This is a genomic window from Sphingobium sp. (assembly GCF_032153725.1).
Lineage (GTDB): Bacteria > Pseudomonadota > Alphaproteobacteria > Sphingomonadales > Sphingomonadaceae > Sphingobium.
Map to the genome: position 1 here is coordinate 1 of NZ_JALDYQ010000009.1, position 57122 is coordinate 57122.

Annotated in this window: 54 protein-coding genes (1 of these 54 running past the window's edge); 21 read left to right on the forward strand and 33 right to left on the reverse strand. The window is 63.9% G+C overall.

Annotated features, from left to right (window positions below):
* Positions 1–13 precede the first annotated feature (13 nt).
* Positions 14–733, reverse strand: coding sequence for a YjbE family putative metal transport protein (locus RUH75_RS04840; protein ID WP_313802723.1), 720 nt, complete (start codon positions 731–733; stop codon positions 14–16).
* A gap of 22 nt (positions 734–755) precedes the next feature.
* The gene (gene rho, locus RUH75_RS04845; protein ID WP_313802725.1) at positions 756–2012 is read right to left on the reverse strand and encodes a transcription termination factor Rho; all 1257 of its coding nucleotides are present in this window, start codon (positions 2010–2012) and stop codon (positions 756–758) included.
* 258 nt (positions 2013–2270) lie between these two features.
* Here rho and RUH75_RS04850 point away from each other — a divergent pair, with 258 nt between their 5' ends.
* Positions 2271–3224, forward strand: a complete 954-nt coding sequence (locus RUH75_RS04850; protein WP_313802727.1) for an aspartyl protease family protein — start codon at positions 2271–2273, stop codon at positions 3222–3224.
* A 34-nt stretch (positions 3225–3258) separates the two neighbouring features.
* Here RUH75_RS04850 and RUH75_RS04855 read toward each other — a convergent pair whose 3' ends face one another.
* The 6 genes from RUH75_RS04855 to RUH75_RS04880 form a co-directional block, all read right to left on the reverse strand.
* Positions 3259–5334, reverse strand: a complete 2076-nt coding sequence (locus tag RUH75_RS04855) for a PBP1A family penicillin-binding protein (protein WP_313802729.1) — start codon at positions 5332–5334, stop codon at positions 3259–3261.
* A gap of 110 nt (positions 5335–5444) precedes the next feature.
* A complete protein-coding gene (gene msrB / locus RUH75_RS04860) occupies positions 5445–5849 on the reverse strand; it encodes a peptide-methionine (R)-S-oxide reductase MsrB (RefSeq protein WP_313802731.1) in 405 nt (134 codons plus the stop codon).
* A gap of 40 nt (positions 5850–5889) precedes the next feature.
* A complete protein-coding gene (gene holA, locus RUH75_RS04865; protein ID WP_313802733.1) occupies positions 5890–6921 on the reverse strand; it encodes a DNA polymerase III subunit delta in 1032 nt (343 codons plus the stop codon).
* Positions 6918–7415, reverse strand: coding sequence for an LPS assembly lipoprotein LptE (lptE, locus tag RUH75_RS04870; RefSeq protein ID WP_313802735.1), 498 nt, complete (start codon positions 7413–7415; stop codon positions 6918–6920). The genes holA and lptE overlap by 4 nt, the downstream gene beginning before the upstream one ends.
* A 23-nt stretch (positions 7416–7438) precedes the next feature.
* A complete protein-coding gene (leuS, locus tag RUH75_RS04875; RefSeq protein ID WP_313802737.1) occupies positions 7439–9955 on the reverse strand; it encodes a leucine--tRNA ligase in 2517 nt (838 codons plus the stop codon).
* Between the two features lie 82 nt (positions 9956–10037).
* Positions 10038–10487 carry a DUF3576 domain-containing protein gene (locus RUH75_RS04880; protein WP_313802866.1) on the reverse strand — a complete coding sequence of 150 codons (450 nt, stop codon included), beginning with the start codon at positions 10485–10487 and terminating at the stop codon, positions 10038–10040.
* 239 nt (positions 10488–10726) lie between these two features.
* Here RUH75_RS04880 and RUH75_RS04885 point away from each other — a divergent pair, with 239 nt between their 5' ends.
* A complete protein-coding gene (locus RUH75_RS04885) occupies positions 10727–11458 on the forward strand; it encodes a hypothetical protein (protein ID WP_313802739.1) in 732 nt (243 codons plus the stop codon).
* Between the two features lie 219 nt (positions 11459–11677).
* Here RUH75_RS04885 and RUH75_RS04890 read toward each other — a convergent pair whose 3' ends face one another.
* Positions 11678–12238 (reverse strand): thiamine phosphate synthase, encoded by a 561-nt coding sequence (locus tag RUH75_RS04890; RefSeq protein WP_313802741.1) that lies wholly within the window; start codon positions 12236–12238, stop codon positions 11678–11680.
* A gap of 23 nt (positions 12239–12261) precedes the next feature.
* Here RUH75_RS04890 and RUH75_RS04895 point away from each other — a divergent pair, with 23 nt between their 5' ends.
* Positions 12262–12996 (forward strand): YggS family pyridoxal phosphate-dependent enzyme, encoded by a 735-nt coding sequence (locus tag RUH75_RS04895; protein WP_313802743.1) that lies wholly within the window; start codon positions 12262–12264, stop codon positions 12994–12996.
* On the opposite strand, the gene RUH75_RS04900 is transcribed toward RUH75_RS04895, so the two are convergent.
* Both RUH75_RS04900 and pdeM read right to left on the reverse strand, forming a co-directional pair.
* Positions 12974–15745 (reverse strand): TonB-dependent receptor, encoded by a 2772-nt coding sequence (locus tag RUH75_RS04900; RefSeq protein WP_313802745.1) that lies wholly within the window; start codon positions 15743–15745, stop codon positions 12974–12976. The genes RUH75_RS04895 and RUH75_RS04900 overlap by 23 nt on opposite strands.
* A 251-nt stretch (positions 15746–15996) precedes the next feature.
* Positions 15997–16656, reverse strand: coding sequence for a ligase-associated DNA damage response endonuclease PdeM (pdeM, locus tag RUH75_RS04905; protein ID WP_313802747.1), 660 nt, complete (start codon positions 16654–16656; stop codon positions 15997–15999).
* Positions 16657–16720: 64 nt separating this feature from the next.
* On the opposite strand from pdeM, the gene RUH75_RS04910 reads away from it, so the two are divergent.
* Positions 16721–17578, forward strand: coding sequence for a rhodanese-related sulfurtransferase (locus RUH75_RS04910; protein WP_313802749.1), 858 nt, complete (start codon positions 16721–16723; stop codon positions 17576–17578).
* Here the strand turns inward: RUH75_RS04910 and RUH75_RS04915 are convergent.
* From RUH75_RS04915 to RUH75_RS04930, 4 genes are read right to left on the reverse strand one after another with little or no spacing between them, the layout of a single operon-like run.
* Positions 17575–17835, reverse strand: coding sequence for a hypothetical protein (locus RUH75_RS04915; protein WP_313802751.1), 261 nt, complete (start codon positions 17833–17835; stop codon positions 17575–17577). The genes RUH75_RS04910 and RUH75_RS04915 overlap by 4 nt on opposite strands.
* 3 nt (positions 17836–17838) lie before the next feature.
* Positions 17839–18549: a YgjP-like metallopeptidase domain-containing protein gene (locus tag RUH75_RS04920; RefSeq protein WP_313802753.1), complete on the reverse strand. Its 711-nt coding sequence runs from the start codon at positions 18547–18549 to the stop codon at positions 17839–17841.
* Positions 18530–18955: a YcgN family cysteine cluster protein gene (locus tag RUH75_RS04925; protein ID WP_313802755.1), complete on the reverse strand. Its 426-nt coding sequence runs from the start codon at positions 18953–18955 to the stop codon at positions 18530–18532. Before RUH75_RS04925 ends, RUH75_RS04920 begins: the two co-directional genes overlap by 20 nt.
* Positions 18956–18958: 3 nt before the next feature.
* Positions 18959–19615, reverse strand: a complete 657-nt coding sequence (locus RUH75_RS04930) for an SCO family protein (RefSeq protein WP_313802757.1) — start codon at positions 19613–19615, stop codon at positions 18959–18961.
* 71 nt (positions 19616–19686) lie between these two features.
* Here RUH75_RS04930 and RUH75_RS04935 point away from each other — a divergent pair, with 71 nt between their 5' ends.
* On the forward strand, positions 19687–20283 hold the full coding sequence (locus tag RUH75_RS04935; protein ID WP_313802759.1) for an ankyrin repeat domain-containing protein: 597 nt from the start codon (positions 19687–19689) through the stop codon (positions 20281–20283).
* A gap of 153 nt (positions 20284–20436) precedes the next feature.
* Here the strand turns inward: RUH75_RS04935 and RUH75_RS04940 are convergent, their stop codons facing one another.
* The 11 genes from RUH75_RS04940 to RUH75_RS04990 all read right to left on the reverse strand — a co-directional run bounded on the left by RUH75_RS04940 (position 20437) and on the right by RUH75_RS04990 (position 27494).
* The gene (locus tag RUH75_RS04940) at positions 20437–20931 is read right to left on the reverse strand and encodes an MmcB family DNA repair protein (RefSeq protein ID WP_313802761.1); all 495 of its coding nucleotides are present in this window, start codon (positions 20929–20931) and stop codon (positions 20437–20439) included.
* A 95-nt stretch (positions 20932–21026) separates the two neighbouring features.
* Positions 21027–21674, reverse strand: a complete 648-nt coding sequence (locus RUH75_RS04945) for a cell wall hydrolase (RefSeq protein ID WP_313802763.1) — start codon at positions 21672–21674, stop codon at positions 21027–21029.
* Positions 21675–21847: 173 nt separating this feature from the next.
* Positions 21848–22189: a DUF1491 family protein gene (locus tag RUH75_RS04950; protein WP_313802765.1), complete on the reverse strand. Its 342-nt coding sequence runs from the start codon at positions 22187–22189 to the stop codon at positions 21848–21850.
* Positions 22179–22688, reverse strand: a complete 510-nt coding sequence (locus tag RUH75_RS04955) for a PaaI family thioesterase (RefSeq protein ID WP_313802767.1) — start codon at positions 22686–22688, stop codon at positions 22179–22181. Before RUH75_RS04955 ends, RUH75_RS04950 begins: the two co-directional genes overlap by 11 nt.
* Positions 22648–23115, reverse strand: coding sequence for a PTS sugar transporter subunit IIA (locus tag RUH75_RS04960; RefSeq protein WP_313802769.1), 468 nt, complete (start codon positions 23113–23115; stop codon positions 22648–22650). Before RUH75_RS04960 ends, RUH75_RS04955 begins: the two co-directional genes overlap by 41 nt.
* A 120-nt stretch (positions 23116–23235) precedes the next feature.
* Entirely contained in the window at positions 23236–23832 is a 597-nt protein-coding gene (gene hpf / locus RUH75_RS04965; RefSeq protein ID WP_313802771.1) for a ribosome hibernation-promoting factor, HPF/YfiA family, read from the reverse strand.
* Between the two features lie 88 nt (positions 23833–23920).
* Positions 23921–24613: a DNA polymerase III subunit epsilon gene (gene dnaQ / locus RUH75_RS04970; protein WP_313802773.1), complete on the reverse strand. Its 693-nt coding sequence runs from the start codon at positions 24611–24613 to the stop codon at positions 23921–23923.
* 45 nt (positions 24614–24658) lie between these two features.
* The gene (gene coaE, locus RUH75_RS04975) at positions 24659–25252 is read right to left on the reverse strand and encodes a dephospho-CoA kinase (protein ID WP_313802775.1); all 594 of its coding nucleotides are present in this window, start codon (positions 25250–25252) and stop codon (positions 24659–24661) included.
* Between the two features lie 5 nt (positions 25253–25257).
* The gene (gene aroE, locus RUH75_RS04980; protein ID WP_313802777.1) at positions 25258–26079 is read right to left on the reverse strand and encodes a shikimate dehydrogenase; all 822 of its coding nucleotides are present in this window, start codon (positions 26077–26079) and stop codon (positions 25258–25260) included.
* Complete coding sequence (locus tag RUH75_RS04985) at positions 26076–26669, reverse strand: nucleoside triphosphate pyrophosphatase (protein ID WP_313802778.1); 594 nt, start codon at positions 26667–26669, stop codon at positions 26076–26078. The genes aroE and RUH75_RS04985 overlap by 4 nt, the downstream gene beginning before the upstream one ends.
* 3 nt (positions 26670–26672) lie before the next feature.
* Positions 26673–27494, reverse strand: a complete 822-nt coding sequence (locus tag RUH75_RS04990; protein WP_313802780.1) for a pyruvate, water dikinase regulatory protein — start codon at positions 27492–27494, stop codon at positions 26673–26675.
* 288 nt (positions 27495–27782) lie between these two features.
* Between RUH75_RS04990 and hemE the strand changes: the two genes are divergently transcribed.
* On the forward strand, positions 27783–28847 hold the full coding sequence (gene hemE / locus RUH75_RS04995; protein WP_313802782.1) for a uroporphyrinogen decarboxylase: 1065 nt from the start codon (positions 27783–27785) through the stop codon (positions 28845–28847).
* Positions 28847–29287 carry a CopD family protein gene (locus tag RUH75_RS05000; RefSeq protein ID WP_313802784.1) on the forward strand — a complete coding sequence of 147 codons (441 nt, stop codon included), beginning with the start codon at positions 28847–28849 and terminating at the stop codon, positions 29285–29287. Before hemE ends, RUH75_RS05000 begins: the two co-directional genes overlap by 1 nt.
* A 36-nt stretch (positions 29288–29323) precedes the next feature.
* Here RUH75_RS05000 and panC read toward each other — a convergent pair whose 3' ends face one another.
* Positions 29324–30169: a pantoate--beta-alanine ligase gene (panC, locus tag RUH75_RS05005; RefSeq protein ID WP_313802786.1), complete on the reverse strand. Its 846-nt coding sequence runs from the start codon at positions 30167–30169 to the stop codon at positions 29324–29326.
* Positions 30170–30279: 110 nt separating this feature from the next.
* On the opposite strand from panC, the gene RUH75_RS05010 reads away from it, so the two are divergent.
* The 12 genes from RUH75_RS05010 to RUH75_RS05065 all read left to right on the forward strand — a co-directional run bounded on the left by RUH75_RS05010 (position 30280) and on the right by RUH75_RS05065 (position 43717).
* Positions 30280–31086, forward strand: a complete 807-nt coding sequence (locus RUH75_RS05010) for a division plane positioning ATPase MipZ (RefSeq protein WP_313802788.1) — start codon at positions 30280–30282, stop codon at positions 31084–31086.
* On the forward strand, positions 31086–31517 hold the full coding sequence (locus RUH75_RS05015; protein WP_313802790.1) for a molecular chaperone DnaJ: 432 nt from the start codon (positions 31086–31088) through the stop codon (positions 31515–31517). The genes RUH75_RS05010 and RUH75_RS05015 overlap by 1 nt, the downstream gene beginning before the upstream one ends.
* Positions 31518–31535: 18 nt before the next feature.
* Positions 31536–32903 carry a phosphoglucomutase/phosphomannomutase PgmG gene (gene pgmG, locus RUH75_RS05020; protein ID WP_313802792.1) on the forward strand — a complete coding sequence of 456 codons (1368 nt, stop codon included), beginning with the start codon at positions 31536–31538 and terminating at the stop codon, positions 32901–32903.
* 420 nt (positions 32904–33323) lie between these two features.
* Positions 33324–34631, forward strand: a complete 1308-nt coding sequence (locus RUH75_RS05025; RefSeq protein WP_313802794.1) for an OmpP1/FadL family transporter — start codon at positions 33324–33326, stop codon at positions 34629–34631.
* Positions 34632–34682: 51 nt separating this feature from the next.
* The gene (ispG, locus tag RUH75_RS05030; RefSeq protein WP_313802796.1) at positions 34683–35843 is read left to right on the forward strand and encodes a flavodoxin-dependent (E)-4-hydroxy-3-methylbut-2-enyl-diphosphate synthase; all 1161 of its coding nucleotides are present in this window, start codon (positions 34683–34685) and stop codon (positions 35841–35843) included.
* 16 nt (positions 35844–35859) lie between these two features.
* A complete protein-coding gene (locus RUH75_RS05035; protein ID WP_313802798.1) occupies positions 35860–36768 on the forward strand; it encodes a DMT family transporter in 909 nt (302 codons plus the stop codon).
* Positions 36769–36778: 10 nt separating this feature from the next.
* The gene (locus RUH75_RS05040; RefSeq protein WP_313802800.1) at positions 36779–37270 is read left to right on the forward strand and encodes a GNAT family N-acetyltransferase; all 492 of its coding nucleotides are present in this window, start codon (positions 36779–36781) and stop codon (positions 37268–37270) included.
* A 126-nt stretch (positions 37271–37396) separates the two neighbouring features.
* Positions 37397–39721, forward strand: coding sequence for an FtsK/SpoIIIE family DNA translocase (locus tag RUH75_RS05045; RefSeq protein ID WP_313802802.1), 2325 nt, complete (start codon positions 37397–37399; stop codon positions 39719–39721).
* A gap of 606 nt (positions 39722–40327) precedes the next feature.
* Positions 40328–40966 (forward strand): outer membrane lipoprotein carrier protein LolA, encoded by a 639-nt coding sequence (locus RUH75_RS05050; RefSeq protein WP_313802804.1) that lies wholly within the window; start codon positions 40328–40330, stop codon positions 40964–40966.
* A gap of 398 nt (positions 40967–41364) precedes the next feature.
* Complete coding sequence (gene xth, locus RUH75_RS05055) at positions 41365–42162, forward strand: exodeoxyribonuclease III (protein WP_313802806.1); 798 nt, start codon at positions 41365–41367, stop codon at positions 42160–42162.
* The gene (gene ribA / locus RUH75_RS05060) at positions 42162–43220 is read left to right on the forward strand and encodes a GTP cyclohydrolase II (protein WP_313802808.1); all 1059 of its coding nucleotides are present in this window, start codon (positions 42162–42164) and stop codon (positions 43218–43220) included. Before xth ends, ribA begins: the two co-directional genes overlap by 1 nt.
* Positions 43217–43717, forward strand: coding sequence for a L,D-transpeptidase family protein (locus RUH75_RS05065; RefSeq protein WP_313802810.1), 501 nt, complete (start codon positions 43217–43219; stop codon positions 43715–43717). Before ribA ends, RUH75_RS05065 begins: the two co-directional genes overlap by 4 nt.
* A gap of 91 nt (positions 43718–43808) precedes the next feature.
* Here the strand turns inward: RUH75_RS05065 and RUH75_RS05070 are convergent, their stop codons facing one another.
* Both RUH75_RS05070 and mutS read right to left on the reverse strand, forming a co-directional pair.
* Positions 43809–46568 carry a [protein-PII] uridylyltransferase gene (locus RUH75_RS05070; protein ID WP_313802812.1) on the reverse strand — a complete coding sequence of 920 codons (2760 nt, stop codon included), beginning with the start codon at positions 46566–46568 and terminating at the stop codon, positions 43809–43811.
* 9 nt (positions 46569–46577) lie between these two features.
* Positions 46578–49229, reverse strand: coding sequence for a DNA mismatch repair protein MutS (mutS, locus tag RUH75_RS05075; RefSeq protein WP_313802814.1), 2652 nt, complete (start codon positions 49227–49229; stop codon positions 46578–46580).
* 137 nt (positions 49230–49366) lie between these two features.
* On the opposite strand from mutS, the gene RUH75_RS05080 reads away from it, so the two are divergent.
* The gene (locus RUH75_RS05080; RefSeq protein ID WP_313802816.1) at positions 49367–51628 is read left to right on the forward strand and encodes an NADP-dependent malic enzyme; all 2262 of its coding nucleotides are present in this window, start codon (positions 49367–49369) and stop codon (positions 51626–51628) included.
* Between the two features lie 185 nt (positions 51629–51813).
* On the opposite strand, the gene cofC is transcribed toward RUH75_RS05080, so the two are convergent.
* The 3 genes from cofC to cofE are packed head-to-tail and all read right to left on the reverse strand — an operon-like array spanning position 51814 to position 54079.
* The gene (gene cofC, locus RUH75_RS05085; protein ID WP_313802818.1) at positions 51814–52392 is read right to left on the reverse strand and encodes a 2-phospho-L-lactate guanylyltransferase; all 579 of its coding nucleotides are present in this window, start codon (positions 52390–52392) and stop codon (positions 51814–51816) included.
* Positions 52389–53324: a 2-phospho-L-lactate transferase gene (cofD, locus tag RUH75_RS05090; RefSeq protein WP_313802820.1), complete on the reverse strand. Its 936-nt coding sequence runs from the start codon at positions 53322–53324 to the stop codon at positions 52389–52391. Before cofD ends, cofC begins: the two co-directional genes overlap by 4 nt.
* The gene (gene cofE / locus RUH75_RS05095; protein WP_313802822.1) at positions 53321–54079 is read right to left on the reverse strand and encodes a coenzyme F420-0:L-glutamate ligase; all 759 of its coding nucleotides are present in this window, start codon (positions 54077–54079) and stop codon (positions 53321–53323) included. Before cofE ends, cofD begins: the two co-directional genes overlap by 4 nt.
* Before the next feature lie 83 nt (positions 54080–54162).
* Between cofE and RUH75_RS05100 the strand changes: the two genes are divergently transcribed.
* Entirely contained in the window at positions 54163–54672 is a 510-nt protein-coding gene (locus tag RUH75_RS05100; RefSeq protein WP_313802824.1) for a flavin reductase family protein, read from the forward strand.
* A 9-nt stretch (positions 54673–54681) separates the two neighbouring features.
* Here RUH75_RS05100 and RUH75_RS05105 read toward each other — a convergent pair whose 3' ends face one another.
* Positions 54682–57122, reverse strand: the 3' portion of a protein-coding gene (locus tag RUH75_RS05105) for a cadherin domain-containing protein (protein WP_313802826.1). The gene runs 1297 nt beyond the window's last position; only the last 2441 of its 3738 coding nucleotides appear in the window; its start codon lies off the right edge, out of view; it ends in the stop codon at positions 54682–54684.

Genomic DNA, 57122 nt, shown 5'->3' on the forward strand with positions numbered 1-57122 from the left:
CCCCGCGAAAAACTCAGACGAAGAGCGTCAATATGCCGACCTGATGGTCGACAACACCGTCATAGATCATCTTGATCGCGACATAGATGATGACGGCAAGACCAAGATAGGCGATCCAGCGGAAGCGTTCGATATATTTGGCAATGATATTGGCGGCGATGCCCATCAACGCGACGGACAGGATGAGGCCGATGATCAATATGCCGGGATGATCCCGCGCCGCGCCGGCGACCGCCAGCACATTATCAAGGCTCATCGACACATCCGCGAGCGCCACGGCCCAGGCTGCGCCCGCAAAGCTCTTGGCGGGACGCAGGCCGGATATGTCGTCGTCAGCGGTGTCCGGCGTGTCGCCGCCCCGCTTCGGGTGCAGTTCACGCCACATTTTAAAGGCCACCCAGAGCAGCAGCAGCCCGCCCGCCAGGATCAGGCCGACAATCTGCATGAGCTGCGTCACGACCAGCGCAAAGCCGATGCGCAGCACCAGCGCGGCGATGATGCCAAGCAGGATGACTTTCTTGCGCTGGTCGGCAGGCAATCCCGCCGCCAGCGCGCCGACGACAATGGCATTGTCCCCCGCCAGCAGCACGTCGATCATCAGCACCTGGCCAAAGGCGGCCAGCGCGGTGGGTGATCCGATATTACTGAAATCGTTGACGATATGGGTCCAGATGCTGGCCAGGGACCCCGATCCCTGGGCGGCAGCGGCGGCAGTAGCGATAAGGTCGAGCATGGCGGCCTGGCTAAACTCCCGCTTACTGGTTCATCGAATCGAAGAAGTCTTCGTTGGTCTTGGAATCCTTCATCTTGTCGAGCAGGAATTCCATCGCGTCGACCGTGCCCATCTGCATCAGGATACGGCGCAACACCCACATCTTGCTGAGTTTGGCCTTGTCGACCAGCAGTTCTTCCTTGCGGGTGCCCGATTTGCCGACGTCCAGCGCCGGGAAGATGCGCTTGTCCGCCACCTTGCGATCAAGGACGATTTCCGAATTGCCGGTGCCCTTGAACTCTTCGAAGATGACTTCGTCCATGCGGCTGCCGGTGTCGATCAGCGCGGTGGCGATGATCGAGAGCGAACCGCCCTCCTCAATGTTACGCGCGGCGCCGAAGAAGCGCTTGGGACGCTGGAGCGCATTGGCGTCGACACCGCCGGTCAGCACCTTGCCCGACGAGGGGACCACGGTGTTGTAGGCGCGGCCCAGGCGCGTGATCGAGTCGAGCAGGATCACCACATCCTTCTTGTGTTCCACGAGGCGCTTGGCCTTTTCGATCACCATTTCGGCGACCTGGACGTGGCGCTGCGCGGGTTCGTCGAAGGTGGAGGAGACGACTTCACCCTTCACGCTGCGCTGCATGTCGGTGACTTCTTCCGGGCGCTCGTCGATCAGCAGGACGATCAGGAAGACTTCGGGGTGATTGTCGGTGATCGCCTTGGCGATATTCTGGAGCAGAACCGTCTTGCCCGTGCGCGGCGGCGCGACGATCAGCGCGCGCTGGCCCTTGCCCTGCGGCGAAACGATGTCGATGACGCGGGCCGATTTGTCCTTGACCGTCGGGTCGAGCGTATCGAGCGTCAGCTTCTGCGTCGGATAGAGCGGCGTCAGATTGTCGAAATTGACGCGGTGCCGGACCACTTCGGGATCGTCGAAATTGACGGAGATCAGCTTGGTCAGGGCGAAATAACGCTCGCCATCCTTGGGCGCGCGGATTTCCCCTTCCACCGTATCGCCGGTGCGCAGGCCGAATTTGCGGACCTGATTGGGCGAGACATAGATGTCGTCGGGACCGGCGAGGAAATTCGCTTCGGGTGAGCGCAGGAAGCCAAAGCCGTCGGGCAGCACCTCTATCGTGCCCTCGCCCATGATCTGCTCGCCATTATCGGCCTCGACCTTGAGGATCGCGAACATCAAATCCTGCTTGCGCAGGGTCGATGCGCCTTCGACGCCCAGTTCCTCCGCCATGGTCACGAGGCCAGCAGGCGCTTTTTTCTTGAGATCCTTAAGGTGCATTCGCGTGGAGTCCGATGGAATGAGAGAGTTGGAAACGGAAATGGGGAAGTGACGCCCGGCCAAGCCTCGGGAGAAACCCGCGCCGGACGGGCGGGATAGAATGTCTGGCGTTTAGCCATCCGACCCTAGCCAAGTCAAGGCGGCTCAATGGTGCGCATGGATGGAAATTGCCGATATGCGCCCTGCCGCGAATGAAACGGGATGGGCGGAACAGCATGGCCCATGCTATACAGGAATAAAATAAGGAGGACCGAGGAGATGGGACGCCTGCGCGCCGCCCTGTGCATCGCTATCGCGATCATCAGCCCTCCCCTGGCCGCGCAAAACGCCGCGCTCGACCCCGACGATCCGCCCGCTGTCGTCCGCACCGTTCCCACGCCCGACGCCCGCGTCACCATTCCCATCCATATCGATGGCAAGGGACCGTGGAACTTCATCGTGGATACAGGATCGCAGCGCACCGTCATTTCGCGCGAGCTGGCCGAGAGGCTGGCGCTGCCGGTCCGCCGTCAGGTCACGATCGTCAGCATGACCAATCGGGCCGAAGCGCATACGGTCGATGTGCCGAAACTGGGCTTCGGCAAGACGATCGTGGACGATATCGAAGCGCCGGTGCTGGAGGGCGAGCATCTGGGCGCGCCGGGGCTGCTGGGGCTGGATGGGCTGCATGCCAAACGCCTGCTGCTCAATTTCCGGACCGGCCGGATGGAGATCAGCACCAGCAGGCGGGCTCCGCGCGATCCCCAAGCGATCATCGTGGAAGCGCGGCGGCGCAAGGGTCAGCTGATCCTGCTCGATTCCGACGTCAACGGGATGAAGGTCAATATCATCCTCGACACCGGCACGTCGATCAGCGTCGGCAATATGGCGTTGATGACCAAGCTGGTGCGCAGGAAGAAGGCTCCGCCGCTGAGCCTGGTGACGCTGACCAGCGTGACGGGCGAAACGCTGGCCGGTCAGTTGGGGCTGATCGATCAGGTGCGGATGGGCCGGGTCACGCTGAAGGACATACCCGTGATGTTCGCCGATGCGGAGCCCTTTGCCGAGCTGGAGCTTCTCGACAAGCCCGCGCTGCTGCTCGGCATCAATGCGCTCAAGGGGTTCGACCGGGTGGCCATTGATTTCGGGCGGGGGAAGGTGGACTTCCTCCTGCCCGATACCGGCTTGCTGGAGCGGACGCGCTTTGCCGCTTCGCCCAAGGCGATCGGCTAGGGCCTGTTCCGATCAGGCTGAATCAGAACATGCCCTAACGCTGTTGTTGTGGCTGCCGATTGCGCCCCAGCACATTGTCGATCCATTGCTGGTCGAGACGCGGCGGCTGCGGGCGGTCGGCGGGATTGGGCGCGGCGTCCGTCCCTTCATCCTCGCTCTGCTGGCGGTCTTCGCCTTGTTGCTGCTGGCCGCGCTCGATCGGCAGACCGTTTTCATCGACCATCATGTCCCCATCCGTTCCGCTGTCGGGCTGGCCATAATAAGCTTCCTCATCCGGTTCCAGCTGCCATTCGGGCAGCGTAACCTGCGTCTCGAACTGCTCGACCGGACGGTTGGCGACGGCGACCTTCATATAATCGGCAAAGGCATGGGCCGGCGCCCGGCCGCCCTGTAGCACGCCGACGGCATGCGCATCGTCGCGGCCCATCCAGACGCCAGTGGTGACGCCGCTGGAAAAGCCCAGAAACCAGCCATCCTTGTTGCTGCTGGTGGTGCCCGTCTTGCCTGCCACCGGGCGATCGATCTGCGCCGTCCTGCCGGTGCCGGTGCTGACGGCGGTCTGCATGAGATCGGTCATGCCCGCCGCGACCCAGGGGGCGACCAGCACGCGGCTGGTGTCGTCCTGATGTTCATAGAGGATGCGGCCGTCCGCGGTCGTGACCTTGGTGATGCCATAGGGGGTCACCGCCACGCCCTTGCGCGCGATCGAGGCGAAAGCGCGGGTCATGTCGATCAACCGCACGTCGGACGTGCCCAGCACCATCGAGGGGTGGGTGTTGATCGGCGTGGTGATGCCAAAGCGCCGGGCCATGTCGGCCACGGTCGGAAAGCCGACCTCTACCCCCAGCTTCGCCGCCACGGTGTTGACCGAATAGGCAAAGGCGGTGCGGATATCGATGTCGCCGGAGAAGCGGCCGTTGCTGTTGCGCGGCTTCCAACCGTTGATGTCGACCGCGCTGTCGGTGACGCCGGTATCGGGCGTGTAGCCGGCCTCCAGCGCCGCCATATAGACGAAGATCTTCCACGAGGAACCCGGCTGGCGGGTGGCCGTGGTGGCGCGATTATAGTTGGACGAGACGTAGTCAAGGCCGCCAACCATCGCGCGCACGGCGCCGTCGCGGTCGAGCGACACCAAAGCGCCCTGCGTGCCCTTCGGCACATTGGCCTGGATCGCGGCGGTCGCCGCCTTCTGCATGCCAAGGTCGATGGTGGTATAGACTTCCAGCGGCTCGTTCGGTTCATCGACCAGCGTGTCGAGCTGCGGCAGCGCCCAGTCGGTGAAATAGCGGACGCTGTTCTGCGGCGGCTCGGGGGCCATCTTCACGTCCTGAAGATGGGCCTCGGCGCGCTCGGCGGCGCTGATCTTGCCATTTTCCTCCATCAGTTCCAGCACCACGCCCGCCCGGCCGATCGCCGCATCGGCATCGGCGGTGGGGGAGTAACTGGACGGCGCCTTCACCAGACCTGCGATGATCGCGGATTCGGGCAGGTCGAGACTGGTGGCGGGATGGCCGAAGAATTTGCGGCTGGCGGCGTCAATGCCATAGGCGCCGCCGCCGAAATAAACCTTGTTGAGGTATAGTTCGAGGATCTGCCGCTTGGAGAATTTGCGCTCCAGCGCCAACGCCAGCACCATTTCCCGGACCTTGCGGCCCCAGCTATAGCTGTTGTTGAGGAATATGTTGCGCGTCACCTGCTGGGTGATGGTGGAGGCGCCCTGCCAGCGGCGGCCGCTGCCGCGACGCTCCATCGCCACCCAGGCGGCGCGCGCCATGCCGATCGGGTCGACGCCTGGGTGAAGATAATAGCGCTTGTCCTCGGTCGAGATCATCGCATCGACCATGACGGTCGGAATCTGGCCGTAGCTCAGCCAACGGCCAAAGCTTGGCCCCAGCGAGACGATGACGCTGCCGTCCGCCGCATGCACGCGGATCATCTGCCCATTGGGCGAGGATTTAAGCGATTCATAATCGGGCAGCGACTGATAGGCGATCACCACCGCCACCGCGACCGCGACCGCCGCGCTCAAAAAGCCGAGAAGACCAATTTTCAGGCCCCGTATCAGCCACTTCTTCACCTTGCCCTGCGGTTCGCTGCTCGATCGTGCCATGGTTCGCCCGGATATGCGCTAAACAGGAAGGCGGCCAGTGGAAAAGCCGTGCAGGCCGCACAGAACTCTTGATTGCTCAAGAGAAGCGACGCTTTACTGGCGATGAACGATTATTCAACGTCGTCGCGTGGGCTGAAATCCAGCGACGCGCTGTTCATGCAATAGCGCAGGCCGTTGAGGCCCGGTCCGTCCGGGAAGACATGGCCCAGATGCCCGTCGCATTTCGCACAGCGGACTTCGGTACGGATCATGCCGTGGCTGTTGTCGCGGATTTCATCGACGGCATCGATGTCGACCGGCGCGGTGAAGCTGGGCCAGCCCGATCCGCTGTCATATTTTTCCTCGGCATCGAACAGCTCCGCGCCGCAGCCCGCGCAATAATAGACGCCATCGGCCTTGTTGCTGTTATATTTTCCGGTGAACGCCCGCTCCGTCCCCCCTTCGCGCAGGATATGATATTGGTCGGGGGAAAGGCGCTCGCGCCATTCGGCGTCGGTCAGGTTGAGCTTGTCCATGCGCGGCAATATGGCGACGGCAGGACGTCCGATCAAGCGCTTAGGCCTGGCGTTCGCGCGCGGCCTGACGGGCGATGGCCAGCAGTTCATGACGCACCATCAGGTCGCCCAATCCCCTGCCCGACCGACTGGCGCGCTCGGCCTGAGCCAGCCGCTGGATGACGCGGGCGATACCCGGCGCGTCCCAGATGCGGACCTGTCGGGTGACGACGCCCTTTTCCTTCCAGAAGACCGCCTTGCCTGCCGCGTCGACGGCGCCCTCCAACCGGCCACTCCCGTCGAAATCGGCGCGGATATTGGCGAGCAGCATGGCGCGGGTCAGCAGCGGGCGCAGCACCGCTGCCATCGCGGTTCCGGCTTCGGCCAGGCGCCCCAGTTCGCGATGCATGCCCCGCAGATCGCCGCCCAGGACCGCGTTCACCAGCGGCGCGGCATCGGAATCGGGATTGTCGGCCGATAGCGCGTCCAGCGCTTCCTCGGTCGCCTCTCGCGGCCGATCAGGCGCGGCGTCGAGATAGAGGATCAGCTTCTCCACCTCGCCTGCCATCAGCGTGCGGTCGCCATTGGTAAGGTCGGCAATGCGGCGGCCAAGGTCCGACGAGAGACGCAGCCCCCCTTCCCGCGCAATGGCGATGGCGATCTGCTCCGCCTCCCGCGCGTCGGGCTGGTAGGAGGCGAAGGCCATGGTCTGTTTGTGATCGAGGGCGAGCTTGAGCAGTTTCGATGTGCCCTTGAGCGCGCCGGCGATGGCAATGACGGGATTGCCCGCCACTTCGGCCTCCAGCAGAGCGGTCAGTGCGGGGAGCGATTCCTCGCCCATGCCGTTGACGCGAATCCAGCGCTTGTCCCCGAACATGGAGAAGGACGCCGCCTCATCCGCCAGCCGCGCCGGATCGTCGCGCAGGGTGGTGGTGTCGAGATCGATCCGTTCCGCTTCCGGCCCCATGGCACGCTCCAGCCGCTTCGCCAGCGTCGTGCTGCCCGCCTCATCGGGGCCATAGAGCAGGAAGAAGCGGCAGTCGGCGGACGGCGCGTCGAGCGCCTTCTCGATCTGACCGCGACTGGCCTTCAACGGGCTTTGTCCGGGGTGGCAAAGCGGGCGAGCCGGGCGATGATCTGATCGGCAATGGTCTGCGACAGCCGTTCGAGCGCGGTATCTTCCGCCGCGATGGTCGCATATTCGCTGGAGACGACGTCGATGCCGACATCCGATCCGGCCGTATCGTCAAGAATCTGCGCGCCGGTGGTGGAATCGATCAGCTGATAGCGCGCCCGGAGAGTGCGCCGTTCGCGGGTGACAGCGGCGTCCGAGCGCAAACCGAAGCCGCTGATATTGTCGTCCAGCTTCACCACCAGCTTGTAGCCGGGCCCTGTGCCGCTCATCGCCGCCAGCCGGTCGTTGAGCGCGTTGCGCACCAGCCAGCCGCCCTTGCCCTCGATCGGCTGCACCTCGACACGCCCCAGCGCCTGCGCGACCGCGCCATGGCTCCCCCCGCTATAGACCGGGCGAAGCCCGCAGGCGGAGAGCAGGACGGTAAGGCCGAGCAGGGGCAAAATGCGCTTCATGATATGACCTTAGCCGTTTGCGTTCAGATGACCAAGTTCACCAGACGATCCGGCACCACGATCACCTTCTTCGGCGTGGCGCCATCCAGCGTACGCACCACATTGGGCGCGGCGAGGGCCAGCTTTTCCAGCTCATCCCTGGCCGTGCCCTTGGGTACGGTGATGGTGTCGCGCAGCTTGCCCATCACCTGACAGGCAATGGTCACCTCATCCTCGACCAGCAGCGCCGGATCGACAGCGGGCCAAGCGGCGTCGGCGATCAATCCCTGTTCGCCCATGTCCGCCCAGGCTTCTTCGGCCAGATGCGGCGTCATCGGCGCGACCAGCAGCGCCAGCGCCCGGATCGCCGCGCTGCGGCTGGCCGAGGGCTTCGCCTTTTCGACCGTATTGGTCAGTTCGTAGATCTTCGCCACCGCCTTGTTGAAGGACAGGGCTTCGATATCCCTGGCGACACCGTCGATGGTCTGGTGCAGCTTGCGGTCGAGCGTCCTGTCCTGACCCTCAGCGGCCTTGTCGGCTTCCCCGAACAGCCTCCACAGGCGATTGACGAAGCGCCAGGAGCCTTCGATGCCCGCTTCCGTCCAGGGCAGGTCGCGCTCCGGCGGGCTGTCAGACAGCATGAACCAGCGTACCGCGTCCGCGCCATATTGGGCGATGATGTCATCGGGATCGACGACATTCTTCTTGGACTTGGACATTTTCTCGACGCGGCCGACCGTCACCGGCGCGCCGGTTTCGAGCATGACGATGCTGTCGCCCTGCCTCTCCACATCCTGCGGGGCGAGCCAGGCGCCTTCGGGCGATTTATAGGTTTCGTGCGTCACCATGCCCTGGGTGAATAGGCCGGTGAATGGTTCGGCAAAGCCGATCTGCCCCATATGCTGAAGCGCGCGGGTCCAGAAGCGGGCATAGAGCAGATGCAGGATCGCATGTTCCACGCCGCCGATATATTGGCCGACCGGCAGCCATTTCTCGACCGTCTCGCGATCGAAGGGCTTGTCCTTGGGCTGGCTGGCGAAGCGGATGAAATACCAGCTTGAATCCGTGAAAGTATCCAGCGTGTCCGTCTCGCGCCGCGCCGCCTTGCCGCATTTCGGGCAGTCGACATGCTTCCAGCTCGGATGGCGATCGAGCGGATTGCCGGGAATGTCGAAGCTGACATCCTCCGGCAGCACGACCGGCAGCTGGTCCTTGGGCACGCCCACCGGGCCGCAATCCTCGCAATGGATGACCGGGATCGGGGTGCCCCAATAGCGCTGACGCGACACGCCCCAGTCGCGCAGGCGGAAGACGGTGGTGCCGGTACCCCAGCCCCCCTCTTCGGCGCGGCGGATGACTTCCGCCTTCGCATCCTCGACGGCGAGGCCATTCAGGAAATCGGAATTCACCAGCTTGCCGGGGCCGACATAGGCCTCCTCACCGATACTCCTGGTTTCGTCACCCTCGGCAGCGACGACACGCTCCACGGCAAGCATATATTTGCGGGCGAAGTCGAGGTCGCGCTGGTCATGGCCCGGAACCGCCATGACGGCGCCGGTGCCATAATCCATCAGCACAAAATTCGCGACGAACAGCGGCAGCTTGGCGCCGGTGAAGGGATGGATCACCGACAGGCCGGTGTCATAGCCCTTCTTTTCCTGCGTCTCGATCTCGGCCGCAGCGGTGCCGGTCTGCCGGCATTCATCGGCAAAGGCATGCAGCGCCGCGTCCTTTTCGGCCAGCGCCAGCGCGATCGGATGATCCGCAGCGATCGCCGCGAAACTCGCGCCGAAAACCGTGTCCGGACGGGTGGAGAAGACCTCCAGCTCATCGATATCCCCGACCGGCGCGTCCAGCTTGAAGCGGAATTGCAGGCCGACCGACTTGCCGATCCAATTCTCCTGCATCAGCCGGACCTTCTCGGGCCACTGGTCGAGCGTCTTGAGGCCCGCCAACAGATCGTCCGCGAATTGCGTGATCTTGAGGAACCATTGGCTCAATTTCCGCTTCTCGACCGGCGCGCCGGAACGCCAGCCCTTGCCGTCGATCACCTGCTCATTGGCAAGCACGGTCATGTCGACCGGGTCCCAGTTGACCGCCGATTCCTTGCGATAGACCAGACCCGCTTCCAGCATGTCGAGGAACAGCGCCTGCTCATGGCCATAATAGTCGGGATGGCAGGTCGCCAGTTCCCGGCTCCAGTCCAGCGCGAAGCCCAGTTTCTTGAGCTGCGCCTTCATATTGCCGATGTTCTCATAGGTCCATTTGCCGGGATGGACCTTCTTTTCCATCGCGGCATTTTCGGCCGGCATGCCGAAGGCGTCCCAACCCATCGGATGCAGCACTTCATGCCCGGTCATCCGGCGGAAGCGCGCCAGCACGTCGCCCATCGAGTAATTGCGCACATGGCCGATATGGATGCGCCCGGAGGGGTAAGGGAACATCTCCAGCACATAGGACCGTGGCTTGTCGCTCGTGTCCGACGCCTTGAACGTCTGCTTCTCGTCCCAGGCGGCCTGCCAGCGGGCGTCGGCCTCAAGCGGGTTGAAGCGCCTTTGCATGGAATCGGTCCTCAAAATGCATTCGGGCTGAGCTTTGTCCAAGCCCAGCCCCGTGGTTCAAAATAAGCGACGGAAAAAGGGCTTAGCCGGCAATCGCCATGCGGCGCAGGTCGCGGGCCTTGGTGAGGATGATCTCTTCCAGCTTCTGCACGGTCGCGGCCTGCACCGGCGCGTCGACCCACTGGCCGTTCTGGCTGATCTGGCGGCTGGCGGCCACGCGCAGGGCGTCGGCGCGCAAATCCTGGTCGAGGATAGAAACGGTCAGTTTCATACGCTCATTGGGGCTGTTCGGGTTCGCATACCAGTCAGTGACGATCACGCCGCCGTTGGAATCCGTCTGCACCATCGGCATGAAGGACAGGGTATCCAGCGTCGCGCGCCATAGATAGGCGTTGACGCCGATCGTCGTCACCTTCGACGCGGCCAGATCCGCCTTGGGACGGTCCTTGGCGCCACCTCCGCAGGCGGCGAGCGGCAGAAGCGCAGCCAGCAGCAGACCGGCGGAAAGAGGCGTGGAAAGGCGGCGGACCATCATGACTGTCCCATCAAACAAGAAAAACGCCCCGCTTCTATAGAGAAGCCGCGCCAATCGGCAAGGGGGAGTCGGGTGCCCGCGCCATCCCTCCCCTCACGCTTCGTCGCGGGAGCGAACGAGTCCTGTGTGTTCCGTGCAACAGCTCGGACAAAAAACTGGTAGCGCTCTACCAATTCCAGAGCCTTGCGTATATGAAGAAGCCTAGAAAAGTAGTCGGTGGGGAAGAGATTCGTATCATGCGTCTGAAGAGGGGACATATCGCATTGGCAGGCTCGGCGGTTGCCGTGGCCGGCTTCATGCTGTCTCCCGCATTCGGCGCCGCGACCGATCTCGTCCACATGCGCGCCGAAACGCCGGTGTCGCTGGGTGCCCTGGGCAGCATTTCCTCCTTCACTCCGACGACCAAGGACCCACGTCTGGCCGCGGCCTATGCGAAGATCGCCGCCTCCGCGAGTCGTCAGAATTTCCGGTTCACGCCCACCAGCGGTTCGCTGAGCGGTCAGCGCTCGGTCACGGTCATGGTGCGCGCCGCCGATCTGAACGATCGGGTGGCCGTCAGCCGGACGCTCGATCCGGTGAATATCGCGCCGGTCGCCTTCAGCCTCAACAGCGCACATAACTGGCGCAAGTTCGCCCTGCCCGAAGCGGTGGGCCGCAAGGAACTGGACCCGGTTTCGGTCGAACCGATCGCGGGCGCGAGGAATTTCTCGCTGGATCAGGGCCACAAGGACCGCTTCAGCACGAAGGTCCTGATCGAAAGCCGCCGCGAACCGGCCGCGACGATCCGCAACCCCAGCGCGGACAAGGATTATTCGCTGGATCTGGCCAGTTCCTATTCGCTGACGCGCAATCTGAACGTCACGGCGGGCGTGCGCTATAATAACAGCTTTGCTGGCCGCCTGACCCCGATGACCGACGACCGGCAGGATGCCCAGGCCGTCTATCTGGGCACGATCTTCAAGTTCTAAAGGCGGAGCCATTTAGGGTTCCTGCAGGCTGGCTTCGCATCTTCGCTGCGCCGGAGCTGTGAGTCTTTTTTCGGCCATTTGTAGCCGTTCAACAGTTCGTCATTCCCGCGAAAGCGGGAACCCATCTCCCAACCTTGCATCAGGCAGTTCGCTCAGGAGATGGGTCCCCGCTTTCGCGGGGATGACGGATAAGCGGACCGTCCGACATCCACCCAAGCGTCACCCCTGGACCGACAAGCCATCAATCGCCGCCCAGCCTGACGCCCCTATACCCTTCAACATCGCCCGATGTGCCACACGCACACCGCCCAAAGCCATCACCGGCACATCGGATAGCCGCGCCAGATTCGCGAATCGCACCTTCCCCAAGGGAAACGCACCGGGATGCGATCGCGTCGAAAAAAGCGGCGATAGAAAGACCAGATCGGCCCCATCCCGCAACGCCGCCAGCATTTCCCGCTCATCATGTACCGGCATGCTGTGAAGCAGCGCCTTCCCCGCAACACGGCTGTCACGCCCATGCCAGCCGTCGGCACCCCACCCCTGCGCCTGCGACGCCGTGCCCCCCAGCATCAATACCAACCGTCGTGATCGCGCGACCCGCGCAACCTGATCGAACAATGCCCGTCGCTTCCGCCGGGACGTGCGGTAATGCCGAAACACCACCCCTGCCTTTCCCACAGGCAACCGCGCAACCGCCGCCAGCAAAGCCGCCTCCCCAACGCGTTCGTCGGTCATCAACCAGATCATCGGCAGTTTTTTGCGGTGGCGGCGTTGCATGACCCTCGCCTATAGCAGCCGCCATGACGACCGAAAGCATCGAAGCCGCAGAACGGCTCACCCATGTGCGCGCCGCCATGGGTCGCGCCGCCCGCCTCACCGGCCGCGCTGCCGACGACATCAACCTGATCGCCGTGTCCAAGACGCAGGCCATGGATGCCATCCGCCCGCTGATCGAGGCGGGTCAGCGCGTCTTCGGCGAAAACCGCGTGCAGGAAGCGCAGGGCAAATGGCCTGCCTTGCGCGAAGACTCCCCTGCTCTGGTCCTGCATCTGGTGGGGCAGCTCCAGTCGAACAAGGCAGCGGATGCGGTCGCGCTGTTCGACATCATTCATTCGCTCGACCGACCATCGCTGCTGACCGCACTCGCCAAGGCCATGGATGCGGCGGACAAGCGGGTTCCCTGCTTCCTTCAGGTCAATATCGGCGCGGAGCCGCAAAAGGGCGGATGTCCGATTGCCGAGGTTCCCGCCCTCATCCGCGCGGCACGGGATGCGGACATTCCGCTGCTCGGCCTGATGTGCGTGCCGCCGGAAGGGATCGAACCCGCGCCCTTTTTCGCGTTATTGGCGAAAATGGCGCGCGAGGAAGGCCTTACGCGCCTTTCCATGGGCATGTCCGGTGATTTCGAAACCGCGATCATGCTGGGCGCGACGGATATCCGCGTCGGCACCGCCCTGTTTGGAGAAAGACCATCTGCCGCTCGCCCTGTCCCGGCGAGCGGCAGGGGCATGATCAGAAACTCCCGCGCAGAGTGATGCCGTAAGTACGCGGATCAGCCAGATAGGCCGAGATCAGCTGGTTCGCCATCGGCGCGCCCAGTGCGAACTGACCGGTGGTGGAGGTCGACGGGCTGCTCGACTGGAGCGGGCTGCTGAACGCGACCTGGGTATAGTCCTGATTGAAGATATTCTGACCCCAGAATTCCACCGCCCAGCGCTGCTGCGGCCCGCGGACGCCGACGCGGGCATTGAACACCGCATAACCGTCCTGCCGCTTCTCCGGGAACAGATCGGACCCGGTATTGAAGTCGCTGCTCATGCGCCCGTCAATATAGAAGAGTGCCGACAGGCCACCGGTGCCAAGGCTGGGCGTCCAGGATGCACTCATCGTCGTCACCACTTCGGGTGCCTGCGAGTTGATCGATCCAGGCAGCAGGAACAGCGCCGGGTCGAGCGGCACCGCGCCATTGCTGCTGCCGACCAGCCTGTTGGCGAACTTGGCGCGGGCATAGGTGAAGCCACCGGCGAAGCGGACGTTGCGCGCCGGGGTTGCCGACAATTCCAGCTCCACGCCCTGGCTGATCAGGCCCGGACCGACATCGCCGCTGGCGCAGGTCCGGCTGGCCGACAGCGCGCTGTCGCAGCCATTGATATTCTGGACCACGAAGCTGGTGCCGTTGAAGGTGTTCAGCTGGAAATTCTTGAACTCCTGCCGGAACGCGGCGATGTTCGCGCTCCATTTGGGCTGGGTGTATTTCAGGCCGATTTCAAAGGCATCGACCTTTTCCGCGGCGAAGCGCAGGCTGGTCACGTCGGCATTGGAACGCGGCGAAAACACTGCCGGGACCGGATTGAGGCCGGTCGAACCCAGCTGGAAGCGGTCCAGATTATAGCCGCCCGCCTTATAGCCCTTCGAATAGCTGCCATAGACCAGCAATTCCTCGACCGGTTTCCACGACAGGACGGCGGTGCCCGAAAATTCGCCATTGCTGGTCTTGTCGTTAAGGTTGAGCGCGTTCAACCCGGTCGAACCATTGCCCAGACAGCCCAACGTCAAAATGCCGCCCGCCAGCGCCGCCGCGCTGCCCAGCTGCGCATTGGTCGCGAGTGCCGGCAGGCTGGACGCCTGAAGCGCTGCGCAGGTCGCATTGTTGTTGTTTAAATCGGCTGAGAAGCGCTTGCTTTCATGGGTGTAGCGCAGGCCCAGAGTCAGATCGAGCTGCCTGGTGATGTGAATGATATTGTGCGTGAACAACGCCCAATTCTCGCTCTTCTGATGATAGAGCGAGGCAAGGTCACCGGTTCCCGAAGGAATGGCCGCCAATGCGCGCAGACCATTGCCAAGGCCGGTGGAGATGGCGCCCGCCTGCAAGGCCGGAAGCCCGGCGCCAATCAAGCCCGCATTGAGCTGCGCCTGCGTGCCATTGATGAACAGCTGCGTCGCCGCAGGGTTGCTGCCGCAGGCGGCCAACTGCGCGGCGGTCAGGTTGCTGTTGGCGCTGGCGCCCGCCATCAGGCGGCAGGCCGCAAAGCGGCCATAATCCGCGCCGAAGACGATATTATCCTCCAGCGTCAGCTTCTCATGGGCGTAATAGCCGCCGATCAGCCAGTCGAGCACCTCGCCAAAGGCGGACCCTTGCGCTCGCAATTCCTGGGTGAAGGTCCTGAACTGGCGATAGGTGTTGGGATCGCGATAGAGCAGGTCCGCGCCGCTATAGTCATAATCGCCATAATCCTGGCTCTTATAATCGCGATAGGCGGTGATGCTGGTCAGCTTGGCACCGCCCAGATCATAGCTTATCTCCCCTGAGACGCCCCAATCCTTGAGCTTGCTCACATAGTTGCGGCCCGGCGTGATGGTGAGGTTGCGGTCATAGGGATCGGCGGCGAACACGCTGCCCTGCCCTGCCAATATGGCCGCAATGCGGTTGAAAGGAGCGGTGCTATAGCCGCCGCCAGCCAGTGGCCGCCGCTCGCGCGTTTCGATATAGGCCGCGCCGCAACAGCTTTCATCCCGGTTGGTGTAATCCCCGATCAGGCGGATGGAGAGCGCGTCATTGGGTTCGAACAGAGCCTGCCCGCGCAGGAAATAGCGGTCGCGGTCATTGGTATCCCCGACCTTCTGGCCCGCCGCATTCACCAGATCGTAGAAGCCGTCGCGCTTCGACCAGACACCGTCCAGGCTGAGCGCAAGGCTGTCGGTGACCGGTCCCGTGATGCGGCCGGCCAGACGCCAGTAATCATAATTGCCGTAAGTGACTTCGGCCTTGCCGGCGAGCTTGAATTCCGGCGCCTTGCTGATGATGTTGATGAGGCCCGCCGATGCATTGCGGCCGAACAGAGTGCCCTGCGGCCCGCGCAGCACCTCGACCCGCTCGATCTCGCCCAGTTCGTTGAGCCCGGCGCCGGTACGCGAACGGTAGACCCCGTCGATGAACACCGCGACCGAGCTTTCCAGGCCCGGATTGTCGCCCACCGTGCCGATGCCGCGAATACGCGCGGAGGCATTCGCTTCCGTGCCTGTCGAAGACAGCAGCAGCGAAGGCGCCAGCTGGTTGAGCGACCGGATGTCGGTGGCGCCGCTATTCTGCATTGCCTGCGCGGTCACCGCGGACACGGCGATCGGAACGTCCGACAAGGGACTGGCGCGCCGGGTGGCGGTGACGATGATGTTGACACTATCCGGATCGACGGCCGCGCTGCCCTGCTGCGCCCATGCGACCGGAACGCTGCTGCCCAATGCGACTGCACCGGCAGAAATCAGCCAAAGGCTCTTTTTTTGCATGATGATGCTCCCTCTCCTCACCCTGCGCGACTTTTCCGACGCGTCGATCTGGTTTCCAAACTATGCTGATGCGTTAAGCCGAAGGCAAGATAGCCCTGATTTTCTCGGTTCTTAACTGCGCGACCTGATATGATTCTCATAAGCTGTTGCTTAGCGGCAACAGCTTAAATTCCGGTTTCCGCTACGACGGCGCGGGTGCGAGCCAATAGGTAGGAGGTCGTCGCAAGAGCCGCCGGGAAGGGAGAGCGCGCCTAATTAAGCGGAAATCGCAGCAAACGGTCGGCCACCGGCACCAGAGCGGACGCCCCCGGCCCCATGACCCGGCGAATCTCTCCGTGACCGGCATCCAGCCCGCCCGTCAGCGCTCCCAAAGCAGGAAGGATGAGTTTGGTCGGAGATCCCACGAAGCAACGGCGGGATACATGCCGGCCGCGCAGCGACAGGCGCAATTTGGGGTGGAAATGCCCCGATATTTCCGGTCTGGAATCAGCCGGATCAGCTTCATGCCGCAGCCAGATGCCATCAACCTGCATATCCCTGCATCGCCGTCCGCCGGGCATTTCCGCCATGCCCCCGTCATGATTGCCGGTGATCCACACCCAATCCAGCCGATCGGTCAGCGCCACCAGGCGATCCCGCGCCCGATGATCCAGGCGCGCCGCGCCATCCGCATCATGGAAGCTGTCTCCCAGGGACCAGACCGCTCGCGCGCCGGTCCGTTCGACCAGAAGTTCGATCAGATCCAGGGTCGCCCGACTGTCATGAGGCGGCAGAAACTGTCCGAAACGCGCGAACCAGCTTGCTTTTTCAAAATGCAGGTCGGCCACCAGCAACGCCCCGCGCGCCGGCCAGAACAGCGCCGCCTCCGGCAATGCCAGAAATTCGTGACCTGCGAACGAAAGGGGAACCATGGCCCGGCTATGCGCGCTTGTCCCCCGGCTTTCAAGAGGGCGGCGAAGCGGCTATGGGCGACCCATGGATTCCGCCTTCACGCCAGCCTTTACGCCCGCCTTCACGATCGCCGCGCTCTACCGCTTCGCCCGCTTCTCCGATCCGGAGGCGATCGCGGCCCATTTGCGGACGCTCTGCGCCGATCTCCAGACCTGCGGCACGCTGATCGTGGCTGGCGAAGGCATTAACGGCACCGTTGCCGGGTCCGAAATGGCGATCGACAGGCTGGTGGCGCATATCCGCGCGCTCCCCGGCTGCGCCGATCTCGACGTCAAATATGCCTGCGCCGACGAAGCGCCCTTCGCCCGGATGAAGGTGAAGGTGAAGGCGGAGATCGTGACTCTGGGCGCGGGCGATCTCGACCCGGCGAACCAGGCCGGCGCCTATCTCGATCCCGCAGACTGGAACGAACTGATCGCTGATCCCGACACGGTGATCATCGACACGCGCAATGCCTATGAAGTCTCGGTCGGCAGCTTCCGGGGCGCGATCGATCCGGGCACGCGATCCTTCCGCGATTTTCCCGCCTGGTTTGACGGTTTTGCCGAAAAACTGCGCGACGAAGGGCGCACTCCACGCATCGCCATGTTCTGCACCGGCGGGATACGTTGCGAAAAATCGACCGCGCTGGTCCGTTCACGCGGCTTTGACGATGTCTATCATCTGCGCGGCGGCATCCTGCGCTATCTGGAGGAAATGCCCGAAACCGACAGCCGCTGGCAGGGCGATTGCTATGTTTTCGACGAACGGGTGGCCGTGAGCCATGGGCTGAAACCCGGCGATTACCTCACCTGCCGCGGCTGTGGCCTGCCCCATCCCCGCAATGCCGCGCACGATTGCGCGGCAGAGGCATCGGGCGCCTGGCCGCATAGAGGCGGTTAAACCGGCGTTTCGACCAGTTCCGCTATTTCGAACGCATAGCTTTTCCAGCCCCGCATCCGCGAGCCCTCCACCGCTGCGACCCGCTTCTTCTTCGCTTCGGCCAGCGAACGCGCATGACCCCAGAAAACCTCGGTCCTGCCATTTTCCAGTTCAGCGACGATGCGCCAATAATGGGTGAAGGGGTCCGCCGTCGGCCCGATCGTCTTCACATAGCCATCGGGCATGGTGGCCGTCAGATAGCGCTTCTTCCTCGCCATTTCTCAGCCTGTGAAGCGATGGAGCGCCGATCCATGGGCGCGCAGCCATGCCCGCGCCGGTCGAGGGTCTTCGCCCAGTATCAGCTTGTGCGCCGCGTGAAAGGCCGGGCTATGATCCATATGGAGCAGATGCGCCAGCTCATGCGCCACCGTCGCCCGGCGCACCTCCGGCGGGCAGAGGATCAGCCGCCAGCTGTAGCGGATCGCGCCGCTGGAAGCACAGCTCGCCCAGCGGCTGCGCGGATCGCCAATACCGACCGACGCCACGATCAGCCCATTGTCCCGCGCCATTTCATGGCTTTCGGTTTCCAGCACCGCCTTCGCCCGCGCCTTGAGCCAGCGCAGCACGCGCGGCCCGACGGATTCCGCCGCGCCGCCAAGCAGCAGCCGATCGCCCTCCAGCCGGATCGTGCGGGACGCGCCCTCGACCCGGCAGATGCCCACCTCCCGCCCTTCCAGCGGGAAAACAATGCCGTCGCCCAGCGTCACCAGCGCCGGTTGCCGCGCCATTTGCGAACGGACCCAGCCTTCATGCTCCTGCGCCCAACCCAGGGCACGTTGCAGGCTGGCGCGGGTCGGCAAGGAAAGCCTGAGTTCGCCACGGGCCTGATCCAGCGACAACCGATAAGCCCTGGCTCGCGCCGACCGGCGTATCCGCACCGGAACGGCAACGCCGTCGATCAGGATTTCGGCGTCAAAGCTCTCGGTCGACAAGGTGGTTTTCCCAGTCCCCGGCATCTGCCTCGGCAATGGTCCAGCCCCGCACGGACTCCTTTGCCCGATGCACCGCCTCGCGATCGCCGCAGATCAGATAATGCCATTCCGGCAACGGCTTGCCCTCGCCGCGCAGGCGATAGGCGCAGGTGCGCGGCAACCAGCCGATCGTCTTCACCCTGGCAGGCGTCAGGCGCACGCAATCGGGCACGAACCGCCGCCGTTCCTTATAATTGGTGCATTGCCCGCTATGCCGGTCGAGCAGCCGGCAGGCGACATTGGTGGGATAGATACGCCCCGTATCCTCATCCTCGGCCTTATGCAGACAGCATTTGCCGCAACCGTCGCAAAGAGCCTCCCATTCGGCGCGGTCCAGCTTGTCGAGGGGTTTGTCCCAGAAGTCCAACCGTCACTTCACCCATTTTTCGAGGAAGGCGGTCACCTTGGCAGGCTCGCCTTCATTCTGGTCCGGTGTTCCCGGATCATCCACCGGCACCAGCGCGACCGGCGCGCCATCAGTGCCGAAGAGATAGGGCGTGCGGCTGTGGCTGACCAGATAATCGCTCGCGCCCTTCGTCTCTTCCCTGTTGTAGAGCACGACGAAATCCTTTGCCACCCTGGCGATCTCGTCAACCGTGCCGGTGAGGCCGATCAGCCGGGGATGGAAGGCCGCGACATAGGTTTTCAGCACCGCCGGCCTATCCCGCTCCGGATCGACGCTGATGAAGATGGGCTGGACCTTCGCGGCCAAAGCGGGCTGATCCTTCTCGAACTTCGAAAAGCCCTGCATGATCCGCTGCAAATCGACCGGACAGACGTCGGGGCAATAGGTATAGCCAAAATAGACCAGCCGATATTTGCCCTTGAAATCATCCCAGCGAACCTTCTTCCCGTCCTGATCGGTCAGGGTGAAAGGCGCGCCGATGCTCGCCCCGTGCAGATCGCCCGGAACGCTCTCCTCCCCGCTTGATGCATTGCCGCCCGCCCCCATATTACAGGCCGCCAGCAGGGCGGTCAGCGGCAGGGCGAGCGAAATCAGCGCTTTGTTCATGGCGCCGCCAGCCATGCCCTGCTATGGCCCGATTTGCAAATCCCAACGGGGCTATGGACAGAATGACAGGACGTTTTTCGGCTTGGATGAACATTGGCCGTGCCGCCGTTGCACTGGCACTGCTGACGCCGGTCGCGGCGCAGGCGCAATTTTCGGACAATTATAATTTTCTGAAAGCGGTCAAGGATGCCGACGGGCAGAAAGTGACCGACCTGATCCAGAAGCCCGGCTCCACCGTCATCAACAGCCGGGACGTGACCACGGGCGACACCGCGCTGCATCTGGTCGTCGCACGGCGGGACAATACATGGCTGACCTTCCTGCTGGCCAAGGGCGCGAACCCGAACCTGACCGACAATAATGGCAACACGCCGCTGATGGACGCGGTGCAGGCCCGGTTCGAGGAAGGCGCCCGCACGCTGCTCGCCTATAATGCGCAGGTGGACAAGGCCAATGGCAGCGGCGAAACGCCCCTGATCCGGGCGGTGCAGCTGCGCGATGTCGGGCTGGTGCGGCTGCTCGTGGCACAGGGAGCCAGTGCCGACAGGCGCGATTCCATCGCGGGCATGTCGGCGCGGGATTATGCCGAGCGCGATGCGCGGACGCCAGGACTGGTGGAAGCGCTGAGCGCGGCGAAGACGACGGCCGCGCCCAAGGGGCCGGTGCAGGGACCGGTGTTCTGATTTTCGGCCACATGCCGATATCGCCTTTCGTCACCCCGGACTTGATCCGGGGTCCCGCTGTTGTTTTTCAGGCGAACGCTCAAAGGGAAGGACCCCGGATCAAGTCCGGGGCGACGAAGATCAAAAGCGTCCGTTAGCGCTAAACCTATCTCCTCACCATCCCAGCTCCGCTGCATGATCGGGGTCCGCGAGCGCCGACAGCCGCCGCGCCGCGCGTCGGGCGAAGCGCAGAGTCTCCGCCTTCCGCCGCGCCGCCGCCAAAGGCTCCATCGGCGCCGGCCGCACCAGTTCCGCATCATATTGATCCGCGACGATCAGCCCGGTTCGGCCCGGCCAGAGCGCCTCGCTCTCGAACAGCGACAGATCGAAGCCTGACGGCACCGCCCAGAAATAGCGGTCGCAATAGTCGAAATAATCCGGCCATTTCATGTCGCCCAACAAGTCGGCCCGGCTGCACTTGATCTCCACGATGGTGATGCGCCCCGCGCCATCCAGCGCCATGATATCGGCGCGACGGCCATTGGGCAGCGGCACCTCCAATATCCCGCTCATATCGTGCCGGAAGAAGAGGCGCAGCGTCCCCCGCGCCACGGCCAGAGCCGTGCCATCGGTCAGGGGCGAACAGCTGTCGGAAAGATCGGATGCCATCCATCCATCTAGAACAGGAAGGGAACAAAAAGAAAGGGCCGATTCAGGATCGCCCCGAACCAGCCCTTCTTCACGCTCTACGCGCGCCGCGCGTGTCAGCGATAGAAGATATGATTGTCGATCGCGGCGAGCTGGCGCTTGCCCCAACCCGGCGAGACGCGGCGGGCGTGGAAATAGAGCGCGCCCTCGGCCTTGCTGTCCCAGCTGTCGTCGACCGCGATCTGGGCGATGGCAACCGCTTCGCGCCAGCTTTCGCTGCCCATGCGGATCGACGGCATACCATTGCCGCGCACGAAGCTGAACTGGCCGCGCTGATAGACGACACCACAGAGGCTGTCGGCAAAACGACCTGATTTGGCGCGGTTGATGACGACGCGCGCAACGGCCAGCTGGCCTTCCAGGCTTTCGCCCTTGGATTCGAAATAGACGGCGCCGGCCAGGCACCTCATGTCGCCGGACACGTCCTCTGCCGCGCCCTGCGCGTCCACGAGGGCGGCGAGATTGTCAGCCTTCACATCGTCGCTGTCGGAAAGAGGAGCCAGCGGCTGCACGACTTCGCGCGGCGCGGCAAAAGAGACGGCGGGCTTCACGCCGGCCCGAGCTGCATTCAGCTCATTGGTCCCCGGAAGGGACAGGACCGACGGAGCCGCTTCGGAAGCGCTCGACATATCGGCCGTAGTAATCGCCGCAGTGGCGGATAAAGCAAATGCCGCGATGATCGCAGCCCTCAGACGGAAACTCATTACAGCTCAAAATCATGCGGTTCTTGGCCGGAGACGTCAAAAACCCCGATATACCGCCGTCCGGCCGCCCCCCGTCTGCGTGTTTACCGCATCCGCCCCCCATGGACGAAACCGGCAACCTGCGCGTTGAAGCGTGGGAGGCCTGTGCCCGCGCGCGGGAAATGAGTCAACGATCAACAGATCGTTTCAGCGGCGAACCGTTCCGCATCCGCGATATCAAGCTCCACGACCCACAGATCGGGGTCCGATCCGCGGCGACGCCCCAGATATTGAGCCATGGCCTCTGCACCTTTTTCCGGGTCCGGGCCGCAGCGAGTCAGTACATGGCCGCCCGCAAAGTCGGAAACGCGCTCGAACAGCCCCAGTTCCCGCCCTTTTTCAAGCGCTTGTATGAGAATCACGCCGCTGATCTCATCGCCCTTGACCAGCACGGTGGCAAATCCTCCCGCCGCGGCGCTGCGCCGTACCAGTGCATTGACCAGCATCGCGCTGGTCAGCCGGGCGTCAGCCGCCATAGCCCGGCAACGAGGAGAGGGGGAATTGCGAGCGCATGAAGGTGCCGGTGCCGCGCCCGACCTCTTCCCCATCGGCGTCGATGAGGCTGGCTTCCGCGACATAGACGCGCCGCTTGCCACTGATCCAGCGCCCCTCGGCCCGGATGCGACCGGGTCCGATCGGGCGCGTGAACAGCAGGTTGAAACTGGTGGTCAGCAGGAAACGGTCGCTGACCAGGCTGTTGGCGGCATAGAAGGCCGCATCGTCCAGCATCTTGAAATAAACGGTGCCATGTACGGCGCCCGCTGCATGGAATTGCGTCTCATCGACATCGAAATGGATGATTGATCGGCCCTCTTCCGGAATCGTCAGTTCCGATCGGAACAGCCCATTGATCGGTGCCGACCGGTAGAGATTCTCCAAGGCGCGGAAATGCGCGGCTTCCCCGCTGGGCGAGGCACCGGCTTCAGGCCCGGAATCAGGCCGCGTCACGCGCCTCGCCACCGGCGAGCAGGGCATGAAGCGCTGCGGTCGACTTGGCCCCGCGCAGGCGGACGACCTGTCCCTCATCGCGCAGATAGCGCGACACGCGGGCAAGGGTCTTCAGATGCTCGGCCCCCGAATCGATGGGCGAGAGCAGTATGAAGACGATATCGACCGGCGCCTCATCCACCGCGTCGAACGGCACCGCCGGATCGAGCAGCACGACCACGCCGCACATTTTCTGAAGATCAGGAATCTTGGCATGGGGAATCGCGACGCCACCACCGAAACCGGTGGAACCCAGCCTCTCGCGCTCCATCAGCGCTTCGGCCACCAGATTGGCGTTGAGGCCGTAAGCCTGCGCCGCCAGCGCTGCAACCTTTTGAAACAACTGTTTCTTGCCGTTCACCGAAAGGCCCGTGCCCAACGCATCCGGTGCGACGATATCGTTGAAATGAACCATGCCCAATCCCAGCCGAGCCGCGCCCAGCTTCGGAAAAAATGACGCAATGCCCGGATCTTTAAAGTCCGGCCCCATAGGCCGCCAGCCAAGCAAGGTCAACCGGCGGCCTGGGAAACGGTGTCAGCCCAGGCGCGGTTCCACCCAGCCGATGGTCCCGTCATGACGGCGATAGACCATGTTATAGGCCGACGTGCCCGCATTGACGAACAGCAGGGCGTTGGTGTTGCGCAGGTCGAGCATCATCACCGCGTCGGACACGCTGGCTTCGGGAATGTCGACCCGGGTTTCCGCTACGATCAGCGGGGCTTCGGCTGGTTCCTCCTCATCGGCGATCGAAGCGAAAATGGTATAGCCTGCCCCGTCCAGTTCATCGATGCCATAACCGTTGGTGCGATTCGCCTCCGCCGCGGCGGCCTGCGCGCCGCGATCCTTCAGGCGACGCAGATAGCGGCGCAGCTGCTTTTCGATCCGGTCTGCCGCCCCTTCAAAAGCGGGATGCGCTTCCTGCGCTTCGCCGGCCCCTTTCAGGATCAGGCCGGTCATCACATGGCAGACGATATCGCAATGAAAGGCCCCGTGCGGCGCTGGCCGGAAGGTGACCTGGGCGGAAAGGGTGCGGGAAAAATATTTCTCGGCCATGGCCTCCAGCCGGGTCCTGACATGCTCCTTGAGCGCGTTGCCCGTGTCGACCTGATGCCCGGAAACACGAATATCCATATGCCTTCTCCTTATTCTTTGCCGGACCGCCGGACAGCGATCCGGTCGGCATGGAGGCTTGAAGGCAGTCCCTTGAACGGACGGCTGATCAGGCCTCCTCAAGCCAGAGCGGCTTGTCCAGCGTCGCGACGAACGCTGCGTGCCTCTCCAGCTCCTCCGCGCTGGCCGCAAAGACACGCGCGGGACGAACAGGGCGAACCGCGACTTCAGCCGCAAGTTCCATATTTATAACGAGTTTCTCTTCCTCCTGTGCAAGACCAAGGCCGATCTGACGGCCACCGGTCAGTTCGATATAAAGCTGGGCCAGCAATTCAGCGTCGAGCAGCGCGCCATGCTTGATGCGATGACTGCGATCGATGCCATAGCGCGTGCAAAGCGCATCCAGACTGTGCTTGGCGCCGGGGTGGAGTTGCCGGGCGATGGCGACGGTGTCGATCATCCGTTCCATCGATACTTCGACCAGACCGCACAGTTTCAGTTCGTGATTGAGGAATCCAAAGTCGAAGCGCGCATTATGCGCGACCAGATGGCTGTCCTCCAGAAAGTCCAGCAATTGCTGGACTCCCGCGGAAAACAGCGGTTTGTCGCGCAGGAAACCGTCCGACAATCCGTGCACGGCCTCCGCCGCGGCAGGCATGGCGCGCTGCGGATTGTAATAAGCGTGGAAGGTACGGCCCGACGGCACCCGGTTGATGAGTTCAATGCATCCGATTTCGACGAGGCGATCGCCGGAGCCAGGGTCGAATCCCGTCGTTTCGGTGTCGAAAATAATCTCGCGCATCGCCCTCTTCAACGACTCTTGCCGACCAGTGCCGCCGACCCCCTCTTATCGGCCTGTCTTCGCGCCAAGGCAAGCGACCAGACGGCGAACCTGCAAACGTGTCTCGGCGAAAGTCGTGCCCGTATGGATGATATGGTCCGCCCGTCGCCGCTTTTCAGCATCGGGCACTTGCAGACGGACGATCTGACGGAATTTCGCCGCCGTCATGCGTGGCCGCGCCAGCACCCGCTTGCGTTGCTTCCAGGCTGGGGCGCTGACGACGATGACCCCGTCCAGCCTGCGTTCCCCGCGTCCCTCGAACAGCAGCGGAATATCCAGCACCACGAAGGCGCGGGAGCGATTCCGACGCAGGAATTCCGCTCGTGCCGCGTGCACGGCGGGATGGACGATATTTTCCAGTGCCTTGAGCTCCTGCGGATGGCCGAAGACGGCCGCGCCCAGCTTCATCCGGTCGACGCCCTGTGGGCCGGTGGTCCCCGGAAAGCGGGCCTCTATCGCGGGAAGGAGCGCCCCCCCTGGCCCCTGCAGGCGGTGCACTTCGGCATCGGCATCGAACAGCGGGACGCCTTCGCGCCGCAACATGGCGGCGACGGCGGACTTGCCCATGCCAATGGAACCGGTAAGGCCGTAGATCTTCATGCGCGTCAGGCGCCGAGCAGCAGCGCGCGCAATTCCTCATCCCGATCGCGCGGCGCCTCGGCATCGAAAAATATGTCGAAAGCCAGCGCCGCCTGCCCGATCAGCATTTCCAGCCCGTCCAGAGTCCTGAGGCCTCTTTTCCGGGCAGCGTTCAGCAGACCCGTCTCCAGCGGCGCATAGACGACATCATAGACGGTCGCCTCATCAGCCAGCGGCGTCAGATCGATGTCCAGCACCGGCTGCCCCATCATGCCCAGCGAACTGCTGTTGACCAGCAGGTCGGCGGCAGGAAGCGCGTCCGTCATGCCGATCACCCTGCCTTTCACTCCGGCACGGTCGAGCAATGCCTGCCCCTTGCCGGCATCGCGCGCCATGATGGTGATATCCGGCACGCCAAGGCTGATGAGCGCGAACAGGATCGCCCGCGCCGCACCGCCCGCGCCGACCAGCACCGCGCTTTGCCCCTTCCACCTGTCCCGCAACAGCGGCTGGAGGAAGCCGCCCGCATCGGTGTTGGTGCCGATCAGCGGCCCCCCGGTTTCGCTGGCGATGGTGTTCATCGCCCCGATCCTTGTCCGCACCCCGCCTGGATCATCGGTATAGTCCATCACCGCGATCTTGTGCGGAATGGTGACATTGCAACCCAGCCAATCCGGATCGGCCCGGCGCGCAAGGAAATAGGCCGGCAGCCCCTCCGGCGTCACATGCGTCTTCTTGTATTCCGCCTCTATTCCCAGGCAGTCGAGCCAGAAATTATGAATCAACGGCGATTTGCTATGTTCGATGGGATCGCCGATCACTTCGGCATAAGGCAGCTTGTCGGTCATGCCGCCAGAACGCCCCGGACGCGCAGAAAGTCAAGCAAAGGCAGCAGCGGCAGACCCTGAATCGCGAATTGACTGCCCTCGATCTTTGAAAAAAGCTGCGCCCCCGGGCCCTCGATCCGGTAACAGCCGACGCACCAGCGGCATTCATCCCAATCACCATCGAGATAGGAGGAGATGAAGGCGTCCGATAAGGACCGCACCGTCATCCGCACCCGCTCGATATGCCGCCAGATCGCCTCCCCATTGAGTGCGATCACCGCAGCGCTGTGCAGATGATGCGCCCGGCCGGAAAGCAGTCTCAATATGCGCTCCGCATCGGCGCGGTCGACCGCCTTGTCGATCATCGTGCCGTCGTCAAGGCTGAGAGTCTGGTCACAACCCAACACCAGCCCGCCCGGCACCCGCCGTGAAACGCGGAGCGCCTTCAGTTCCGCCAGCGCATCGGCCAGCTGGCGCGCATCCAGGCCATCGGCGCGCAGGGCGTCCTTGGCCGCTTCCTCGTCCACGCCAGGTGACAGCGCCTCGAACGGCACGCCGGCCGCGCTCAGCAGCGCCCGACGGCTGGCGCTTTGCGATGCCAGAATGATCATGATTCAGACCCCTTCCGCCAGCACGCGGTCGTTGAACAGGTTGATGATGGCCGCCGCCGCTTCCTCGATCGATCGTCGGGTCATGTCGATAACCGGCCAGCCATTATCGGCAAACATGCGCCGGGCGAAGGCCAGTTCCTCCTGCACCTTTTCGATGTCGACATAGCTGGTTTCCGGCGCCTGATTGAGCGACAGCAGCCGGTTGCGCCGGATCTGCACCAGCCGCTCCGGACTGACCGTCAGCCCTACCACCATCGGATGCTTGAGCGAATAAAGGCTGCGCGGCGGCGGCGATTGGATCACCAGCGGAATATTGGCGGTCTTGTAGCCCCGATTGGCGAGATAGATCGACGTCGGCGTCTTGGACGCGCGCGACACGCCCGCCAGCACGATATCGGCCTCCTCCCAATTTTCATGCCCGACGCCGTCATCATGGGCGATGGTGAACTGGATCGCCTCGATCCGCGCGAAATAGGCTTCGTCGAGAATATGCTTGCGCCCCGGCCGGTTGCGCGTTTCCTGCCCCAATATATTGGACAGCGCGTCGGTCACGCTGTCGAGCGCCGCGACATGCGGCAGGCCGAGCGCCCTGCACCGCGTCTCCAGCCGCCGGCGCAACTGATGGTTGGACAGGGTGAACAGCACCAGGCCCGGATTGGCGGCAATTTCCTCCATGATCCGGTCGAGATGGACATCGGAGCGCACCATCGGCCAGAAATGGCGCACCGCCTCCACATTTTCGAACGCCCCGATCGCCGCCTTGGCGATGTTTTCCAACGTTTCGCCGGTGGAGTCCGATAGGAGATGGAGATGAATGCGCGACATGCGGAATATCTCTGTGGGGAGCCTGTGGATAAAGCAAGGGATAGGTTGCGGGGAAAATCAGGCACTTATCCCACTCCTCGATTCCGGCAATCTTGTCCACAGCCGGCCAACAGACGCAAATTTCCCTCAACAGCCTGTGGATAGTGTGGATAAGCGCATTGACTCGGACCGGAATCGCTACCTCGAAAGAGTCAAGTTGTTGGCAAATCCGGGTACAGCGCATAAACCCCGCTACCAAGCGCCCAACAACCTGCACTATCTTTTTAGAATCTAAATATAAGAGAGTATATGACGGGACCTGATGCCGGCCTTTCGAACGGGCCATCCGCCAAGCCGCTGCTTTCGGTCCTGAAAGGTGCGCGTCCTGCTGTGCCTCCCATGTGGCTCATGCGCCAGGCGGGCCGTTACCTGCCCGAATATCGCGCATTGCGGGCGGAAAAGGGGGGATTCCTCGAACTGGTCTATGACAGCGCGGCGGCAGCGGAGGTGACTCTCCAGCCCTTGCGGCGTTTCGGCTTCGACGGGGCGATCCTGTTTTCCGACATATTGATCGTGCCCTATGCCATGGGTCAGGACCTCTGGTTCGAGGCCGGGGAAGGCCCGCGCCTGGCGCCGATCCTGTCCGAGACGAACCTTGATGCCCTGAAACCCGATTTTAGCCGCTATGAGGCGGTCTATGAGACAGTCCGGCAGGTCAGGGCCGCGCTCGACAGCCAGGTGGCCTTCCTGGGCTTTGCAGGCAGCCCCTGGACCATCGCCACCTATATGGTCGCTGGACAGGGCAGCAAGGATCAGGGTGCGGCCCGTCGCCTTGCCTATCAGCAACCTGAACGCTTCGGCGCGATCATCGATGCGATCGTCGATGCAACGGTGGTCTATCTTTGCGGCCAGATCGAGGCCGGGGTCGAGGCGGTGCAGCTTTTCGACAGCTGGGCGGGCAGCCTTGCCCCGCTGGAGTTCGAGCGCTGGGTGATTGAGCCCAACAAGCGGATCGTGGAGAAGCTGAAGGCCGTCCATCCCCATATCCCCGTCATCGGCTTTCCCAAGGGCGCGGGCGCGAAACTGGCCGATTATGCCGTCGGCACCGGGGTCGATGCCGTCGGCGTCGATGAAACGGTCGATCCGCACTGGGCCGATCGGGTGTTACCGCAGGGTCTGCCAGTGCAGGGCAATCTCGACCCGCTGGCGTTGATCGCGGGGGGCAGGGCGGTGGAAGAGGCTGTCGATAATATCCGCGCCGCCTTTGCCCGGCGGCCGCATATCTTCAACCTCGGCCACGGGATTCTCCCGGACACGCCGATTGATCATGTCGAGGCGTTGATTGGTTATGTCCGGCGGCAGGAGCGGGCTTGATGCCTTATCTGGGAGCAGCCTATTTGTGGGTCAAAGCCGCGCATGTCATCTTCGTCATCTTCTTGATGGCGGGCCTGTTCATGATACCGCGCTTCTTCGTCTATCACCAGCAATGCGCCGTGGGGTCGGATGAAGACAGAAAATGGATCGACCGTGAACGTCGGCTGCTCAAGATCATCCTCAATCCTTCGCTGACTCTCGTCTGGGTCTTCGGCCTGATGCTGATGGTGGAGATCGGCGCCTGGCATTTCGGCTGGTTCCACCTGAAGCTGCTCTTCGTGCTGGGCCTGTCGGGCTATCATGGCTGGATCGCCGGTTATGCGAAGAAGCTCGCCAGGGGGCAGCGCCCGCTGACGGAAAAACAGCTGCGCCTGCTCAACGAGATTCCCGGCGCCGTTGCCGCCATCATTGTCGTTGCGGTGATCGTAAAGCCGTTTTGACCACTCCGTCATCCCCGCGAAAGCCGGGATGAGGATTTACGCCGGATCGACCGGGATATTGTCGATCAACCTCGTCTTCCCAAGTTTCGCCGCGCCCAGCAGCCTTGCGGGGCGATCCAGCGCTGACATCGGTTCCAACGTGACCGCGTCGCACAGCGTCACATAATCGATCGGGTCGAAGCCATGGGCCGCCAGCATGGCGATCGCCTTGGCAATGGCAGCCTCGACGGTCGTGCCTTTCTCCATCTGCCGCGCCGCTTCGCCCAGCGCGCGGGGAAGCGCCAGCGCATCCTTGCGCTCCTCCTCGGTCAGATAGGCGTTGCGCGAGGACAGCGCCAAACCATCCTCCGCCCGCTGGGTCGGCACGCCGACGATCTCGATCGGGACGTCCAGATCCCGCACCATCTGCCGGATCACGGCGAGCTGTTGATAATCCTTCTCGCCGAACAGCGCGACATCCGGCCGGACCTGATTGAACAGCTTGGTCACCACCGTCGCCACGCCGTCGAAATGTCCCGGCCGCGCCGCGCCGTCCAGCCCCTCGGTCACGCCGGAGAGGGAGATATTGGTGGCATAGCCCGCCGGATACATGACATCGACCGTCGGCGCCCAGAGGATATCGACTCCGGCCGCCTGCAACATCTGCGCGTCCTTGGCCTCGCGCCGGGGATAGGCGTCCAGATCCTCATTGACCCCGAATTGCCGCGGATTGACGAAGATCGACACCGCCACATGTCCGGCATGGCGGCGCGCTTCCTCGACCAGCGCCATGTGGCCATCATGCAGCGCGCCCATGGTGGGCACCAGGGCCAACGGTTTTCCGTCGCTTTTCAGCGCGTCGACAACGGCGCGGAGCGAAGGGAGGTCACGGAGGGTTTGCACGTTACGAGGGGCTCCGATAAGGGCATCAACAAGGGGTCGATCCTGCTAAGGCATGGCCGCGCCGAACGGTCAATATTCATTGCGACAATCAACGGGGTTATCAAGGTCCGATGGCGAACGCCCAAACGCACCACATCGTCTTCGCCAATGAAAAGGGCGGAACCGGCAAGTCGACGACCGCCGTGCACACGGCCATCGCGCTCACGGTCCTGGGTCATCGGGTGGGCATGATCGACCTTGATCCACGCCAGCGCACCATCACCCGCTATATGGAAAACCGCGCCGACACCGCGCGCCGTCGCGGCATCGACCTGCCGACTCCGGATTTCGCCGTGTTCAAGGGCGACAGCGTCGAAGCGCTGGAGGAACAGGCGGCGCACGTGGCCGAGGGCAAGGATTTTCTGGTCATCGACACGCCCGGCCGCGATGATGATTATGCCCGCCACATGGCCGCCCGCGCCAACACGCTGGTGACGCCGATGAACGACAGTTTCGTCGATTTCGATCTGATCGGTCAGGTGGATGCGGAAACCTTCAAGGTGAAGCGGCTCTCCTTCTATTCCGAACTGATTTTCGAGGCGCGCAAGACCCGCGCCAAGGCCGATGGCGTCACCATCGACTGGGTCGTGCTGCGCAACCGCGTCCAGCATCACGATGCTCGCAACAAGAAACGCGTGGGCGACGCCTTGACGGAACTGTCCCGCCGCGTCGGATTCCGCGTGATTCCGGGCCTGTCGGAGCGCGTGATCTTCCGTGAGCTGTTTCCCTCGGGCCTGACCCTGCTCGACAAGGGGCATCTGGGTGAACTGGGCGTCAGCCACATCGCCGCGCGGCAGGAACTGCGCGAGATGGTATCGGGCCTTGCCCTTCCTGCCCGCGATGAAATCGCGCCACTGGATATGCTCGGCGCGGCCTGATGGGTCTGTTTGCCCTGCTTTTGATCGGTTTGGCGGGCTGGCTCATCTGGACGGGACGACTGCAACGCATGAGTGCAAAGGATGGCATGGCGCTGGGCGCGGCTCTGGTCGGCGCGGTCATGGCGGCAAAGGGCAAGCCGTTGATCGGCGCGCCCTTGCTGGTGGGCGCCACGCTGTTTTTCTTCACGAAAAGCCAGCCGGGCAGCAAAAGGAGCAGCAAGCCGGTGCCGCAGGCGACCTCCCCCCAGGCAGTGATCGACGCGCGAAAACTGCTGGGCGTCGGGCCGGATGCGGACGCCCTCGCCATCCGCGCGGCGCATCGCCGCCTGATCGCTTCGGTTCATCCCGACAGGGGTGGTACTGAAGCCCTGGCAGCCCAGATCAATGCCGCTCGCGACCTGCTGATCAAGGAAGCCGCCCACCGCCCCTGATGATGAGGAGAGGATGCCATGGCCCATTGCTTTCATCCCACGCTCCTGCGCGAATATGACATTCGCGGTGTGGTCGGACGGACTTTGGGAGAGGCGGACGGCTATGCGGTCGGCCGCAGTTTCGGCACCATCATGCGGCGTTCCGGCGGATCAAGGGTCGCGGTCGGCTATGACGGGCGCCTGAGTTCCCCTGTGCTGGAACAGGCGGTCGTGAAGGGCCTTCAGGATTCGGGCATCGATGCCGTCCGCATCGGCATCGGCCCGACGCCCATGCTCTATTATGCCGAAGCGGTGCTCGATGTGGACGGCGGCATTCAGATAACCGGCAGCCATAATCCCCCCGATCACAACGGCTTCAAGCTGGTGCTGCAACATGGCGCGTTTTTTGGCGAGGATATCGCGCAACTGGGCGATATGGCGGCGGCGGGGGACTGGACCGAAGGGGCCGGCAAGGCGACAGGCATCGCCATCATGGACCGCTATGCCGCCCGCCTGGCCGAAGGTTTTGACGGCGCCGCGTGGCGCATCGGCTGGGACGCAGGCAATGGCGCTGCCGGTCCGGTGGTGGACAAGCTCGTCAAGCTGCTGCCAGGTGAGCATCATAGACTGTTCACCCAGATAGACGGAAATTTTCCCCATCATCACCCCGATCCCACTATCGACGCGAATCTGGAGGACCTGCGCGCGCTTGTCCTTTCGAAGAAGCTCGATTTCGGAGTGGCTTTCGACGGCGATGGCGACCGGATCGGGGTGATCGACGGCAAGGGGCGGGTCATCCGTGGCGACCAGCTGCTGGGAATCTTTGCCGAGCTGGTGTTGAAAGACTGCCCGAACGCCACGATCGTCGCGGATGTGAAGGCCAGTCAGGCGCTATTCGATCGCGTCGCGGCGCTGGGCGGCCGGCCATTGATGTGGAAGACGGGCCACAGCCTCATCAAGTCCAGAATGAAGGCAATTGGCGCCCCGCTGGGTGGCGAAATGACCGGCCATATTTTTTTCGCCGATGATTATTATGGATTCGATGACGGGCTTTACGCCGCCGTGCGCCTGATTCGCGGCCTGACGCGGCTTGGCCGCAGCGTGACAGCCCTGCGCGACGAGATGCCGGCCATGGCCAACACGCCGGAAATCCGTTTCCCGGTTGAAGAGAGTCGCAAATTCGCGGTGGTGGAAGAGGTTCGCGCCCGCCTGCTGGCCGCCGGCGCGACGATCGATGAAACCGACGGCCTGCGGGTTAGCACGGCCGATGGCTGGTGGCTGTTGCGGGCGTCCAACACCCAGGACGCGCTGGTGGTCAGGGCCGAAGCGAGGGAGGTGCAGGGTTTGGCGCGGCTGATCGCGGATATGGATTCGCAGCTTGCTGATTCGGGGCTGATTCGGCCCTGATGTACCAATTGGTGAAAAACTTGACGGGAAAAATGATACCGTTCCCAGAAAATGCGGCGTCCTTTCCGTTACGGAAAGCTACCTAAGTCGTAACGATTGCATAAAACGCAATCAGGCATCAGTTTTTCGCATTTGCGGAAAAAGCCGCTGCGCCGCAAAAGGAACGGGCCTTTCAGGCATCCTCTCCTAAAACTTTCAAGCCGTCCTTCGGGGCGGCTTTTTTTTAACTCTTGCAGGGCGCTCTTTTTGCTTCCTGCCGTAGCGTCCCTGCGCCTGCCGCTTCGCGAGTGGGCCTAACCGGCGAAAATTAAGGCTTTTCGAACGATAAATTAACCATATTGCTTATAAGGGCATGGCCTACAGGGGAGCATTCTCTGGCGAGAGCCATTTGCCGATAGTCAGTTCAGGAGAGGAAACATCATGCCCTTGCGCCGCCCCATTTTTACCAGTTTGCTGCTGTCGGGCGTGTTGGCGGCGCCTGTTCCGGCCTTGGCCGGCGGCTTCTACCTGCAGGAACAATCGCCCAAGGAAACCGGCCGGGCACTGGCTGGCGCGGGCGCTGCGGCGGACGATCCATCCACTATCTATTTCAACCCGGCGGCCATGACGGAATTGTCCGGCGTCCAGACGTCGGTGGGCGGCATCGCGTTGATGGCCTCCGCTCATCAGGCCAATCGCGGCACCACCCGCACCGTGCCCACCTTGCCCGGCGTCCGGGTGCCGGTCGCCGGCAATTCGGGCGGCAATCCGTTTGAGAAGGTCATTCCCGTTCCCAGCTTCTATGCCACGGCGCAGGTCACGGATCGGCTGTGGCTGGGACTGGGCGTCAATGCCCCGTTCGGATTGAAGCTGGATTATGACGACGGCTTTTTCGGCCGCTATGACTCGCTCTACACCAACCTCAAAACCTATAATATCCAGCCCAGCGCCGCTTATAAGCTGAACGGGAATTTCTCGATCGGCGGGGGCGTCGACGTGCAATATGTGAAGGTCACGCTGACCAACGCCCTGCCCCAGCTTTCGCCGCTGATCCCGACCGACGGCCTTGCCCGGGTGAAGGGCGACGACTGGACCGTCGGCTGGAATGCGGGGCTGTTCTACACCAATGGCGATACCAATGTCGGTGTTTCCTACCGTTCGGGCATCCGGCATCGTCTGACCGGAACCCAGACGATTTCCGGGCTGATCGGGTTTCCCGTCAACCCCAATGGGACGGTGAACGCGACCGCGCCGCTCGACCTGCCCGATATCGCGACGGTCGGTTTCATGCACCGCCTGACGCCCAGGCTGCGCGCGATGATCAGCGCCCGCTGGTATAACTGGTCTAAATTCAAGGGCATCGCCATCACCACGGCCGTTGGCTCCACCACCAACAAGGAACTGGATTACAAGGACAGCTACAGCGTCAGCCTGGGCGGCGAAGTGGATGTCAGCCCGGCATTGACCCTTCGTGCGGGCACGATGTTCGATCGTTCGCCCACCAATCCGCAGCATCTGACAACGCGCGTGCCCGATGGGGATCGCGTCTGGCTGTCGGCAGGCGCGACCTGGAATATCTCGTCCGCCTTCGCGCTGAATCTCAGCTATGCCCATAATTTCGTGGAAAAGGCGAACATCATCCGTCCCGACAGCTACTACCCCTCGCCCGCCACGGTGACGGCGACCACCCTGTCACAGACCAGCGGCAATGCGGATCAGATCGGCGCATCGCTGACGGCGCGCTTCTAAATCACCTCATAAATCCCTATAGGGGCTCCATCATCACGGAGCCCCTTTTTCATGTCCGACCATAATCCCGGCCTGCGTCCCTGGCGCGATATCGCCCGTCGCCAAAGCCGCCAGATCATGGTCGGCAATGTCCCCGTGGGCGGCGGCGCCCCTGTCACGGTACAGACGATGACCAACACGCCGACCGATGACGTCAAGGCGACGATCGACCAAATCCGCCGCTGCGAGGAAGTGGGCGTCGACATCATCCGCGTTTCCTGCCCCGACGAAGCGTCGACCGCCGCGCTCAGGCAGATCGTCCGCGCCGCCCGCGTGCCGATCGTCGCGGACATTCATTTCCACTATAAGCGCGCGCTGGAAGCCGCCGATGCGGGCGCCGCCTGCCTGCGCATCAATCCCGGCAATATCGGCAGCGAAGCGCGCGTGAAGGAAGTGGTCGATGCGGCCAAGGCCAACGGTTGTTCGATCCGCATCGGCGTCAATGCGGGCAGCCTCGAAAAGGACCTGCTCGAAAAATATGGCGAGCCCTGTCCCGAAGCGTTGGTCGAAAGCGCGCTCGATCATATCAAGCTGCTTCAGGATCAGGATTTCCACGACTATAAGGTGGCGGTGAAGGCAAGCGACGTCTTCCTCGCCGTCGCCGCCTATATGCAATTGGCCGAAGCGGTCGATTGCCCTCTCCATCTTGGCATTACTGAGGCCGGCGGCCTGATCGGCGGGACGGTGAAGAGCGCCATCGGCATTGGCAACCTGCTTTGGGCCGGGATCGGAGACACCATCAGGGTTTCGCTCTCCGCCGAACCCGAAGAGGAAGTGCGCGTCGGCTACGAGATATTGAAGTCGCTCGGCATCCGCACGCGCGGGGTGAAGGTCATCTCCTGCCCCAGCTGCGCGCGTCAGGGCTTTGATGTGATCCGCACGGTGCAGGCGCTGGAGGAACGGCTTCAGCATATCCACACGCCGCTGTCCCTGTCCGTTCTGGGCTGCGTGGTGAACGGCCCGGGCGAAGCGCGCGAAACCGATATCGGCCTGACCGGCGGCGGCGCGGGCAAGCATATGGTCTATCTTTCCGGACTCACCGATCACACGATTCAGGACGAAGGCATGATCGACCATATCGTTCAACTGGTGGAGGCCAGGGCGGCGGAGATCGAAGCCGCCAGGCTGGAGGATGAAACCACCGACGCGGGCAAGGCGGAAGCGGCGGAATAAGCCGCTTTCCTTTTCCATGACCGCGCCCCGCTCCATTGCCCTGCCCTTCGTGGTCTGCTGCCTCGGCGTCGCGCTGTTTTCGGTGATGGATGCCGCGATGAAGGGCTTGAGCCTGTCCATCGGCCTGTTCGAAGCGCTGTTCTGGCGCGCCGTGACGGGGACCGTGCTGGGCCTGATCCTGATGCTGGTCACGCGCCAGCGCTGGCCCGGGCGGTCGGTGCTGCGGCTGCATCTGCTGCGTGGCGCGGTTGTCGCGGTGATGGCAAGCCTGTTCTTCTGGGCGATCATGCGGCTGCCGCTGGCCGAAGCCATTGCGCTCTCCTTCATCGCGCCGCTGGTCGCGCTCTATCTTGCCGCGCTGTTGCTCAAGGAACGGATCGGGCGGCAGGCGATCGGCGCATCGCTGCTCGGGCTGGTCGGCGTCGGGGTCATTCTGGCGGGGCGGATGCGGGGCGATTATGATGTGAATGCGATGCTTGGCGCGGGCGCGGTGCTGATTTCCGCCGTGCTGTTCGCATGGAATCTCATCCTCCAGCGGCAACAGGCGCAGGTCGCCTCGCCCATTGAAGTCGCTTTCTTCCAACATATCGTGATGCTTGGCCTGTTCACGCTTTTTGCCGGTGTCGCGCAATGGATGCCGATCGTGCCGAAGGCTCCGTCCTGGGCGCTGATCCTGCTCGCGGCCATCCTTGCCTTCACCTCGCTGGCAGCGCTCGCCTGGGCCTATGCACGGGCGGAGGCGCAGTTTCTGATTCCGGTCGAATATACCGCCTTCGTCTGGGCGGCGATCATGGGCTGGCTGGCTTTTGGCGACCGGTTGAGCCTGACCACCGTGGCGGGCGCGGGGCTGATCGTGGCGGGCTGTCTGATCGCGGCGCGAACGCGGCCAGCCGGGCCGCCGCATGTCGAACCGTCCGTCGCCTGAAAGGAAAAGCATGTCCGTCACCATCCGCGAGGCCGTTCCTGCCGACATCGGGGCGATCCACGGCTTCATCCTAGCTCTGGCAGATTATGAAAAGCTCTCCCACGAGGTGAAGGCCGACCGCGCGAGTCTGGAGAAATATCTCTTCGGTCCGCGTCCCATGGCAGAGGTACTGATCGCGGAACATGAAGGCAGGGCCATCGGCTTTGCCCTTTTCTTCCACAATTTCTCGACCTTTGAAGGCCGGCCGGGCCTTTATCTGGAAGACCTGTTCGTCGTTCCCGATGCGCGCGGCCTTGGGGCGGGCAAGGCCTTGCTGTCGCATCTGGCCCGACTGACGCTGGAACGCGGCTGCGCCCGGCTGGAATGGTCGGTGCTGGACTGGAACGAGCCAGCCATTGCCGTTTACCGGTCGCTGGGCGCGCGGGCGATGGACGACTGGACGGTGCAGCGCGTCGACGGCGAAGCGCTTAGCGCCCTCGCTTCAGCGCATCCTGTACGCTGACCCGCCGCCTATCGACATAAGGAATGTCACGGACCCGCATGGGACGAGCCGAGGGGGCGGACTCTTGACGGCGACTCCCTGCCCGGCGCATTGTGCGGAACGGAACATTTGGGGGACAAGGAACGCATGGCTGTCAGCCGTGGAGCCAAGCGCACGCCGGAATGGCGCGAAATGCTGAAACGCAGCCTGATCCGCAGCGGCGCGCTGATCGGATCGATCGCGTTGATCCTGGCCACCCTTTTCCTGGCTTTGGCGCTGCTCAGCTATCAGCCGAGCGACCCGTCGATGAACACGGTCGCGGGCGATCAGGTGCAGAATATCATGCTGGCGCCCGGCGCCTGGATCGCTGATTTCCTGCTCTGGCTGTTCGGGGTGCCGGTCGCGCTGGTGTTGCCGCTGATGGCGATCACCGCGCGGCGCCTGTGGGGCGATCAGGACATGAGCGGCTGGAAGGCGCAGTTCGGCAAATGCTTCGCGGGCATCGTGCTGGTGGGCATTGCTCTGGCGCTCTTCCAGACCAATCCGCTGGTCGGCCTGCCCGCAGGATGGGGCGGCATCGTCGCATTGGTGACGGCGCGGGGCGTCATGAGCCTGACCGCGCAGGCCCCCGCCGCGCAGGGCTGGATCACGGGCATATTGATCGTGCTGGCGGTGATCGCGGGCATTGTCCTCTGCTATCGTAGCCTGGCGCTGGAAAAGCCGATCATCGCGCTCCGTCGGCCTTCGCTGCCGCGCCTCAGCCTGCCCAGGCCTGCCTTCGCCCTGCCGGGTGGCGGGGCGGTGGCCGATCCCCTTGACGAAGAGGACGGTGTCGCTGAACGGGTGGCGGCGCCGCGCAAGACGGTCACGAATGAACCCAAGCCGCCGATCAACATCCAGACGCCCAGGCCCGCGCCGGTACAGCGCTCCATGGCGCCGGTGTCGCAGGATGATCTGTTCGGCAACAGCTCGCTGCCGTCACCCGACCTGTTGAATCCGGTTCCCGCGAGCCAGACGGCCAAGATCGACAAGGCCGCGCTGGAACGCAATGCGCGCCTGCTGGAAAGCGTGCTCGACGACTTCCATGTGAAGGGCAATATCGTGGAGGTTCGACCCGGTCCGGTCGTCACCATGTACGAACTGGAACCGGCGCCCGGCATCAAGGCGAGCCGCGTGATCGCGCTGGCAGACGATATCGCCCGCAACATGTCGGCGCTCTCGGCCCGCGTCGCGACGATTCCGGGGCGCACGGTGATCGGCATCGAACTGCCTAATGCGAACCGCGAAGGGGTGTCCTTCCGCGAACTCATCACCAGCGAGCAGTTCGGGCAGGAAGCCACGCTGCCGATCATCCTGGGCAAGAATATCTCTGGCGAACCGATCATCGCCGATCTCGCCCCCATGCCGCATCTGCTGATCGCGGGCACCACCGGTTCGGGCAAATCGGTGGGCTTGAACGCGATGATCCTGTCGCTGCTCTACCGCATGACGCCGGACCAGTTGCGCCTGATTATGATCGACCCGAAGATGCTGGAACTGTCGACCTATGACGACATCCCGCATCTCCTCTCGCCGGTCGTGACCGAGCCGGCCAAGGCGATCCGCGCGCTCAAATGGGCGGTGGAGCAGATGGAGGATCGCTATCGCATGATGGCGTCCATTTCCGTCCGCAACCTTGCCAATTACAATGAGAAGGTCCGCGCCGCCAAGGCCAAGGGCAAGCCGCTCGGCCGCCGCGTCCAGACCGGCTACGACCCCGAAACCGGCAAGCCGATCTATGAGGAGGAGCAGCTGGATTTCCAACCGCTGCCGCAGATCGTGGTGGTGGTGGACGAGCTGGCCGACCTGATGATGACGGCGGGCAAGGAAGTCGAATTCCTGATCCAGCGCCTGGCCCAGAAAGCGCGCGCGGCGGGCATCCACCTGATCCTCGCGACGCAGCGTCCCTCGGTCGACGTCATCACCGGCGTCATCAAGGCCAACCTGCCGACCCGCATCAGTTTCTTCGTCACGTCGAAGATCGACAGCCGCACCATTTTGGGCGAGCAGGGCGCCGAACAGCTGCTGGGCAAGGGCGACATGCTCTACATGCATGGCGGCAAGGGCCTGATGCGCGTCCACGGCCCCTTCGTGTCGGACGATGAAGTGCGCGTGGTGGCCGATCACTGGCGCGCGCAGGGCCAGCCCGACTATATCGCCGCAGTCACCGAGGAACCGGAAGAAGGCAGCTTCGCGCTCGACGGCGTCGATCTGGGCGACGACAGCCCGGACGCCCAGCTGTTCCGCAAGGCCTGCCAGCTTGTCTTCGAAAATCAGAAGGCTTCGACCAGCTGGCTCCAGCGCCAGCTCCGCATCGGTTACAATAGCGCCGCGCGCCTGATCGAGCAGATGGAGGAGCAGGGCCTGGTCGGCCCGCCCAACCATGTCGGCCGCCGCGAAGTGTTGCGCGATGAGAATGGCAACCCGCTTTGAGCTGAAAAATTCATTTGGCCTGATGCGAAAAAGTCACGGCCCATAGCGCTCTGAAACGGGTTTTTTCTGGAACCGATCGGATGAAAAAGAGGAAGGATGCCGTTCTTTCCTCTCGGAAATCCCTGATTTCCGGGCATGATTGCGTTTCTTGCAATCGTAAACCCCTTGTTCGCATTTGCAGCGAAACGCGATTTGACCGAAGAGGGACCTGCCTTTCAGGCATCCTCTCCTAAAAACTTTCGGGCTGGTCTTCGGATCGGCCTTTTTTTTTGTCATTGCCACGGCTAAGCAGGGACCGCTTACCGCAGCGACACAAAAAAATAATTTGGGAGAGGGGCCGCCGGAAAGACCGGCACTGGCGAAGCGGAAGCACAGGGGGATTGAGCGGCTATATGTCGCTCTCCCCCTTTTCTATTTTGGGCGCATCGTAATGAAGCCGCCCTCGTCCCGGCCCATTCCGTCGTGCTTAAGGAACGAGAGGGTTCACAGCGGGTTCAAGCCCTGCCACCTAGAGTGATTTCGAGCCAGATGGAATCGTCTGGCGGCTCGGAAATCACGGAAGACAAAGAACCAGGTTCCTCATCCTGAACAACCGGAGATGATTGCATGAAGCGCATCCTTGCGTCCTTCGCCCTGACGCTGGCGGCCGTGCCTTTCGCGGTGCCGACGGCGCCTGCCGCGGCGCAGGCGGACCAGTCCGACCTGTCCCGCGTCAACGCCTATATCCGTGCCGTCACCACCATGACGGCCGATTTCGCCCAGACCGATCGCAACGGCCAGACGCTGAACGGCAGGCTCACCATCAAGCAGCCCGGAAAGATCCGCTTCCAATATCAGAAGGGCGTGCCGCTGTTGATCGTTGGCGACGGCAAGGCGCTCACCATGATCGACTATGAAGTGCGCCAGGTGCAGCGCTGGCCGATCGGCAATTCGCCGCTGGGCGCGCTGATCGATCCGTCCAAGGATCTGTCGAAATTCGGCAAGGTGATCGAAACCGGTGATCCGACGGTTCTCAGCGTGCAGGCGCGTGATCCCCGGCGGCCCGAATATGGAACCATCACGATGATCTTCAAACGGGATGCGGCTAGTCCGGCAGGCTTGCAACTTTACGGCTGGGTGGCGCTGGATTCGCAGAATAACCGGACGGCGGTGAAGCTCAGCAACCAACGCTATGGCGTCCCCGTGGCCGATTCCGCCTTCCGCTGGGTCGATCCCAGGCCAAAGGGGCGCGCGACGGGCGGCTGAACCGGGCCAAAGGAACGACGGCCCGAAAACTTTTCAGAATCGTTCATCTCAGGCTCATATCCCGGCCCCTAAGAAGGACTCCACGGCGCGAGACGCAACCGGGATTTCCCCCCTGTTACCCGGCACCCCGCTTTCGCCGCAAAGCGCTTCAAGGGCGCGATCGAGGCCCCCGTTCCATGCCCCCGGAGCGGGGGTCTTTTCGTTTGGGCCGGGCTTCGGCTCAGGGAGGGCTGCAAATAGCGGCTTTCTGCGCTTCGGGGGCTCACGACCCTGAAGGTCGCTGCGCGCCGGTTCTCGAAATCCACTATTTTCGCTCCACCCTGAGCCGAAGCCCGGCCCAAACGGTCATATCCTTGTCACCCTTGCGCATGGCTGCGGAGGATCCTAGTGGATCAGCCATGTCCCAGACACTCAGCATCGCTTCGTGGAACATCAACAGCGTCCGTGCCCGGCTCGATATCGTCGAGCGTTTCTTGACCGAGGAGTCGCCCGACATTCTCTGCCTTCAGGAAACGAAGGTCGTGAACGACACCTTCCCGGCGGGACTGTTCCGGCAGCGGGGTTACAATCATCAGGTGCTGAACGGCCAGCCCATGCATCATGGCGTCGCGATCCTGTCGAAGATTCCGATCCGCGAAGATGACCGGCTCGATTGGCAGGCCAATGGGGAAGCGCGGCATGTGGGCGTGCGGCTGGACAATGGGGTCAGGATAGAGAATGTCTATGTGCCCGCCGGCGGCGATGTGGCGGACCGGGATGTGAATCCGAAATTCGGGCAGAAGATCGATTTCCTGGAGCGCATGATTCAATGGTCCTCGCAATTGGAGGACAAGCCGACCATCCTGACCGGTGACTTCAACATCGCGCCGATGGAATGCGATGTGTGGAGCCACAAGCAGCTCCTCAACGTGGTAAGCCACACGCCGGTCGAATGCGAAATTCTGGCGCGGTTGCAGGAATCCAATGATTGGATCGATATCGGCCGCAAATTCTTCCCTGCCCCGCAGCGGCTTTATACCTGGTGGAGCTATCGGGCGCGCGACTGGGCGGAATCGGATCGCGGGCGGCGGCTCGACCATATGTGGATGACGCAGGATGTCGCGGAAAAGGCGGTCAGCCACCGCGTGGTCGAACCCATTCGCGGCTGGACTCGCCCGTCGGACCATGTGCCGATCATCACGGAATTTGCGTTCTGATGGGCGCGCGCGCCGCTGCCCGCGCCATTGATGCGCTGCGCCGCGGTTGGGCAGTGAGGGTCGGTGCCGCTGATGGCGCATTGCGCCTGATGGCGGTGGAGGGCGCGGATGCGGTGACGCTGGCCGGGTTCGATCCGGCGGGGGAGGCGGATATCCTGATTTCCGCCGCACGGGCGCAGACGCTGAAGCTCGCCAACCAGATCGCGGCGGCCGACCCCGACATGCCGGTGTTGGTGGCCCGGGCGCCGTGGATCGACGTCGACGTGGCGACGGCGATCTCCGATCCGGTGCTGGACCTTGCTTCGCCGCTCAAAGGTCCGTTCATGGCGAAACCGCTGGCCGCGCCGCTGGCGGCCAAGGCGGCGCTGCGGCTGGCACGGCTGGCGGGCATATTGCCTGCCTATTTTGCGACCACGGACGGTGAGGCGGAGGCGGAGGTCGGCGCCGACGATGTGGACGCCTATGATGATGCCGTGCATCTCGCCATCGCGACGCGGGCCAGGCTGCCGGTGTCGGCCAGCGAAACCGCCGAGATCATCGCCTTCCGCAGCCCCGACGAGCCGCGCGAGCATGTCGCGTTGATCGTCGGCCAGCGCGATGCCACGCCGCCGGTGATCCGGTTGCACAGCGAATGCCTGACCGGCGACGTGCTGGGGTCGCTGAAATGCGATTGCGGACCGCAATTGCACGAAGCGCTGCACCAGATCGCGGATTCAACCTGGGGCATCCTGCTCTATCTGCGGCAGGAAGGGCGGGGCATCGGCCTCGTCAACAAGCTGCGCGCCTATGCCTTGCAGGATCAGGGCTTCGATACGGTCGATGCCAATGTGCGGCTGGGTTTTGCCATCGATGCGCGCGATTTTTCGGTGGCGGCGCGGATGCTCGACCTGCTCGGCGTGGGTGAGGTACGGTTGCTGACCAACAATCCGAACAAGGTGACAGGGCTGGAAGCGGCCGGTATCAAGGTGGTGGAGCGGATGCCGATCATCCTGCCCGCTAATCCGCATAATGAGCGCTATCTGGCCACCAAGCGCGACCGGACCGGGCATCAGCTGTGAGCGTGGTCCGCGTCGACACGGGCGCGGGACGTCTTTCCTGCGGCGATATCGATATGGCCTGCACGATCGGGCGTAGCGGCGCCTGCCCGGCAGAGGACAAGCGCGAAGGCGATGGCTGCACGCCTCTGGGCGTCTGGCCGATCCGGGGCGTGCTGTTGCGGCCGGGTAAGGTGGAGGCCGCCGGCCTCCGCCTGCCGTGGCGCTGGGTGCGGGAAGGGGATGGCTGGTCCGATGATGCGGACGATCCGGCTTACAATCGGCCGGTTCACCTGCCGCGCGCTTTCTCGGCGGAAAATCTGCTGCGCGATGACGATGCCTATGATGTGATCGTGGTGCTGGGCCACAATGACGCGCCGCCGGTGCCGGGGCAGGGAAGTGCGATCTTCTTCCACCTGTCCGAAGGCCGTCCCACCGCTGGTTGCGTGGCGGTGGAGCGGGCGGATATGCTGCGCCTGTTGCCGCTGCTGGCGCCCGGCGACGTCATGGAGATTGTTTAGCGCACCGTGCGCCTGTGAGTCAGGAGCACGGTCCAGGCATCAGAACTGGGCTCCTGCCTTCGCAGGAGCACGGTGCGCCAAGAACGAATGCCTAAACCCGTTCCAGCTCCGCCACCTCGCCGCCAGCCGCTTCCAGCAGCCGCCGCTCCAGCGTTTGCAACCGCGCCTTGCTCTCGATCTTGCCCGCCAGCAGGTCGGTCACATAGAAAGTATCCACCGCCCGCTCGCCATAGGTGGCGACATGGGCGCTGTGCACCGTCACCTTGGACTGGAACAGCGCATTGGCCAGGCTGAACAGCAGGGCCGGGCGATCCCGCGCATTCACCTCGATCACGGTGAAGCGGTTCGACGCCTTGTTGTCGATCAGCACATTGGGCTCGATGCGGAAGGCTTCGGCGCGGGTGCGGGGCAGGGGGCGCGCCTCCAGCCTGGTGATCATGCGATGGCGGTTGGCCAGCGAATCCTCGATCGCCTTGCGGATGCGGGTCAGCTGTTCGGGGCTGTGGAACGCGCCGCCCAGCGGGTCCTGGACCAGGAAATTGTCGATCGCCACGCCGTCGCGCGTGGTGTGGATGCGCGCGTCGATGATGTTCCCACCCGCCAGATGGATGGCGCCCGCAATCCGGTAGAACAACCCCGGATGGTCGGCGGCATAGACCGTCACCAATGTCGCGCCACGCTGCGGATAATATTGCGCGGCGATGGAAAGCGGGGAATCGCCCGCCTGCAATATGTGTTGCGCATTGTGGATCAGGATATCCTCGGGTTCCGCGATCCAGTAGCTTTCGGGCAGCCGCTTGATGAGCTGCTCGAAATCCGCTTCGGACAGGCCCAGCGCCTGCCGCAGCGCCTGCTGCTTGGCCGTGACCCGCTCGCTGCGCCCCTTCTGCTTGTGGCCAAGGCGCAGCACTTCTTCGGCGGCCTCATAAAGATCGCCCAGCAATTGCCGCTTCCAGCTGTTCCACACGCCCGGTCCGACCGCGCGGATATCGACCACGGTCAGGCACAGCAGCAGCCGCAGCCGCTCCGGGCTTTGCACCACGTCCACGAAATCGAGGATGGTCTTGTAATCGGCCAGATCCCGCTTGAAGGCGGTGGCCGACATCAGCAGATGGTGCAGCACCAGCCAGGACACGGTTTCGGTTTCCGCCGGCGTCAGGCCCAGACGCGGGCAGAGATGTTCCGCGACTTCGGCGCCCAATATGCTGTGATCGCCGCCACGGCCCTTGGCGATATCGTGCAGCAGCACGGCGACATAGAGCACCCGCCGTGACAACAGCTTGCCCATGAGTTCGTTAGCCAGCGGATGATCGCCCGCCAGCTCGCCCTTCTCGATCTTCGCCAGCAGGCCGACGGCGCGTATGGTGTGCTCGTCCACCGTATAATGATGGTACATGTCGAACTGCATCTGCGCCACGACGCGGCGGAAGTCCGGGATGAAGCGGCCGAACACCGTCGATTCGTTCATCCAGCGCAGCACTGTTTCCGGGTCGCGGGGGGAAGTCAGCACCTCCATGAACGCGGCATTGGCGCGTGGGTCGCGCCGTATCCTGGCGCTGATCAGGCTGGCGTCGCGGCTGGCGGCGCGCATGGCGCTGGGGTGGATGGCGAGGCCATGTTTGTCGGCCAGCGCGAAAATCTCCAGCAGCCGGACAGGATCGTCCTGGAAGAAATTCTCATGGGGCAGCGCCAGCCGCCCGCGATCCAGCACGAAGCCGTCCAGTTTCTTGGGCCGACGGAAGAAGCTGGGAATATAGCGGCGCCCGCGCTCGGCCATCTGGTCGTCCAGATGGGCCAGGAACACGGCGGTCAAATCGCCCACCGTCTTCGCGTTCAGGAAATAATAGCGCATGAAGCGTTCGACGCCCGACCGCCCGGTACGGCCGGTGAAGTGCATCCGCGTCGCGGTTTCCAGCTGGAGGTCGAATGTCAGCCGGTCTTCGGCCCGCCCGGTGATCATGTGCAGGTGGCAGCGCACCGCCCAGAGGAAATCCTCCGCCTTCTGGAACTGGCGCAGCTCGGTTTCGGTCAGCAGGCCGACATCGACCAGTTCGTCGACCGACTTCACCCGGTTCACATATTTGCCGATCCAGAAGAGCGTGTGCAGGTCGCGCAGTCCGCCCTTGCCCTCCTTCACATTGGGTTCGACGACATAGCGGCTGTCCCCCATGCGGCGATGGCGCTCGTCGCGTTCCTCCAGCTTTTCGGTGACGAAGGCGCGGGCGGTGCCCTGCATCACTTCGGCGTCGAAGCGGGTCGCGACCTCCTCATAAAGCGGACGGTCGCCCCAGATGTAGCGCGCCTCCAGCAAAGCGGTGCGGACGGTCAGGTCCGCCCTTGCCATGCGCATCGTCTCGTCGATCGAACGGCTGCTATGCCCGACCTTCAATCCCAGATCCCACAGCGAATAGAGCATGGATTCGATGACCTGCTCGGTCCAGCCGGTGGGCTTCCAGGGGGTGATGAAACCGATGTCGACGTCACTGTGCGGCGCCATTTCGCCCCGGCCATAGCCGCCCACGGCGATCAGCACGATCCGCTCGCCGGTGCTGCGATTGCTTGCGGGGTAGAGATGATGCGTTGTCGCGTCGTAGAGCAGCCGCAGAATCTGGTCGACCAGGAAGGCGAAAGCGGTCACGGTTTCCCGCCCGCGCGTCGGTTTCTGGTCAAGGCGCCGGGCGACGTCCTCCCGCCCGGCCTCCAGCGCGGCTTTCAGCTCCTTCACGATCAGGCCGCGCAGCTTCATCTGGTCGCCCCGATGCTCCTGCGCCAGGGCGTTGATGCGGTCGGAAATGGCGCGTCGGTCGATGATCGCCCGCCTGGACCCCAATTTTGGAAACTGCATGACCATAAGCTGTATTTAGCCGTCCTGACCGGCTGCTGCCAGTTGCTTGAGCCGATATAGTTGATCGAGCGCCTCGCGGGGGGAAAGCGCGTCGGCGTCGATCCCCTCCAGCGCGGCGCGGAGGGGATCGCCCTTCTCCTCTACCTGCGCGGTGGCGGCGGCGAACAGGGGCAGGTCATCCAGCCCCGCCGCAATGCCGCCGGTCTTCGCCTTGCCCGCTTCGAGGCGGGCGAGAACGTCCTTCGCCCGCTTGAGGACCGCAGGGGGAAGCCCGGCAAGGCGCGCCACGGCCAAGCCGTAACTCCGATCCGCCGGTCCTTCCGCGACTTCGTGCAGCAACACCAGATCGCCCTTCCACTCCCGCGCCCGGACATGATGGAGCGAGAGCGAGGACAAGGTTTCCGCCAGCCGGGTCAGTTCATGATAGTGCGTCGCGAACAGGCAGCGGCAGCGATTGACCTCATGCACCGCCTCCACCACCGCCCATGCCAGCGCCAGACCGTCATAGGTCGATGTGCCGCGCCCGACTTCATCGAGGATGACGAAGCTGCGCTCGGTCGCCTGCGCGAGGATGGCGGCGGTTTCCACCATTTCGACCATGAAGGTCGAACGGCCCTTCGCCAGATTGTCCGACGCGCCGACGCGGCTGAACAGTCTATCCACCAGAGTCAGGGTCGCGGACTGCGCGGGCACATAGGCCCCGGTCTGAGCGAGGATGACGATGATCGCATTCTGCCGCAGGAAGGTCGATTTACCACCCATATTGGGACCGGTGACCAGCCAGAGCCGGTCACCCGCCACCAGCCGGCAATCATTGGCGACAAAGGGTTGTCCTTCGCGGCGCAGCGCATCCTCGACCACCGGATGGCGGCCGCCGATGATTTCCAGCCATGGCCCCTCGCCATCGTCCGCCAGGAAATGGGGCCGCTGCCAGCCCCCTTCGGCTGCGCGTTCGGCCAGCGCCGCCGCCACGTCGAGCCGGGCGAGGGCATCGGCAGCGCGCGCGATCTCCGCCTTGCGGGCGAGGGTGGCCTCGATCAGATCCTCCAGATGCGCGGCTTCAGCGACCAGCGCATGGGCGCCCGCCTGCGCGACGCGGCTTGCCTGTTCGTGCAGGTCGACCGAATTGAAGCGCACGACCCCTGCCAGCGTCTGGCGATGGGTGAAGCCGCTGTCCGGCTGCATCAGCTGGTCGGCGGCGCGGGCGGGGACCTCGACATGATAGCCCAGCACGCCATTATGCCTGATCTTGAGCGAAGCGATGCCGGTCTGCTCGCGATACCGGGCCTCCAGCGCGGCGATGGCGCGGCGGCCGTCCCCTGCCAGACGGCGCAACTCATCGAGCGCCGCGTCATAACCGTCCGCAACATAGCCGCCATTGGCGGTTTCGGTCGGCGGGCTGGGGACAAGGGCGCGCGACAGGCTGTCGACCAGCGCGCCATGTCCGTCGAGCGCGGGGAGCAGTTGGACCAGCAGCAGCGGCTGGTCGGGTAGCCGCCCCAGCCGCTCGCGCAGCAGCCTTGCTTCGCTCAGGCCATCGCGCAGCTGTCCCAGATCGCGCGGGCTGCCCCGGCCCATGGCGAGGCGGCCCAGAGCACGTCCAATGTCCGGCAGGGCGCGCAGAGCCACGCGCAACTGGTCGCGCAGCATGCCATCATCGTGGAACAGCTGGACCAGACCCAGCCGCGCCTCGATCGCGGCCTGATCCATCAGCGGCGCGGACAGATCCTGCGCCAGCAAACGCGCGCCCGCGCCCGTGACGGTCCGGTCGACCGCGCCGAGCAGGCTGCCCGCCCGCGTTCCGCTCATGGTGGCGGTGATTTCCAGACTCTCGCGCGTCGCCGCGTCGATGGCGACATGGGCGCCGCTGGTTTTGCGCATCGGCGGGGCCAGGAAGGGCAGGGTGCCCTTGCCCGCATGGTCGAGATAGCTGAGCAGGCCCCCCATCGCCGCCAGTTCGGCGCGGCTGAACTGGCCGAATCCGTCCAGCGTGGCGACGCTGAAAATGCGCTTCAACGCCGTTTCGGCGCGGCTGCTGGAAAAGGCGGCGCGGTCGAAGGGATGGGAATCGGGCAGCTCCAGCTCCAGCCCGTCCGGCAACACGATCTCGCTCGGCCGTAGCCGCGCCAGTTCGGCGGCAAGGTCAGCCGCCCGCAAGGTCAACGTTTCAAACCGCCCTGTGGAAATGTCGGCAGCGGCAAGGCCATATTCGCCCGCCTCCTCGCCGCCGACCTGCGCCAGTGCGACCAGCATATTGTCGCGCCGGGAATCGAGCAGCGTCTCTTCGGTCAGCGTCCCCGCCGTCACGTAACGGACGATCGCCCGCGCCACGAGCGACTTCGACCCGCGCGCCTTGGCCTCGGCCGGGGTTTCGGTCTGCTCGGCAATGGCGACGCGGTGTCCCGCCTTGATCAGCCGCGCCAGATAGGATTCCGCGCTGTGCACCGGCACGCCGCACATCGGGATCGGCACGCCGGCATGTTCGCCGCGGCTGGTGAGCGCGATGTCCAGCGTCGCCGCAGCCGCCTTCGCATCCTCGAAGAACAGTTCGAAAAAGTCGCCCATGCGGTAGAAGAGCAGGCAGTCCTGCGCCTCCGCCTTGAGCGCAAGATATTGCGCCATCATAGGCGTCGCCTGTTGCGTGGATGTGTCGATCGTTCTCGCCATGACGAAGCGGATAGCCCGAACCGGAGGCTCAGGCCAGAGGCTGCGAAAACAGCAGGAAAATTGCGCTTCTCGCACTTGCCCACAAGATATTCTTGCCGCTAGGGCCAAGGGCGTTGTTCAAAAAGGTGGGTGCAGCCATGACCGATAAGTCGAATGTGGAATTTTCCGAGCGCGAGGCGCTGTTCTTCCACTCGACCGGACGCCCCGGCAAGATCGAGATCATCGCGTCCAAGCCAATGGCGACCCAGCGGGACCTTTCCCTTGCCTATTCGCCCGGCGTCGCCGTGCCGGTGCGCGCCATCGCGCAGGACCCGGCGACGGCCTATGACTATACCGCCAAGGGCAATCTGGTCGCGGTGATCTCCAACGGCACGGCGATCCTGGGCCTGGGCAATCTCGGCGCGCTGGCGTCCAAGCCGGTGATGGAAGGCAAGTCGGTCCTCTTCAAGCGCTTTGCCGACGTCGACAGCATCGACATCGAACTCAAGACCGAGGATGTCGACAGGTTCATCGACGCGGTCGAATTGATGGAGCCGACCTTCGGCGGCATCAACCTTGAGGATATCAAGGCGCCCGAATGCTTCATCATCGAACAGACGCTGAAGGAGCGGATGAACATTCCGGTCTTCCATGACGACCAGCACGGCACCGCGATCATTGCGGCGGCGGGCGTCATCAACGCGGCGATGCTGACCGGCCGCGACATGAAGGACATGAAGGTGGTGGTGAATGGCGCGGGTGCGGCGTCGATTTCCTGCACCGAACTCATCAAGGCGCTGGGCGTGCCGCATGACAATGTCACCATGTGCGACAGCAAGGGCGTCATCTATCAGGGCCGCACCGAGGGCATGAACCAGTGGAAGTCGGCCCATGCGGTCAAGACCGATGCGCGCACGCTCGCCGAAGCGGTGAAGGGCGCCGACGTGTTCCTGGGGTTGTCCGTCGCGGGCGCCATGTCGCAGGACATGGTGAAGTCGATGGCGGACAGGCCGATCATCTTCGCCATGGCCAATCCCGATCCGGAAATCGCACCTCCGGATGCCAAGGCGGTTCGCCCCGACGCCATCGTCGCCACCGGTCGCTCTGATTATCCCAATCAGGTCAACAACGTCCTTGGCTTCCCCTTCATCTTCCGCGGCGCGCTGGACGTGCGGGCGACCGGGATCAACGAGCCGATGAAGCTCGCCGCCGCCAAGGCGATCGCCGAACTGGCGCGCGAACAGGTGCCGGAGGAGGTGGCCAAGGCCTATGGCCGTTCGCACAGCTTCGGTCCGGATTACATCATCCCGGCTCCCTTCGACCCGCGCCTGATGGAGGTCGTGCCCTCCGCCGTCGCGCAGGCGGCGATGGAAACCGGCGTCGCGCAGAAGCCGATTGCGGACATGGCGGCCTATCGCCAGTCGCTGAAGGCCCGGCTCAACCCCACCACCTCGGTCCTCACCACCGCCTATGAAGTGGCGAAGGCGAATCCCAAGCGCGTCGTCTTCGCCGAAGCCGAAGAGGAAGTGGTGTTGCGCGCCGCGATCCAGTTCCGGGACCTTGGCTATGGCATTCCGGTGCTGGTCGGCCGCGCCCATGTCTATGACAAGCTCAAGGAACTGGGCGTGCGGGAGCCGGAGAGCTTCGAACTGCACAACAGCGTCAATTCGCCGCTGGTGCCGGAGATGGTCGACCTGCTCTACAAGCGGCTCCAGCGCCGCGGTTATCTGCGCCGCGACTGCGAGCGGATGGTGAACCGCGACCGCAACATCTTTGGTTCGCTGCTGGTCAAGATGGGCCATGCCGACGGGATGATCACCGGCATGACCCGGCCCTTCGCCCAGACGCTGCGCGAGGTGAAGCGGGTGATGGACCCGGCGGCGGGGCGTACCCCCTTCGGCATCCATGTCATGGTGTCGAAGGACAAGACGGTGTTTCTGGCCGACACCACGGTCAATGAGCGTCCCTCGGCCAGCGAACTGGCCGATATTGCCGAGGGAACGGTCGCGGTTGCCCGTCGCATGGGTCATGATCCGCGCGTCGCCTTCCTGTCCTATTCCAACTTCGGCAACCCGCCGGGCAGCTTCCTGGAAAACATGCGCGAAGCCATCAAGCTGCTGGACGAGCGCGATGTCGATTTCGAATATGAAGGCGAAATGACCGTCGATGCGGCGCTCAATCCGACGGTGATGAAGAATTATCCCTTCAGCCGCCTGTCGGGCCCGGCCAATATCCTGGTGATGCCGGGGCTTCAGTCCGCCAATATCTCGGCCAAGCTGCTGCGCGAACTGGGTGGCGCGACGATGATCGGGCCGTTGCTGGTCGGCATGGACAAGTCCGTGCAGATCGCCACCATGGCCTCCAACGCTTCGGAAATCCTGACGCTGGCGGTGCTGGCGGCGGCCGGCGTCGCGGTCTGAATTTGGCCATTTGTGGACAAGCGTAACGTACTCCTGCGCAGGCAGGAGCCCAGTTCAGATGTTGCCAGGGCGAAGTGAGGGCGGGACTGGGTTCTCACGAGCCACTCGTCTCGTTCGAATGCCTGCGCAGGAACACGGCGCCTATTAAGGAATGCTCAGCTAAGCGGCCCGTCCGCTTCCTACCCCTAAATCCCCCGCCGTTCCCAGCCCGCCAGATCGCCGGGCTGGTCGATGTCGAAGCCAAGGCCCTGCCGGACGACGGCGCAGAAGGGGAGGTCCAGCCGCTCCGCCTCGCCCCGATGCGCGGCAAAGCTTCCCTCGCCATAGTGAAACCGGAAATCCGCCGCTTGCGGCAGCGGCAGCGACAACGCATTCGTGCCCTGACCGCAAAGATCGGGCGCCGCGGCAATGCCCGAAACCTCCAGCAGCGCAGCCACATCCCCCGCCTCGACCCATGGCAGGTCGGCGGACAGGAACAACAGCCGCTCCACCCCCGCCGCCAGCGCCGCGTCCCGCGCCCCGGCAAGGGCAGGGTTGAGGCCGCCGCCCGGATCATCCAGCAGGCCGATCGTTTTGGGCAGCCCGTGCCGCGAAGGCCCCAGCAGCCGCAGTCGGTCCATCCCCGCAACCGTCGCCGCCGCTTCGACCGTCCGGTGCAGCATGTCCGCCACCAGGTCGCGCCGTCCCGCTTCGTCCAGCACGGATGACAGCCGGGTCTTGCAGGCGGCGGGCGCCTTTACCGGGATGACGATCCAGATGTTCAACCGGCGATCCGTTCCGCCAGCTCCAGCGCAGCCTGCGCGACGCGCGCGCGATCGTCCAGCGTCTTCATCAGCGTATCGGTCACGGCATGGGCGATGCCCACGCCCGCTCCCCCGTCGCGCTGGTCGACCAGCAGGCCGTCGATGACCCCCGCATAATGATCGGCAATCGCCGCATTGGTGACGGCCAGCCCCAGTTCGCCCATCAGCTTGGTGGTGGGTCCCTTGACCGCCTGCCCGCCGACAATGGGGGACACGGCGACGACCGGCGCGCCAGCAGCGGCCAGCGCGTCGCGGATGCCGGGCACGGCCAGTATCGGATCGACGCTCAGCCACGGATTGGAGGGGGCGATCAGAATCGCGCGCGTGCTGGCGTCGCGGATCGCCTCGATCACGCCGGGGGCGGGGCGGGCGGTCCCGGCGCCGTCGAAGCGAATGGCGCGCACCGCGGGCATGCACCGCTGCTCGACGAAATAGCGCTGGAATGGCAGGTCGCCCTGATCGGTGGCGACATGGGTGGCGACCGGATCGTCGCTCATCGGCAGGATGTCGAGGCCAAGGCCCCAGGCGGCGGCAAAGCGGGCCGTCACGCTGCTCGGCGTCTCGCCCGACGCCAGCAGATGCGACCGCAGGACATGCAACGCCATGTCGCCATCGCCCAGCAGGAACCAGTCCTCGCCGCGAAGCGATTTCAGCGCCTCCATGAAGGTCCATGTCTCGCCTTCGCGGCCCCAGCCTTGCGCGGCATTGGCCTTGCCGGACAGGGTATAGAGCAGCGTGTCGATATCGGGGGAGATGGCAAGGCCCAGATGCCGGAAGTCATCGCCGGTGTTGACGATCGCGGTGATCTGTTCGGCCGGGCAGACTTGCATCAGCCCCAGCACCAGCTTGGCGCCGCCCACGCCGCCGGTCAGCACGACGATGCGGCCGCTCACCGGAACAGATCCTCTTCCGGCGGACGGACCAGCGCTCCTGCTCCCGCGTCGCCATCGGGCAGGGCCAGACCCCTGATCAGGGCGGCGGGCACGCTTTCGGCGCCTTCGCCCGTCACCAGCGTCGCGGCGGTGGCGATCTGGTCGGCCAGGGCGATCTGCGTCACTTCCAGCCGGCGGCCGTCGCGATCCTCCTCGCCGCGCCGGTCGACCAGAGCGGGCAGGCCCGCCGCGCCGATCGCGACGCCCACCACCCCATGGCGCCAAGGCCGCCCGAAACTGTCGGATATCACGACGCCGATCCCGGCCGTCCCGCCTGGCGCCAACCTGTCCAGCAAACGCCGCGCCGACCCGTCCGGATCAAGCGGCAGAAGCAGGGCGCGTTCGGCGTCCCCCGGCCCGATATTGGACCGGTCGATGCCGCTGTTCGCCATCACATGGCCCAGGCGATGGCGCGTGATCAGCACATGGGGCACGGCGCGGACCACGGCGCTGCTTTCGCGCAGCACCAGCTCGACCAGTCGCGCATCCTTGCGGGTGGTTTCCGCCAGCGCCTGCGCGTCCGGCCCCGGCTCGACCGTGGTGAGATCGATCATCCGCCCTTCAGCCTTGGACAGGATCTTCTGCGTGACCACCAGCACGTCGCCGCTCTGCAACGGCATCAGGCCCGCCGCGGCAAGGCTGTCGCCCAACAGTGCCGCCAGATCGTCGCCCTCGCGGATTTCAGGAATATCGAATAAGGGATGAATCGCGATCATGCCGTGCTGTAGCCCAGCTCGCCGGTTTAAGGTAGGTCGGCTTTTGCTTGCCATGCCCCTGCCAAGTCGAGAAGAGAAGACATATGAACTCAACAGGCACAGAAATCACGGCCTTCGATGGTGCGACCTTCCGGCGCGTCCTCGGCCATTATCCGACCGGCGTGTGCGTGGTCACGGCTGCGGGGACGGGCGATCTTCCGACCGGCATGGTGGTGGGGTCCTTCACCTCGGTTTCGCTCGATCCCCCGCTGGTGGCCTTCTTTCCCGCCAAGACCTCGCACAGCTGGCCCTCCATCGAAAAGGCGGGCAAATTCTGCGTCAACATATTGGCCAGCGATCAGCGGCCCTTGTGCAGGCAGTTCGCGGCCAGCGGCGGGGACAAATTTTCCGGCGTGTCGCATCGCGTCTCGACCAACGGATCGCCGATCCTGGACGGGGTGGTCGCCTGGATCGACTGCCAGCTCGAAGCGGTGCATGAGGCAGGCGACCATTATATCGTGCTGGGCCGCGTGGTGGGGCTGCAAGTGGAAACGCCGGGCAAGCCGCTGCTCTTCTTCCAGGGCGGCTATGGCGAGTTCGCGCAGTTGAGCTGACGGCCGCCGTCAGAAGAAGCTGCCCGAATCCACGCCCGCCAGCGTGTTGACGCCGACCAGCAGCACGCTTTGGTCGAACGCCCCATCGCCATTGGCGTCGTAGAAGACCCAGCCGTCGGTCGTCCCGGCGATGAAGGTCACATGATTGACCCCCGCGGTCATATTGGCGGCGGCCAGCGCATCGGAGAAATTATTGGTGACGATGGCTCCTTCGGCATAATCGACCGCCGGAATGCCGCCGTTCAGGAAATCCAGGTCGATCCGGTCGCCCTCGCTTGCCCTGAAATCGGTGATCCGGTCATAGCTTGCCGTGTTGAGCGTCGTGTCGCCCCGGTTGAAGACGAACATGTCAGCCTCGGTCCCGCCGGTCAGCATGTCCTTGCCCGCGCCGCCGATCAGCGTGTCGCTGCCCGCGCCACCCTTCAGCGTGTCGCCTGCCAGCCCGCCATCCAGCAGGTCGTTGCCCGCGCCGCCGTCCAGGCTGTCCTGCCCGTCCTCGCCATAAAGCCGGTCGTCGCCGCCATTGCCCAGCATGGTATCATTGCCCAGGCCGCCCCAAAGGCCGTTATTGCCGCTGTTGCCGGTGATGGTGTTGGCCAGATCATTGCCGGTGCCGTCGATAGCGTCGGTGCCGGTCAGCACCAGCTTCTCGACCTCGGCAGCCAGCCTGTAACTGACGGAGGCGTTGACCTGATCGGTGCCTTCGCCCGTCAGTTCGAAGATCAGATCGTCATTGGCGCCATTGCCGTCATCGGACCAGCTGTCGACGATATAAGTGTCGTTGCCCAGCCCCCCGGTCATGCTGTCGGCGCCGGTGCCGCCATCCAGATAATCGTCGCCCAGCCCGCCGGTCAGCATGTCATTGCCGTCGCCGCCGAACAGATTGTCGTTGTCGTCCCCGCCGTCCAGCGTGTCGGCGCCGCCCATGCCGTACAATATGTCTGCGCCCAGTCCGCCTGAGAGCATGTTCGCCGCATCATTGCCGGTGATGGTGTTGGCCAGTTCATTGCCGATGCCGTTGATCGCCGCCGCGCCGGTCAGGGTCAGCTTCTCGACATTGGCGGCCAGTCTGTAGCTGACGGAGGCATAAACCAGGTCGCTGCCGCCGCCCGCCAGTTCGATCACCCTGTCGTCATTCCCCGCGAAGCCGTCGTCCGAATAGGTATCGACATAGAAGATATCGTTGCCCGCGCCGCCGTCCATGCTGTCCGCGCCCGCGCCGCCATCGATGATGTCGTTGCCCGCCAGCGCATAGATGGTGTCGTTGAGCGCGGTCGTCTGATAGGCCAGCACGGTGGTCGTCGGGTTGATGCTGTTGTTGCCCGAGGAACCGGTGATGGTTTTGCCCCCCTCCGCCACGTCGGTGATCGTGATGGAGAGCAGCTGATCGTCGACATTGCTGCCGTCGGTCGCGCGGACCATCACCTGATAGACGCCGTCGCCATCGGCATCGAGCCGGTTCTCATAGTCCGGCGCATTGCTGAAGGAGAGGGCGCCCGTCACGGCGTCGATGGTGAAGAGGGCGGCATCGGCGCCACCCGATATCGCGAAACCGGGCGTCGTGCCGTCCGCATCGGTGGCAGTGACGGTCGTGACCGCGCTGCCATTCTCCGCCATGCTGATCGCCGCCGAAGCGCCACCGCCATGGGACGTGATGACCGGCGCATTGTCGTTGAGATTGGTGACGGCGATCGCCAGCGTCTGCGCGACGGCGTTGGTGCCGTCGCTGGCGGTGACGACCACATCGTAAATGCGGTCGCCATTGCTGTCGGTGGGCGCTTCATAATCGGGCGCGGTCGTGAAACTGAGCGCGCCGGTCGCGGCATCGATGGTGAACAGCGATGCATCCGCGCCGCCGCTGATCGAGTAGCTGAGCGCCGCGCCGTCGGCGTCGCCCGCCTGCACCGTGGCCGCGAGCAGGCTGTTTTCCGCCACCGACAGGGCCACCGAAGCCGCCCCGCCATAGGAGGTCAGCACCGGCGCATTGTCATTGAGATTGGCGACGGCGACGGCCAGTGTCTGTTGGTCGATATTGTCGCCGTCGCTGGCCTCGACGATCACGTCATAGACATTGTCGTGATTGGCGTCCGCGGGCGCCTCGTAATCGGGCGCGGTCTTGAAGACGAGCGTGCCCGTCGTCGCGTCGATGGCGAACAGCGCGGCATCGGCTCCGCCGACGATCGCATAGCGGATCAAGGGACCATCGGCGTCGGTCGCCGTCACGGTGGTGACGGCCATCGCATTCTCATCGACCGTGACGGCCGCGCTGGCGCCGCCGCCATTGGAGGTGATGACCGGCGCAAAGCCGTCCGGCAGGTCCTGAACGGTGACGGACAGTGTTTGCGTGTCCACTCCGCCATTGCCGTCATTGGCGGCCACGGTCAGCTGATAGACATTGTCGCCGTCGGCATCGGCCGGACTCTCGAAATTGGGCGCGGTGATGAAGCGCA

Coding starts and splice junctions, on each gene's coding strand:
- RUH75_RS05000 (WP_313802784.1), top strand. CDS start 28,847: ATGCCTTATCTGGGAGCAGCCTATTTGTGGGTCAAAGCCGCGCATGTC.
- RUH75_RS05015 (WP_313802790.1), top strand. CDS start 31,086: ATGGGTCTGTTTGCCCTGCTTTTGATCGGTTTGGCGGGCTGGCTCATC.
- RUH75_RS05035 (WP_313802798.1), top strand. CDS start 35,860: ATGACCGCGCCCCGCTCCATTGCCCTGCCCTTCGTGGTCTGCTGCCTC.
- RUH75_RS04930 (WP_313802757.1), bottom strand. CDS start 19,615: ATGGCTGGCGGCGCCATGAACAAAGCGCTGATTTCGCTCGCCCTGCCG.
- rho (WP_313802725.1), bottom strand. CDS start 2,012: ATGCACCTTAAGGATCTCAAGAAAAAAGCGCCTGCTGGCCTCGTGACC.
- msrB (WP_313802731.1), bottom strand. CDS start 5,849: ATGGACAAGCTCAACCTGACCGACGCCGAATGGCGCGAGCGCCTTTCC.
- RUH75_RS04940 (WP_313802761.1), bottom strand. CDS start 20,931: ATGGCATCCGATCTTTCCGACAGCTGTTCGCCCCTGACCGATGGCACG.
- RUH75_RS05100 (WP_313802824.1), top strand. CDS start 54,163: ATGAACTCAACAGGCACAGAAATCACGGCCTTCGATGGTGCGACCTTC.
- aroE (WP_313802777.1), bottom strand. CDS start 26,079: ATGACCGACAAGCTGCCTTATGCCGAAGTGATCGGCGATCCCATCGAA.
- dnaQ (WP_313802773.1), bottom strand. CDS start 24,613: ATGCGCGAGATTATTTTCGACACCGAAACGACGGGATTCGACCCTGGC.
- RUH75_RS05080 (WP_313802816.1), top strand. CDS start 49,367: ATGACCGATAAGTCGAATGTGGAATTTTCCGAGCGCGAGGCGCTGTTC.
- RUH75_RS05010 (WP_313802788.1), top strand. CDS start 30,280: ATGGCGAACGCCCAAACGCACCACATCGTCTTCGCCAATGAAAAGGGC.
- cofE (WP_313802822.1), bottom strand. CDS start 54,079: ATGATCGCGATTCATCCCTTATTCGATATTCCTGAAATCCGCGAGGGC.
- RUH75_RS04915 (WP_313802751.1), bottom strand. CDS start 17,835: ATGGCGAGGAAGAAGCGCTATCTGACGGCCACCATGCCCGATGGCTAT.
- RUH75_RS04950 (WP_313802765.1), bottom strand. CDS start 22,189: ATGGCGGCTGACGCCCGGCTGACCAGCGCGATGCTGGTCAATGCACTG.
- hpf (WP_313802771.1), bottom strand. CDS start 23,832: ATGGATATTCGTGTTTCCGGGCATCAGGTCGACACGGGCAACGCGCTC.
- RUH75_RS04855 (WP_313802729.1), bottom strand. CDS start 5,334: ATGGCACGATCGAGCAGCGAACCGCAGGGCAAGGTGAAGAAGTGGCTG.
- RUH75_RS04990 (WP_313802780.1), bottom strand. CDS start 27,494: ATGTCGCGCATTCATCTCCATCTCCTATCGGACTCCACCGGCGAAACG.
- lptE (WP_313802735.1), bottom strand. CDS start 7,415: ATGAAGCGCATTTTGCCCCTGCTCGGCCTTACCGTCCTGCTCTCCGCC.
- RUH75_RS04850 (WP_313802727.1), top strand. CDS start 2,271: ATGGGACGCCTGCGCGCCGCCCTGTGCATCGCTATCGCGATCATCAGC.
- RUH75_RS04935 (WP_313802759.1), top strand. CDS start 19,687: ATGAACATTGGCCGTGCCGCCGTTGCACTGGCACTGCTGACGCCGGTC.
- RUH75_RS04900 (WP_313802745.1), bottom strand. CDS start 15,745: ATGCAAAAAAAGAGCCTTTGGCTGATTTCTGCCGGTGCAGTCGCATTG.
- mutS (WP_313802814.1), bottom strand. CDS start 49,229: ATGGCGAGAACGATCGACACATCCACGCAACAGGCGACGCCTATGATG.
- coaE (WP_313802775.1), bottom strand. CDS start 25,252: ATGAAGATCTACGGCCTTACCGGTTCCATTGGCATGGGCAAGTCCGCC.
- RUH75_RS04880 (WP_313802866.1), bottom strand. CDS start 10,487: ATGGTCCGCCGCCTTTCCACGCCTCTTTCCGCCGGTCTGCTGCTGGCT.
- pgmG (WP_313802792.1), top strand. CDS start 31,536: ATGGCCCATTGCTTTCATCCCACGCTCCTGCGCGAATATGACATTCGC.
- pdeM (WP_313802747.1), bottom strand. CDS start 16,656: ATGGTTCCCCTTTCGTTCGCAGGTCACGAATTTCTGGCATTGCCGGAG.
- RUH75_RS05025 (WP_313802794.1), top strand. CDS start 33,324: ATGCCCTTGCGCCGCCCCATTTTTACCAGTTTGCTGCTGTCGGGCGTG.
- hemE (WP_313802782.1), top strand. CDS start 27,783: ATGACGGGACCTGATGCCGGCCTTTCGAACGGGCCATCCGCCAAGCCG.
- RUH75_RS05040 (WP_313802800.1), top strand. CDS start 36,779: ATGTCCGTCACCATCCGCGAGGCCGTTCCTGCCGACATCGGGGCGATC.
- RUH75_RS04885 (WP_313802739.1), top strand. CDS start 10,727: ATGCGTCTGAAGAGGGGACATATCGCATTGGCAGGCTCGGCGGTTGCC.
- RUH75_RS05045 (WP_313802802.1), top strand. CDS start 37,397: ATGGCTGTCAGCCGTGGAGCCAAGCGCACGCCGGAATGGCGCGAAATG.
- RUH75_RS04945 (WP_313802763.1), bottom strand. CDS start 21,674: ATGAGTTTCCGTCTGAGGGCTGCGATCATCGCGGCATTTGCTTTATCC.
- RUH75_RS04910 (WP_313802749.1), top strand. CDS start 16,721: ATGGATTCCGCCTTCACGCCAGCCTTTACGCCCGCCTTCACGATCGCC.
- RUH75_RS04985 (WP_313802778.1), bottom strand. CDS start 26,669: ATGATCATTCTGGCATCGCAAAGCGCCAGCCGTCGGGCGCTGCTGAGC.
- RUH75_RS05050 (WP_313802804.1), top strand. CDS start 40,328: ATGAAGCGCATCCTTGCGTCCTTCGCCCTGACGCTGGCGGCCGTGCCT.
- RUH75_RS05070 (WP_313802812.1), bottom strand. CDS start 46,568: ATGGTCATGCAGTTTCCAAAATTGGGGTCCAGGCGGGCGATCATCGAC.
- RUH75_RS04955 (WP_313802767.1), bottom strand. CDS start 22,688: ATGCCCTGCTCGCCGGTGGCGAGGCGCGTGACGCGGCCTGATTCCGGG.
- RUH75_RS04895 (WP_313802743.1), top strand. CDS start 12,262: ATGACGACCGAAAGCATCGAAGCCGCAGAACGGCTCACCCATGTGCGC.
- RUH75_RS04890 (WP_313802741.1), bottom strand. CDS start 12,238: ATGCAACGCCGCCACCGCAAAAAACTGCCGATGATCTGGTTGATGACC.
- RUH75_RS04960 (WP_313802769.1), bottom strand. CDS start 23,115: ATGGTTCATTTCAACGATATCGTCGCACCGGATGCGTTGGGCACGGGC.
- xth (WP_313802806.1), top strand. CDS start 41,365: ATGTCCCAGACACTCAGCATCGCTTCGTGGAACATCAACAGCGTCCGT.
- leuS (WP_313802737.1), bottom strand. CDS start 9,955: ATGCAAAGGCGCTTCAACCCGCTTGAGGCCGACGCCCGCTGGCAGGCC.
- RUH75_RS04840 (WP_313802723.1), bottom strand. CDS start 733: ATGCTCGACCTTATCGCTACTGCCGCCGCTGCCGCCCAGGGATCGGGG.
- ribA (WP_313802808.1), top strand. CDS start 42,162: ATGGGCGCGCGCGCCGCTGCCCGCGCCATTGATGCGCTGCGCCGCGGT.
- ispG (WP_313802796.1), top strand. CDS start 34,683: ATGTCCGACCATAATCCCGGCCTGCGTCCCTGGCGCGATATCGCCCGT.